Annotated in this window: 50 protein-coding genes, 2 tRNA genes and 1 pseudogene (2 of these 53 cut by a window edge); 32 read left to right on the top strand and 21 right to left on the bottom strand. The window is 65.5% G+C overall.

Annotated elements, in window-relative coordinates; genetic code table 11:
* The 6 genes from H3H36_RS27450 to H3H36_RS04765 all read left to right on the top strand — a co-directional run.
* Positions 1-394: the 3' portion of a methyl-accepting chemotaxis protein gene (locus H3H36_RS27450; protein WP_182214665.1), read on the top strand. Its footprint begins 1,205 nt before the window's first position; 394 of the gene's 1,599 nt are visible here — the last part of the coding sequence; its start codon lies beyond the left edge, outside the window; its stop codon occupies positions 392-394.
* A 236-nt stretch (positions 395-630) separates the two neighbouring features.
* Positions 631-987 (top strand): hypothetical protein, encoded by a 357-nt coding sequence (locus H3H36_RS04785; RefSeq protein ID WP_182214662.1) that lies wholly within the window; start codon positions 631-633, stop codon positions 985-987.
* 146 nt (positions 988-1,133) lie between these two features.
* Positions 1,134-2,009 (top strand): CDP-diacylglycerol--serine O-phosphatidyltransferase, encoded by an 876-nt coding sequence (gene pssA / locus H3H36_RS04780; RefSeq protein WP_182214660.1) that lies wholly within the window; start codon positions 1,134-1,136, stop codon positions 2,007-2,009.
* 52 nt (positions 2,010-2,061) lie between these two features.
* Positions 2,062-3,609 (top strand): 2-isopropylmalate synthase, encoded by a 1,548-nt coding sequence (locus H3H36_RS04775; protein WP_182214658.1) that lies wholly within the window; start codon positions 2,062-2,064, stop codon positions 3,607-3,609.
* Between the two features lie 194 nt (positions 3,610-3,803).
* Positions 3,804-4,700: a haloalkane dehalogenase gene (locus H3H36_RS04770; protein ID WP_220459645.1), complete on the top strand. Its 897-nt coding sequence runs from the start codon at positions 3,804-3,806 to the stop codon at positions 4,698-4,700.
* Positions 4,701-4,775: 75 nt separating this feature from the next.
* Positions 4,776-5,054: an acylphosphatase gene (locus H3H36_RS04765; protein ID WP_182214655.1), complete on the top strand. Its 279-nt coding sequence runs from the start codon at positions 4,776-4,778 to the stop codon at positions 5,052-5,054.
* A gap of 18 nt (positions 5,055-5,072) precedes the next feature.
* Here the strand turns inward: H3H36_RS04765 and H3H36_RS04760 are convergent, their stop codons facing one another.
* On the bottom strand, positions 5,073-5,552 hold the full coding sequence (locus tag H3H36_RS04760) for a hypothetical protein (protein WP_311196574.1): 480 nt from the start codon (positions 5,550-5,552) through the stop codon (positions 5,073-5,075).
* Between the two features lie 177 nt (positions 5,553-5,729).
* On the opposite strand from H3H36_RS04760, the gene rpsO reads away from it, so the two are divergent.
* The 4 genes and pseudogenes from rpsO (at position 5,730) to H3H36_RS04740 (ending at position 9,165) form a co-directional block, all read left to right on the top strand.
* Entirely contained in the window at positions 5,730-5,999 is a 270-nt protein-coding gene (gene rpsO / locus H3H36_RS04755) for a 30S ribosomal protein S15 (RefSeq protein ID WP_182214651.1), read from the top strand.
* Between the two features lie 296 nt (positions 6,000-6,295).
* Positions 6,296-8,410 (top strand): polyribonucleotide nucleotidyltransferase, encoded by a 2,115-nt coding sequence (gene pnp / locus H3H36_RS04750; protein ID WP_182214643.1) that lies wholly within the window; start codon positions 6,296-6,298, stop codon positions 8,408-8,410.
* A 323-nt stretch (positions 8,411-8,733) separates the two neighbouring features.
* Positions 8,734-8,841: pseudogene (locus H3H36_RS27920) on the top strand (type II toxin-antitoxin system RelE/ParE family toxin); the annotation flags it as partial.
* A 15-nt stretch (positions 8,842-8,856) separates the two neighbouring features.
* Positions 8,857-9,165, top strand: a complete 309-nt coding sequence (locus tag H3H36_RS04740; protein ID WP_182214640.1) for a HigA family addiction module antitoxin — start codon at positions 8,857-8,859, stop codon at positions 9,163-9,165.
* Between the two features lie 59 nt (positions 9,166-9,224).
* Here the strand turns inward: H3H36_RS04740 and H3H36_RS04735 are convergent, their stop codons facing one another.
* Together H3H36_RS04735 and H3H36_RS04730 are read right to left on the bottom strand one after the other, a co-directional pair.
* A complete protein-coding gene (locus tag H3H36_RS04735) occupies positions 9,225-10,808 on the bottom strand; it encodes a histidine-type phosphatase (RefSeq protein WP_229219732.1) in 1,584 nt (527 codons plus the stop codon).
* Entirely contained in the window at positions 10,808-12,868 is a 2,061-nt protein-coding gene (locus H3H36_RS04730) for a TonB-dependent siderophore receptor (protein WP_229219731.1), read from the bottom strand. Before H3H36_RS04730 ends, H3H36_RS04735 begins: the two co-directional genes overlap by 1 nt.
* Before the next feature lie 356 nt (positions 12,869-13,224).
* Here H3H36_RS04730 and bla point away from each other — a divergent pair, with 356 nt between their 5' ends.
* Both bla and H3H36_RS04720 read left to right on the top strand, forming a co-directional pair.
* Positions 13,225-14,124 carry a subclass B3 metallo-beta-lactamase gene (gene bla, locus H3H36_RS04725; RefSeq protein WP_182214635.1) on the top strand — a complete coding sequence of 300 codons (900 nt, stop codon included), beginning with the start codon at positions 13,225-13,227 and terminating at the stop codon, positions 14,122-14,124.
* Positions 14,121-14,837 (top strand): alpha/beta fold hydrolase, encoded by a 717-nt coding sequence (locus tag H3H36_RS04720; protein ID WP_182214632.1) that lies wholly within the window; start codon positions 14,121-14,123, stop codon positions 14,835-14,837. Before bla ends, H3H36_RS04720 begins: the two co-directional genes overlap by 4 nt.
* A gap of 22 nt (positions 14,838-14,859) precedes the next feature.
* Here H3H36_RS04720 and H3H36_RS04715 read toward each other — a convergent pair.
* From H3H36_RS04715 to fdnG, 7 genes are all read right to left on the bottom strand, one after another.
* Positions 14,860-14,952, bottom strand: a tRNA-Sec gene (locus H3H36_RS04715).
* Positions 14,953-14,973: 21 nt separating this feature from the next.
* A complete protein-coding gene (selB, locus tag H3H36_RS04710; protein ID WP_182214630.1) occupies positions 14,974-16,863 on the bottom strand; it encodes a selenocysteine-specific translation elongation factor in 1,890 nt (629 codons plus the stop codon).
* A complete protein-coding gene (gene selA, locus H3H36_RS04705; RefSeq protein WP_182214613.1) occupies positions 16,860-18,359 on the bottom strand; it encodes an L-seryl-tRNA(Sec) selenium transferase in 1,500 nt (499 codons plus the stop codon). Before selA ends, selB begins: the two co-directional genes overlap by 4 nt.
* Positions 18,356-19,378 (bottom strand): formate dehydrogenase accessory protein FdhE, encoded by a 1,023-nt coding sequence (fdhE, locus tag H3H36_RS04700; protein ID WP_182214610.1) that lies wholly within the window; start codon positions 19,376-19,378, stop codon positions 18,356-18,358. The genes selA and fdhE overlap by 4 nt, the downstream gene beginning before the upstream one ends.
* 112 nt (positions 19,379-19,490) lie before the next feature.
* Positions 19,491-20,135, bottom strand: coding sequence for a formate dehydrogenase subunit gamma (locus H3H36_RS04695; RefSeq protein WP_182214608.1), 645 nt, complete (start codon positions 20,133-20,135; stop codon positions 19,491-19,493).
* A complete protein-coding gene (gene fdxH, locus H3H36_RS04690) occupies positions 20,122-21,045 on the bottom strand; it encodes a formate dehydrogenase subunit beta (RefSeq protein WP_182214606.1) in 924 nt (307 codons plus the stop codon). Before fdxH ends, H3H36_RS04695 begins: the two co-directional genes overlap by 14 nt.
* Before the next feature lie 18 nt (positions 21,046-21,063).
* Positions 21,064-24,135, bottom strand: coding sequence for a formate dehydrogenase-N subunit alpha (gene fdnG, locus H3H36_RS04685; RefSeq protein WP_182214603.1), 3,072 nt, complete (start codon positions 24,133-24,135; stop codon positions 21,064-21,066).
* A gap of 112 nt (positions 24,136-24,247) precedes the next feature.
* On the opposite strand from fdnG, the gene H3H36_RS04680 reads away from it, so the two are divergent.
* A complete protein-coding gene (locus H3H36_RS04680) occupies positions 24,248-24,595 on the top strand; it encodes a DUF29 domain-containing protein (protein WP_229219730.1) in 348 nt (115 codons plus the stop codon).
* A 298-nt stretch (positions 24,596-24,893) separates the two neighbouring features.
* Here H3H36_RS04680 and H3H36_RS04675 read toward each other — a convergent pair whose 3' ends face one another.
* Positions 24,894-26,807 carry an ATP-binding response regulator gene (locus H3H36_RS04675; RefSeq protein WP_182214600.1) on the bottom strand — a complete coding sequence of 638 codons (1,914 nt, stop codon included), beginning with the start codon at positions 26,805-26,807 and terminating at the stop codon, positions 24,894-24,896.
* Complete coding sequence (locus tag H3H36_RS04670) at positions 26,776-27,381, bottom strand: response regulator (RefSeq protein WP_182214598.1); 606 nt, start codon at positions 27,379-27,381, stop codon at positions 26,776-26,778. Before H3H36_RS04670 ends, H3H36_RS04675 begins: the two co-directional genes overlap by 32 nt.
* Before the next feature lie 189 nt (positions 27,382-27,570).
* On the opposite strand from H3H36_RS04670, the gene H3H36_RS04665 reads away from it, so the two are divergent.
* Positions 27,571-28,080: an FxDxF family PEP-CTERM protein gene (locus H3H36_RS04665; RefSeq protein ID WP_182214596.1), complete on the top strand. Its 510-nt coding sequence runs from the start codon at positions 27,571-27,573 to the stop codon at positions 28,078-28,080.
* A 54-nt stretch (positions 28,081-28,134) separates the two neighbouring features.
* Here the strand turns inward: H3H36_RS04665 and H3H36_RS04660 are convergent, their stop codons facing one another.
* The 7 genes from H3H36_RS04660 to H3H36_RS04630 all read right to left on the bottom strand — a co-directional run bounded on the left by H3H36_RS04660 (position 28,135) and on the right by H3H36_RS04630 (position 37,026).
* On the bottom strand, positions 28,135-29,349 hold the full coding sequence (locus H3H36_RS04660; protein WP_182214594.1) for an AGE family epimerase/isomerase: 1,215 nt from the start codon (positions 29,347-29,349) through the stop codon (positions 28,135-28,137).
* A 56-nt stretch (positions 29,350-29,405) separates the two neighbouring features.
* On the bottom strand, positions 29,406-31,025 hold the full coding sequence (locus H3H36_RS27445; protein WP_182214591.1) for a methyl-accepting chemotaxis protein: 1,620 nt from the start codon (positions 31,023-31,025) through the stop codon (positions 29,406-29,408).
* 142 nt (positions 31,026-31,167) lie between these two features.
* The gene (locus tag H3H36_RS04650; protein WP_182214589.1) at positions 31,168-32,298 is read right to left on the bottom strand and encodes an ABC transporter ATP-binding protein; all 1,131 of its coding nucleotides are present in this window, start codon (positions 32,296-32,298) and stop codon (positions 31,168-31,170) included.
* 51 nt (positions 32,299-32,349) lie between these two features.
* A complete protein-coding gene (locus H3H36_RS04645; protein ID WP_182214586.1) occupies positions 32,350-33,228 on the bottom strand; it encodes a carbohydrate ABC transporter permease in 879 nt (292 codons plus the stop codon).
* Positions 33,218-34,171, bottom strand: a complete 954-nt coding sequence (locus H3H36_RS04640) for a carbohydrate ABC transporter permease (RefSeq protein ID WP_182214584.1) — start codon at positions 34,169-34,171, stop codon at positions 33,218-33,220. Before H3H36_RS04640 ends, H3H36_RS04645 begins: the two co-directional genes overlap by 11 nt.
* A 189-nt stretch (positions 34,172-34,360) precedes the next feature.
* Complete coding sequence (locus H3H36_RS04635; protein ID WP_182214582.1) at positions 34,361-35,611, bottom strand: ABC transporter substrate-binding protein; 1,251 nt, start codon at positions 35,609-35,611, stop codon at positions 34,361-34,363.
* A gap of 146 nt (positions 35,612-35,757) precedes the next feature.
* The gene (locus tag H3H36_RS04630; RefSeq protein ID WP_182214580.1) at positions 35,758-37,026 is read right to left on the bottom strand and encodes a maltoporin; all 1,269 of its coding nucleotides are present in this window, start codon (positions 37,024-37,026) and stop codon (positions 35,758-35,760) included.
* Positions 37,027-37,542: 516 nt separating this feature from the next.
* On the opposite strand from H3H36_RS04630, the gene H3H36_RS04625 reads away from it, so the two are divergent.
* The 4 genes from H3H36_RS04625 to H3H36_RS04610 all read left to right on the top strand — a co-directional run bounded on the left by H3H36_RS04625 (position 37,543) and on the right by H3H36_RS04610 (position 41,715).
* Positions 37,543-38,790 carry an ABC transporter substrate-binding protein gene (locus H3H36_RS04625; RefSeq protein ID WP_182214578.1) on the top strand — a complete coding sequence of 416 codons (1,248 nt, stop codon included), beginning with the start codon at positions 37,543-37,545 and terminating at the stop codon, positions 38,788-38,790.
* Positions 38,791-38,798: 8 nt separating this feature from the next.
* Positions 38,799-39,509 (top strand): response regulator, encoded by a 711-nt coding sequence (locus H3H36_RS04620; protein WP_182214577.1) that lies wholly within the window; start codon positions 38,799-38,801, stop codon positions 39,507-39,509.
* Positions 39,502-40,986 carry an ATP-binding protein gene (locus H3H36_RS04615; RefSeq protein ID WP_229219729.1) on the top strand — a complete coding sequence of 495 codons (1,485 nt, stop codon included), beginning with the start codon at positions 39,502-39,504 and terminating at the stop codon, positions 40,984-40,986. The genes H3H36_RS04620 and H3H36_RS04615 overlap by 8 nt, the downstream gene beginning before the upstream one ends.
* Positions 40,987-41,082: 96 nt before the next feature.
* On the top strand, positions 41,083-41,715 hold the full coding sequence (locus H3H36_RS04610; protein WP_229219728.1) for a hypothetical protein: 633 nt from the start codon (positions 41,083-41,085) through the stop codon (positions 41,713-41,715).
* On the opposite strand, the gene H3H36_RS04605 is transcribed toward H3H36_RS04610, so the two are convergent.
* On the bottom strand, positions 41,647-42,246 hold the full coding sequence (locus H3H36_RS04605) for a hypothetical protein (RefSeq protein ID WP_182214575.1): 600 nt from the start codon (positions 42,244-42,246) through the stop codon (positions 41,647-41,649). The genes H3H36_RS04610 and H3H36_RS04605 overlap by 69 nt on opposite strands.
* Positions 42,247-42,277: 31 nt before the next feature.
* Entirely contained in the window at positions 42,278-45,016 is a 2,739-nt protein-coding gene (locus tag H3H36_RS04600; RefSeq protein WP_229219727.1) for a vWA domain-containing protein, read from the bottom strand.
* A gap of 304 nt (positions 45,017-45,320) precedes the next feature.
* On the opposite strand from H3H36_RS04600, the gene H3H36_RS04595 reads away from it, so the two are divergent.
* The 14 genes from H3H36_RS04595 to nuoH all read left to right on the top strand — a co-directional run.
* Positions 45,321-46,085 (top strand): GIN domain-containing protein, encoded by a 765-nt coding sequence (locus H3H36_RS04595; protein ID WP_182214573.1) that lies wholly within the window; start codon positions 45,321-45,323, stop codon positions 46,083-46,085.
* A gap of 49 nt (positions 46,086-46,134) precedes the next feature.
* Positions 46,135-46,740: a tetratricopeptide repeat protein gene (locus H3H36_RS04590; protein ID WP_182214572.1), complete on the top strand. Its 606-nt coding sequence runs from the start codon at positions 46,135-46,137 to the stop codon at positions 46,738-46,740.
* Between the two features lie 247 nt (positions 46,741-46,987).
* Positions 46,988-47,968, top strand: a complete 981-nt coding sequence (locus H3H36_RS04585; RefSeq protein ID WP_182214571.1) for an NAD(P)H-quinone oxidoreductase — start codon at positions 46,988-46,990, stop codon at positions 47,966-47,968.
* A 130-nt stretch (positions 47,969-48,098) separates the two neighbouring features.
* The gene (gene tpiA, locus H3H36_RS04580) at positions 48,099-48,845 is read left to right on the top strand and encodes a triose-phosphate isomerase (RefSeq protein WP_182214570.1); all 747 of its coding nucleotides are present in this window, start codon (positions 48,099-48,101) and stop codon (positions 48,843-48,845) included.
* Positions 48,846-48,906: 61 nt separating this feature from the next.
* Positions 48,907-49,332, top strand: coding sequence for a preprotein translocase subunit SecG (secG, locus tag H3H36_RS04575; protein ID WP_182214569.1), 426 nt, complete (start codon positions 48,907-48,909; stop codon positions 49,330-49,332).
* A gap of 177 nt (positions 49,333-49,509) precedes the next feature.
* Positions 49,510-49,594, top strand: a tRNA-Leu gene (locus H3H36_RS04570).
* 172 nt (positions 49,595-49,766) lie between these two features.
* Positions 49,767-50,126: an NADH-quinone oxidoreductase subunit A gene (locus H3H36_RS04565; RefSeq protein WP_182214568.1), complete on the top strand. Its 360-nt coding sequence runs from the start codon at positions 49,767-49,769 to the stop codon at positions 50,124-50,126.
* Positions 50,127-50,129: 3 nt separating this feature from the next.
* Complete coding sequence (locus H3H36_RS04560) at positions 50,130-50,606, top strand: NuoB/complex I 20 kDa subunit family protein (protein ID WP_008450353.1); 477 nt, start codon at positions 50,130-50,132, stop codon at positions 50,604-50,606.
* Positions 50,607-50,621: 15 nt separating this feature from the next.
* Positions 50,622-51,215 carry an NADH-quinone oxidoreductase subunit C gene (locus H3H36_RS04555; RefSeq protein WP_182214567.1) on the top strand — a complete coding sequence of 198 codons (594 nt, stop codon included), beginning with the start codon at positions 50,622-50,624 and terminating at the stop codon, positions 51,213-51,215.
* The gene (locus H3H36_RS04550) at positions 51,215-52,468 is read left to right on the top strand and encodes an NADH-quinone oxidoreductase subunit D (protein ID WP_182214566.1); all 1,254 of its coding nucleotides are present in this window, start codon (positions 51,215-51,217) and stop codon (positions 52,466-52,468) included. The genes H3H36_RS04555 and H3H36_RS04550 overlap by 1 nt, the downstream gene beginning before the upstream one ends.
* 28 nt (positions 52,469-52,496) lie before the next feature.
* Positions 52,497-52,976 (top strand): NADH-quinone oxidoreductase subunit NuoE, encoded by a 480-nt coding sequence (nuoE, locus tag H3H36_RS04545; RefSeq protein ID WP_182214565.1) that lies wholly within the window; start codon positions 52,497-52,499, stop codon positions 52,974-52,976.
* The gene (gene nuoF, locus H3H36_RS04540) at positions 52,973-54,268 is read left to right on the top strand and encodes an NADH-quinone oxidoreductase subunit NuoF (protein ID WP_182214563.1); all 1,296 of its coding nucleotides are present in this window, start codon (positions 52,973-52,975) and stop codon (positions 54,266-54,268) included. Before nuoE ends, nuoF begins: the two co-directional genes overlap by 4 nt.
* Positions 54,269-54,290: 22 nt before the next feature.
* Complete coding sequence (nuoG, locus tag H3H36_RS04535) at positions 54,291-56,618, top strand: NADH-quinone oxidoreductase subunit NuoG (protein ID WP_182214560.1); 2,328 nt, start codon at positions 54,291-54,293, stop codon at positions 56,616-56,618.
* Positions 56,618-56,841: the start of an NADH-quinone oxidoreductase subunit NuoH gene (nuoH, locus tag H3H36_RS04530; RefSeq protein ID WP_182214558.1), read on the top strand. The gene runs 862 nt beyond the window's last position; 224 of the gene's 1,086 nt are visible here — the first part of the coding sequence; the start codon lies at positions 56,618-56,620; the stop codon falls past the right edge of the window. Before nuoG ends, nuoH begins: the two co-directional genes overlap by 1 nt.

The following is a 56,841-nucleotide window of genomic DNA, read 5'->3' as shown; positions in this document are numbered from 1 at the left end:
CCATCGTTCCGCCGACGCGGCCAAGCAGATCAAGACGCTGATCGGCGCCTCGGTGGAGCGGGTGGAGGCCGGCAGCCAGTACGTGAGCGCCGCTGGCGATACCATGCGCGACATCGTCAGCAGTGTGCGCAAGGTGAGTGATATCATCGGCGATATCACGCTGGCCAGCAAGGAACAGAGCAGCGGCATCGAGCAGATCAGCATCGCCATCAGCCAGATGGACCAGGTGACGCAGCAGAACGCGGCGCTGGTGGAGCAGGCGGCCGCCGCGTCCGAGGCCATGCAAAGCCAGGCTGGCCGGTTGTCGCAGGTGGTGGGGCTGTTCAAGCTCGATCTGGCCGGCCGCGAACACAGCGCGCCAACCGCCTTGCGCCTGACCGCGCCCGCCGGTTAGCCGCATACCCGCTTAGCCGCCCAGCCGATTCGCCGCTTAGCCGATAATCCGCTTAGCCGCTTAGCCGCTTAGCCGCTTAGCCGCTTAGCCGCTTAGCCGCTTGGCTGGTTGGGCGGTTAGCCGGCGCGCCACGCGATACTGCCGGGAGCGCGGCTGGCTACTTGCGCGGCGGCGCTGGCGCCGGGGCGGCACGGCCATGCACACTATCTTCCTTCGCATTGGGGAGGTAAGCCGGCATGGGCGTCTCGTTCATCTTGTTCCTGGGCCTGTTTGGCCTGCCGCCCATCCTGTTCGTTGGCCTGACGGCGGGCGTTGTTCTCGGCCACGTCCGCATGCTAGCGCGCCAGCATCCGTGGCGGCTGGCCCTGGTGGCGGCGCTGATGGTGGCGGCGGCCTTGCCCGCCTTGCCGTTCGCGCTGGTGCTGGCCGGCGAAGTGCTGGTCCAGTGGCGCTGCGACGGCGCGGCTTGCGCCCAGGGCGGCGTGGGCGTGCTGCTGGTGGCGCATATCGCGTGGCTGGGCGGCGCGCTGCAATTTGTCACCGTCAAACTGGCCTTCAATGGCCGCTTCCTGCCCCGCTTGACCCTCAAATAGCCCCGATCCGCCCCTCCCCGTGGCCGACGATGGGCGAAGTTGCGCCGCGAAGTGCCTCTTTTGTTGTCTCGTCCTCTATAATGATGGCGCAACACGCTGACAAGAACAGCGTGCGCTTTACCTGTAGCACTTAGAATTGGAACAATATGGCAAATTTCCCCCGTCGCAGAGCCAAGAACGGCGCCAACCAGGGCGCCAAGGCGCCCAAGCTGTCCCGTTTGGGCCGCTTCGCGCGCCAGCCGCTGGCTGAGGGCGCCGCCAAGCCCCGTCCGCGCGGGATCTACCTGCTGCCCAACGCTTTCACGACGGCCGCGCTGTTCTGCGGCTTTTACGCCATCGTGATGGCCATGAACCAGCGTTTCGAGCATTCCGCCTGGGCCATCTTCATCGCCATGGTGCTGGACGGCCTCGATGGCCGCATCGCCCGCCTGACCAACACCCAGAGCGAATTCGGCGCCCAGTACGACAGCCTGTCGGACATGGTGTCGTTCGGCGCCGCGCCGGCGCTGGTGGTGTACGAATGGTCGCTGCGGGGCCTGGGCAAGCTGGGGTGGATCGCCGCTTTTGTTTATTGCGCCGGCGCCGCGCTGCGCCTGGCCCGCTTTAACACCAACATCGAAGTGGTCGACAAACGCTTCTTCCAGGGCTTGCCCAGCCCGTCCGCCGCCGCGCTGGTGGCCGGTTTCATCCTGCTGATGGTGGACCAGGAAGTGTCGGGCATTGAGCTGCGCTGGGTGTCGTGGGGCATCGCCGTGTTTGCCGGCCTGACCATGGTCACCAACGTGCCGTTCTACAGTTTTAAGGACGTCAATTTCCGCAAGTCGGTGCCGTTCATCGCCGTGTTCCTGATTGCGCTGATGTTCGCCCTTGTTTCGATCGACCCGCCCAAGGTGCTGTTCCCCATCTTCATCGCCTACGGCCTGTCCGGCTATGTTGTCTCGGCCTGGCGTCTGGCCAAGGGCAAGCCGGTCAGCCTGATCCAGACCGGCCATGAGCCGGTCGACCCGAGCGAACGCCGCTGATTGCGGCGGGCGGTCGGCCCACAGCTATTTTATGTAACGCCACGGAGCCATCATGAGTAACCTGTCCAACCGCCTGATCATTTTCGACACCACGCTGCGCGACGGCGAGCAATCGCCGGGCGCCTCGATGACGAAGGATGAGAAGATCCGCATCGCCAAGCAGCTCGAACGGCTGCGCGTGGATGTGATCGAGGCCGGTTTCGCCGCCGCCTCGCAGGGCGATTTCGAATCGATCAAGGCCATCGCCAGCACGGTGCGCGACTCGACCATCTGTTCGCTGTCGCGCGCCAATGACCGCGACATCTCGCGCGCGGCCGAGGCGCTCGCGCCAGCGGCCCGCAAGCGCATCCACACCTTCATCGCTACCTCGCCGCTGCACATGGAAATGAAGCTGCGCATGCAGCCGGACCAGGTGCTGGTGCAGGCGAAGAACGCGGTGCGCTTCGCGCGCCAGTTCACCGACGACATTGAATTCTCGTCGGAAGACGCCAGCCGCTCGGAAGAGGATTTCCTGTGCCGCGTGATCGAAGGCGTGATCGCCGAAGGCGCCACCACCATCAACTTCCCCGACACGGTGGGCTACGCCGTGCCGGAGCTGTTTGGCGAAACCATCCGCCGCCTGCGTGAGCGCATCCCCAATTCCGACAAGGCCATCTGGTCCGTGCACTGCCACAACGACCTGGGCCTGGCCGTGGCCAATTCGCTGGCCGGCGTGATGATAGGCGGCGCGCGCCAGATCGAGTGCACCATCAACGGTCTCGGTGAGCGTGCCGGCAACACGGCGCTGGAGGAAGTGGTGATGGCGCTGCGCACGCGCCACGGCTACTACAACCTGGACGTGGGCATCGACGCCACCCAGATCGTGCCGGCTTCCAAGATGGTGTCGCAGATCACGGGCTTCGCGGTGCAGCCGAACAAGGCGGTGGTGGGCGCCAACGCCTTCGCGCACGCATCGGGCATCCACCAGGATGGCATCCTGAAGGCGCGCGAAACCTATGAGATCATGCGCGCCGAAGACGTGGGCTGGACCGCCAACAAGATCGTGCTGGGCAAGCTGTCGGGCCGTAACGCCTTCAAGCAGCGCCTGCAGGAACTGGGCATCGAGCTCGATTCGGAAGCGGAAGTGAACGCCGCCTTCACCCGCTTCAAGGAACTGGCCGACCGCAAGGCAGACATCTTCGACGAGGACATCATGGCCCTCGTATCGGACGAACAGCAGGCGCAGGAGAGCGAGCACTATCGCTTCGTGTCGCTGGCCCAGCGCTCCGAGACAGGCGAGACGCCAGTGGCCAAGGTGGTGTTCTCCATCGACGGCCAGGAATACACTTGCGAAGGTCGCGGCGATGGCCCGGTGGATGCCACCGTCAACGCCATCGAAGGCCAGGCCGCCAGCGGCGCCGAGCTGGTGCTGTTCTCCGTGAACGCGATCAGCAATGGCACCCAGTCGCAGGGCGAGGTGACGATGCGCCTGTCCAAGGAAGGCCGCATCGTCAATGGTGTGGGCGCTGATCCCGACATCATCGTCGCGTCGGCCAAGGCTTACCTGTCGGCGCTCAACAAGCTGCACTCGAAGATCGAGCGGGTCAATCCGCAGATCTGATCTCCCGCCCGACCCGCCACCGGCGGCCTTGCGCCGGCCGGCGGCGGACAATGACAAGCGTTTGTCAGAAAATAACAAGATCGCGCTTCCCGATGGCCGGACAATGATGGTGCTCGCGGGAGCGGCACTGGCCTGGTCATCACGCTCCCGTTCCACAACACGCCGTCACAGAACGGCGGAACATCAAGGAGACCATGGTGCAGATCCTGCGCACGCCCGAGGCATGCTTTTCGAATTTGAAGGACTATCCCTTCGCCCCGCATTACCATCAGATCACGCCGGAACTGCGCCTGCATTACGTGGACGAAGGCCAGCGCGACGCGCCGCCGGTGCTGATGCTGCACGGCGAACCCACCTGGTCCTACCTGTACCGCCACATGATAGGCCCGGTGGCCGCGTCCGGCCTGCGGGTACTGGCGCCGGACCTGATCGGCTTTGGCAAGTCCGACAAGCCGGCCGCGCGCAGCGACTACAGCTACGCCGGCCAGGTGGCCTGGCTGCGCCACTGGATCGAGGCGCTCGATTTGCGCGACATCACGCTGGTGTGCCAGGACTGGGGCTCGCTGTTCGGCCTGCGGCTGGCGGCCGAGATGCCCGAGCGCTTCGCGCGTATCGTGCTCAGTAACGGCGGCCTGCCGGCCGGCACTGGCATGTCGCCCATGTTCCGTATCTGGCGCGCGTTCTCGCGCATCAGCCCGTGGTTCCCCATCGGCCGCATCGTCCAGGGGGGCACCAGACGCAAGCTGTCGCGCGAGGAGATCGCCGCCTACGACGCGCCATTCCCGAGCGCCGAGTACACGGCCGCCGCCCGCATCTACCCCTCGCTGGTGCCGGTGGAGCCCGACAACGTGGCCGTGCCCGACCAACTGCGCGCCTGGCAGGTGTACGATGGCTGGACCAAGCCCTTCCTGTGCTGCTACAGCGACGGCGACCCGATCACGCGCGGCCTGGACGCCGAGTTCAAGCGCCGCGTGCCGGGCGCCCAGGGCCAGCCCCACGCGACGCTGCGCGGTGGCCACTTCATCCAGGAGGATGATGGTGCCGCGTTCGCCCGGCTGGTCGTCCAGGCGTGCCGGCAAACCGTGTCGTGACCCGCGCCAGCGGCCGGCGCGGTAGTATGGCGGCATGGGTGGGGTGTGCGCACTGTCGACGGGGCGAGGCGGCCAATGGCGAAACGGTTGATGATAGAGGGGCGGGTACAGGGCGTGGGCTACCGCGCCGCGTTCGCGCGGCAGGCGCAGTTGCTGGGCCTGGAGGGCTGGGTGCGCAATTGCCGTGATGGTTCCGTGGAAGCGTGCGTCCACGGCGACCTGTCGGCCATGGAAGCGGTCATCGTGTGGGCCAGGCGTGGGCCGCCGTCCGCGCAGGTGCTTCACGTGGCGATCGAGGAATTGAGCGCCGACGGCCTGGCCGGGAGCGGCGTGCGGATACTGCCCACGGCTTAGCTTGCGGGCGGCAGTCCATCAGCGCCCCCAGTGCTTTTCCCGTTCCGGATCGGGGCCGTTGACCATCTTGCCGACCGTGCCGTTGGCCGCGAACTCCACGTACATGACGGAATCCCACACATCCTGTTCCTTGTAGCGGTACATCCATACGTCGGCCGGGCTGTAGGCGAAGCGCAGCACTTCGGCCGGGCGGCCGAACGTGTGCAGGATGGTGTCGCGGTTATCCTTGCCGATGCGCACGGCCGCGAAGCGGGCGCTGGTGAGCACCTGTTCGTAGGACACGAGCCGCCCCTGTGGATCGAGCCGCGCCATCCATGTGTACTGGCCGGCGGGCCCGCGCGCATATTCGAGCAGCGTATCGGCGCCGTCACGGTAGGTCGAGGTGGGCGTGCCCAGCGCGGCGCGCACGGCCGCTTCCGGCTCGCCCGGCGTGAGCGTGGCGCCACCCCAGCCCGCGCAACCGGCCATCAGTACGAAAAAAATTGCCAAAGAGGTCACATTTTTCATGGCATCACCGTCATCGAGGGGGAAGGTCAGTAAGAATTGTAGCCAACACTGGCAACGCGTGCCGTTTTTCCGATATACTTGCGGGTCTGGCCTTTCGGCCGGATTTTTTTGTGAAGTTCACGATGCGCAGGGTTCAGACTCCGTGCACCGCATGTTAAAGGTAAAATCATGACCGTAGAAAACATCAACAAAGCCGCCATCATCGCGGACAACGCCCGTGGTCAAAACGACACCGGCTCCCCAGAAGTTCAAGTTGCGCTGCTGACCGCACGTATCAACGAGCTGAACGGCCACTTCAAAGCCCACACCAAGGACCACCACTCGCGCCGCGGCCTGATCATGATGGTCAACCGTCGTAAGAGCCTGCTGTCCTACCTGAAGGGCAAAGATGCAACCCGTTACCGCGATCTGATCGCTAAACTCGGCCTGCGTAAGTAATTTTTGCGCCACCCGGTTTAAACCGAAATGCCTGCGCCAGTTCGCTGACGCGGGCATTTTGTCATTTAGCCCGGTGATTTATTGCTAAGAGGAATAGTCTCTTGGCACAGCAACATGGCATTCCCGAATACGGCACGGTGCGCGACCTACAACGCGGCGTGCGGCAACAGAGCAATCGTAGAGAGAGCAAGTGTAGTGCAAGCAGTAAAGGCGGACCATCTTACAAGGAGACGCCGCCTGTGGTGAGGTGAACGACAGCCCCTGAAAATCTGTCGGCAAATAGAAAGGGAATACCCATGTTTAACAAAGTTACGAAAACCTTCCAGTACGGCCAACATCAAGTCACGCTGGAAACCGGTGAAATCGCCCGCCAGGCATCGGGCGCGGTCATGGTGTCGATCGAAGACACCGTGATCCTGGCCACCGTGGTGGCAAAAAAGGATGCCAAGCCTGGTCAGGACTTCTTCCCGCTGACCGTTGATTACGTCGAGAAGACCTACGCCGCCGGCAAGATCCCCGGCGGTTTCTTCAAGCGCGAAGGCCGTCCTTCGGAAAAGGAAACGCTGACCTCGCGTCTGATCGATCGTCCTATCCGTCCGCTGTTCCCCGAAGGCTACCTGAATGAAGTGCAGATCATCATTCACGTGCTGTCGGTCAACCCAGAAATCGATCCGGACATCCCCGCCATGATCGGCGCCTCGGCCGCCCTGTGCGTGTCCGGCATCCCGTTCAACGGCCCGATCGGCGCCGCCCGCGTCGGTTACGCCAATGGCCAGTACATCCTGAACCCGACCGTCGAGCAACTGAAGACTTCGCAGATGGACCTGGTGGTGGCCGGTACCGAAACGGCCGTGCTGATGGTCGAATCGGAAGCGCAGCAACTGTCCGAAGAAATCATGCTGGGCGCCGTGGTCTATGGCCACGACCAGATGAAGGCCGTGATCGATGCGATCCACGAGCTGGTGCGCGACGGCGGCAAGCCGGAAGTGGAATGGGCGCCGCCTGCCAAGAACGAAGCGCTGATCGCCCGCGTGAAGCACTTCGCCGAAGCGAAGATCCGCGACGCCTACCTGACCCGCGACAAGCAAGAGCGTACCGCCAAGCTGAAGGCCGCCAGCAACGAAGTGCTGGCCGACCTGGCCGCCGAAGCGACCGCCGAGGCACCGGACCCTGTCGAAGTGGGCAACATCCTGTTCGACATGGAAGCCAAGATCGTGCGTTCGCAGATCCTGGAAGGCGAACCCCGTATCGACGGCCGCGACACCCGCACCGTGCGTCCGATCGCGATCCGCACCTCGGTGCTGCCACGCACCCACGGTTCGGCCCTGTTCACCCGCGGCGAAACGCAGGCGCTGGTGGTGGCCACCCTGGGCACGGCCCGCGACAGCCAGAAGATCGACGCGCTGATGGGCGAGTTCACTGACTCGTTCATGCTGCACTACAACATGCCACCGTTCGCCACCGGCGAAACGGGCCGCGTGGGCACGCCCAAGCGCCGCGAAATCGGCCACGGCCGCCTGGCCAAGCGCGCCCTGGTGGCCGCGCTGCCGTCGGCTGAAGAGTTCAGCTACTCGGTGCGCCTGGTGTCGGAAATCACCGAATCGAACGGTTCCTCGTCGATGGCTTCCGTCTGCGGCGGCTGCCTGGCGCTGATGGATGCCGGCGTGCCGATGAAAGAGCACGTGGCCGGTATCGCCATGGGCCTGATCAAGGAAGGCGGCCGCTTCGCCGTGCTGTCGGACATCCTGGGTGACGAAGACCACCTGGGCGACATGGACTTCAAGGTAGCCGGTACCCGTAACGGTATCACGGCGCTGCAGATGGACATCAAGATCATGGGCATCACCAAGGAAATCATGCAAGTGGCGCTGGCGCAAGCCAAGGAAGGCCGCGAGCACATCCTGGGCGAAATGCAGAAAGCCATGCCGCACGTGAAGACCGAGCTGTCGGACTTCGCACCGCGCCTGATCACCATCAAGATCAACCCTGAGAAGATCCGTGACGTGATCGGCAAGGGCGGCGCTGTGATCCGCGCGCTGACCGAAGAGACCGGCACCCAGATCGACATCAGCGACGAAGGCGTGGTCACCATCGCCTCCGTGGACGCTGCCGCCGGCCAGGAAGCCAAGCGCCGCATCGAAGAGCTGACCGCCTCGGTCGAAGTGGGCAAGACCTACGACGGCGTGGTGCTGAAGCTGCTGGACTTCGGCGCGATCGTGCAAGTCATGCCGGGCAAGGATGGTCTGCTGCACATCTCGCAGATCGCCAATGAGCGCGTGAACGCCGTGGCCGACTACCTGAAAGAAGGCCAGGCCGTGCGCGTGAAAGTGCTGGAAACGGACGACCGCGGCCGTCTGAAGCTGTCGATGAAAGCGGCCACTGAAGAAGGCGCTGCCACCGCAGCCCAGTAAGTTCTTCGGCTTAGGCTGAAACAGAAAACCGCCAGTGCGTGAGCCTGGCGGTTTTTTTATTTGAGCGCGGGGTTGGCGCCTGAGCGGCTTCGGTTGCTTTCTCGATACGACGGTAGTTCGCGGCTGTTAGGCCGCTTTATGTTCACCGCAGCTCGACTTTCGCTAGGACGGTTTGATCAAATTATCATTATCTGGCAAGGTTGGTTTTTTTAAAACGTCGCAATGACGTCCACGTCACGTTCAGGAGAGAGCAGAGGGGAAGTTCCGGCATTGTGCCTTGAGCCGCATTTTTGGCAGATTGCTGGAACTGAACTCCGGCCCGCGATCGCGCCGGTCAATACAGCGTTCGCATCAATGATCAATTTCGACTGTGCTTTCGCTGGGTCGCCGGCAACGCAGAGGACGTTGAGATTGTTGATTATCATTACTAAGTTGAGGTTCCGGCCATGAGTAAAAAACTCCCTGCAATTCACCCCGGAGAGATTCTTCGTGAGGAGTACATGCTACCGTTGGGGCTGTCCTCTACCGCATTGGCCAAGGCGCTTGGCGTAACGCCGGCGCGCATCAATGAGATTGTTCGAGAGAAGCGCGGTATTTCCGCTGATACGGCATTGCGGCTGGCGCGCTTCTTCTGCACCGACGTACAGTCTTGGCTCAACTTACAGCAGCAATACGAAATTAGCTGTGCGCAGGATGCGCTGGGAACGGCGCTCACCGCAATTAAGCCGTGGGCGCGAACGAGGGCTGCTGTATGACTTGCACCTTCCTGGGCACCGCATTGGCTAAGGTCACGGCCCTCCGCAGGCACAGGATATCAAGGCTGGTTCCGGTAACACGCCCTGAGCCGCCCGTAGTCATAGTAGAAGCTGTCTGACCCGATGCGGGCGCTGTCGCATGCGGGCTTGAACGCGGTTTCCTTCTCGTTGTACAGCATGCGCACCAGCGTGTTTCCGTCAGCGTTACGATACACATCCCACTGCACATTGGCAGCCATGGGCGCCACCGTTTCACCGCGCCACGGGCTATTGTCGTAGCGGTAGGTGACGTCATCGGGCAGCGATTCGGACATGCCGCGCAGTCCCAGCAAGGCGGCGAACGGCACCACGGTTTCGGCGTGGGCGAAGCGTAGCTTGGCGGCCTGCGACAAGTCGCCGCGTGCCGCCGCATCGGCTGTATTGAAGAAGTCGTCCAGCAGCAGTTGCGCCATGCGGTAGGTGACGCCGCCGCTGCCCGCGCTGGCAGGGCCTTTTCGGTAGAAGCTGATCGCATCGTCCGTCTCGGCGAAGACCGCGGCCTGCGCGGATGGCAAGTAGCGGCCGAAGTCCGCCACGCCTTCGCCTTGCATGTCGGCCGCCGCGCAGTACAGTTCATACAGCGCGAGCGCCGCCGACGTGGGATTGTCGATGACGGTGTGGCCATCCCCGGTCAAGGTCTGGACCAATTTGCCGTCGTTGCTGGTGTAGCTGTAGGTGCCGCTGTTGGTGCTGCGCCGCCCTTGTGAAAAGGATGCGACGAAGGCGGGCGTGAACAGGCGCGCCAGCACTACCTGTGCCGCTTCGGCCAGGCGTGGCTGGTTCAGGATTTCGCCTTCCTTGGTGTGCAGGTCGGCGCTGCTGGCGTAGGCCTGGTAGGCCTGGCTGTCCATGTAGGTGCGATAGAGCGGATCGGCTGGGTCGCTGCCCTTGTCCTGCTTTGCGTTCAACTGGTGGAAGTAGAGCTGGTAGCGATCCGTCCCCGCCGGGCGCTTGCCGTCCGCGCTGGCGGCCTGCGGCGCGCGTGCGGGCGGATAGTCCAGCAGCGGCGCCAGCCCGGCCTGCCGCGCCAGCAGCGCCTGGACGAAGAAGGCGCCGCTGTCCACCGCCCGGTCTTTGCCGGAGGTGACGACGGTGATCCGGCGCGGCTGCTGCGCCGCGCTGGCGGCGGCGTCACGGAACAGTTCCGGCAGCCGTTGTTGCATGCGCTGGGCCAGCGCCGTGTGTTCCTGTATGCCCTGCATGGTCTCGTTGCCGTATCCGGGCTTGCTGATGCCGGGCACGCCGTAACCGAGCAGGAAATTGGCCCGCATCAGCTGGCGCAGGTCCGGCCCCAGCGCCGCGCCCAGCGGTGTGAGCGCGCCTTCCTGGCTGGCTTGCAGCCACAGGTTGTACAGGGCCAGGTCGGTCTTGAAGCCGGTCAGCCCGCGCGCGCCATGGCGCGCCAGCATCTGGGTCTGCACGGCGTGGTAGCCAGCAGGGACGGGCTGGTAGCGCGCCATCTCCTGTTGCGGTTGATACGGCGTCTTGGTCTGGTAGAAGCGTTCCCCGCTGGCGCCGGCTTGTGCGCCGGCGCACAGCAGCGCACACGCCAGCGCGAGCGCGGCGGGGCGCGCAAGCCGCATCGCGCTTGATTGTCCGCGCATCAGAAATCAATCCGCAGATTGACGCTGGCCGTGCGCGGCGCGCCCACGTTCAGGTAGTTCTCCTGGTAGAAGGTCCAGTACTTGCGGTTGCCGGCGTTGGTGATATTGGCGCGCAGGCTCACCATCTTGCCGCCGATGCGCGAGCGGTAGTTCAGGCCCGCGTCGAACAGCGCATACGAAGACAGCGTGTGCACATTGGCTGCATCCATGGCCAGTTGGCCCAGGTACTGGGTGCCTGCGTGCAGCGCCAGGCCAGGCAGGGCGACGGGACGCCACGTCATCTGCAGCGACGCCTGCCGCTTGGGCGCACCCACGGCGCGCTTGCCGGTGACGGCCGGCGCCGCGTCCTGCAGCGTCGCATCGAGCAGCAGCAGGCCGCCTTCGATCGACAGGTTTTTCGCGGCCTGCACGACGGTGTTGAACTCCAGGCCCTGGTAGCGGGTTTGGCCGTCGGCCACGTAGACGTTGGCGGCGTTGGTGTATTGCGCGCCCCGTTCGATGCGGAACAGGGCGGCGCTGGCGTTCCAGCCCGCGCGTTCGGTCTTCACGCCCGCCTCAGCCTGCTTGCTCTTGAGCGGCGCGAAGGTCTGGTTGGCGTTCGCGGTGTTGGTGGGAGCGTTGCTGGCCTGTTCCAGCGCTTCCACGTAGCTGCCGTAGAAGGTGGTGTCGGCGGCCGGCTTGTACATCAGGGCCAGCGTGGGCGTCGTCTTGTTGGCCGGGTAGCTGGCGCTGACGGCGTTGGCGGTGGTGTAGGCCACGTCCTTGAAGCGCGTGTAGCGCAGGCCGGCCAGCGCCGACCAGCCGCCAGGCAGTTGCACCGTGTCGCTGGCGAACAGCGCGTCCTGGGTGGTCTTGCCGTCTTCGTAGGTGCCGCCGCTGTAGTTCACGTTGGTCACCGAGAACAGCGTGGGTGCGTACAGGTTGCCGGTGCCGATGGTGGGCTTGGGGGTGACGACCGACGATACCGACGTCAGTTCCTGCGTCATCGCGCCGGCCACGATCTGGTGCCGCAGCGCGCCGGTGACGGCGTTGCCTTCCACGCTGGCCTGCCATTGCTTGAAGTGGTAGCCATGCAGTTCCGACGTGGCGCGGTCGCGGTAATTGCCGCTGTCGCTGGTCAGGTAGTACTGGTCCTTCTTGTAGACGCGCGTGGAGTCGGAGGTGCGGTACGAAACGTTGGCGCGCCAGTCCGGCGCCAGCTGGTACAGCAGGCCCAGGGTGCCGAGGTCGAATTCGACATTGTTGCCGGCGCCTGCGCTGTTCAGGTGCGTGTCGCCGCGCAGTGGCGCGGGCAGCGTGAATTGCGGGCTGGTGATGATGTCGGTGCCGCCAACGGTGCGGCGCCGCTGGTACAGCGCGTCGTAGGACAGGGCGAGGTCGGGCGTGACGTGCCAGTCCAGGTTCAGCCCAGCGGCATTGCGGTTGATGGAGCCGTCGTCCTCGGCCACGCCGCCATCCTCGTGCACCAGGTTCAGGCGGTAGCCCACGCTGGCGTCCTCTCCCACGCGGCCGTCCATGTCGACGTGCTCCTTGATGGCGCCACCTTGCTGGTAGCCCACCGCTGCACTGAAGCTGCGCTCCGTGGTGGGGCGCTTGCTGACGTAGTTGACGATGCCACCGGGCGAACCGAAGCCGTACATGAAGCCGGACAGGCCCTTGAGCACTTCAATGCTCTCGAACATTTCAAGCGGCATCTCGGTGCCACGGTTGATGTTGGCCAGGCCGTCGATCTTGTAGCCGTTCAGGTCATCGATCCGCAAGCCGCGCATGGCGATGGTGGCCGGGTGGGTGCCCACGCTGGGGCTGATGGCCGTTACGGAGGCGTCGTACTTGAGCACTTCGGCGATGCTGGTGGCCAGCCGGTCTTCGATTTCATCGCTGCTGACGGCCTTGGTGGAGAACGGCGTATCGAGCTCGGAGCGGCGTCCCAGCGCGCCGCCGCTGACGCTGTCGCCCAGCTTCTTCTTTTCGACGGTGGCTTTGACGACCACCTGGGTCAGCGCGGCGGCCGGCGCCAGGGCGTCGCCGGCCCAGGCTTGCTGGGCGTGGACTGGGGGCATGGTCGTGGTGGACAGGCCGGCGGCAGCCAGCGCCAGGGTTAATCGGGAAGCGCGCGGGGCGGGGCGGGAGGATGGGCAGGGGAACATGGATCGTCGTCGGTGCGGGGCGCTGCGTCGGCTGCCGGCAGGCAGGCCGTGCATAGCCAGATTGGAAAATGCGCAATGTTATCCAAGTTACATGACGGCCATGTGACAGCGCCGCCATGCAAGAGCCGCCCAGGTGGGGCAGCAGCGGGCGGGCGATCAGCCAGGGCGGATCAAGATTGACTTTATGAAAACATTGCCGTACGCTGCGCGCTCTGTGCAACCGAGGCAAAGCGCTGCCTGACGCGCTGGCCTCTTACTGAAAGCTTGTCATGTCCTCGTCACCGAAAAAACAACTGGCCCGTGCGCTGTCCGCGTGCGCCGCCTTGCTGGCTACGCTGGCGGGCGCGCCCGCCGCCCACGCCGATACATGGGATGACTGGAACAAGCCCGTGGCGCCCTTCAAGATCTATGGCGACAGCTACTATGTCGGCGTCCAGGGTTTGAGCGCCGTGCTGGTGACCTCGCCCCAGGGCCATATCCTGATCGACGGCGCGTTTCCCGAATCGGCGCAGCACATCGCAGACAGTGTGCGCGCCCTTGGCTTTCGTGTGGAGGACATCAAGTACATATTGAATTCGCACGCCCACGTGGACCACGCGGGCGGCATCGCCGAACTGCAGCGCATGAGCGGCGCCACGGTGCTGGCCGGCCCGTCCGCCGCGGCGGCGCTACAACGGGGCAAGATGGGACCAGACGATCCGCAGTACAAGGACACCACGCCCTATCCGCCCGTGACCCATGTGGGTACCGTGCACGATGGCGAGGTGGTGGCGCTGGGCGCCAACCGGCTGACGGCCCGCTACACGCCCGGCCACACGCAGGGCGGTGTCAGCTGGACCTGGGAGGCGTGCGAGCAGCAGCAATGCGCTGCCATCGTCTATGCGGACAGTATCAACGCCATTTCCAGCGACGATTTCAAGTTCAGCGACAACGCGCGCTATCCGAACGTGGTGCAGGACCTGCAACACAGCTTTGCCGTGCTTGAGGGACTGCGCTGCGACATCATGGTGGCAGTGCATCCCGGCTCTGGCGACCTTTGGGAAAAGATGGCAAAGGCGAACGGCAAGCCGCATGCGCTGCTGGGGGACCCGGGCGCCTGCAAACAATATGTCGCGGAGGCCCGGAAGACGCTGGCCCGGCGCCTGGACAGGGAGCGGAGTGCCCAATGAACCAGCGGGTGCCGCCGGTCGAAGACTTCGCCGCTCATTACGAGGAGTGGATGCTGAAGGGCGACCACTTTCCAGGGCGGCTGTCGAACCACACGCTGTACCTGCATGGCGCGGGCAGCAGTTCGCGCCATGGCCATCGTTTGCTGCGCCAGGCGCTGCAAACGCGCGGCGTGGGGTCGACCTGCTTTGACTGCATCGGTCACGGCGACACGGGCGGCACGCTGGCGCAATCTTCCGTCGCCAGCCGCACACGCCAGGCGCAGGCGGTGATCGCGGCACGCGGTCTGACGGCACCACTGACAGTGTTCGGGGCCAGCATGGGCGCCTACAACGCCATCAAGTTGACGGAGCTGCACCAGGTCGACGCCCTGGTGCTGATGGTGCCGGGCGTTTACACGCCGGCGGCCTATGAAGTGCCATTCGGGCCGGATTTTTCCGCCATCATCCGCCGTGAGCGCAGCTGGGTGGATAGCGACGCGTGGCCGATCCTGTCGCGCTTCGAGGGCGCGCTGCTGGTGATCGCGGCTGAACACGATGCCGTCATTCCACTGGAAATCCCGCAACGCCTCGTGGAGGCGGCAGGGCGCGCACGTGCGCGTCGCCTGCATGTGGTGGAAGGGGCGGAGCATAACCGGCTATGGTCACTGCTGGCGGAACAGCCGGCGCGCTTCGATGCGACGGTGGACATGGTGGCCGGCTTCATCTCCCGTTGACTGGCGGCGCGCAGGGGAAGGGCGGAAGGCAGTAGGAGTCGAACTTACGAGGGAGCGGCTGACGCCCCCCACCGGGTTTGAAGCCCGGCCCCATCACCGGATGAGTATGCCTTCCTCGTGGTGCATCAAGGTGAAGCTAGGACCATACGGCGTTGGGCCGTATCAGGTGGATGTTGCCTACGCGCCGAGTATAGCCGACGCGGTCGAAGTATTCCAGCAACTGGATGGCACGCTTGCGGCCCAGCGCCGTGGCGTCGCGGAACGATGCCGCTTGCGCTTCGGGCAGCGTGGCGACGATGCGCGCCAGTTCGGCCAGCCGCGCCGGATGATAGAACAGATCGGGCACCACCTGGCCCACGTCGCCGCTGCGATTGAGCTTGCGCAGCAGGCGGCGCACTTCGTCCTCCGCCATGCCCGTCGCCCGAGCGAGGTCGCGCACCCACGGCGGATCATAGGCGCCAGCCAGCAACGACGCCAGCAAGGGCGCGGCCAGCGCCTGTTCCTGTGGACTCAGTTCGATGCGGTGTTCGGGCAGGTGCAGGCTGCGGCCACGCTGGCACACGCGGCCTGACGCGATCAGTTGTTCCAGCAGTTCGCTCCACAGTTTGTCCTCCGCGTCGGGCGCCACCATGCGCTTGAACCGCCACCATTCGGGGCCTGCTTCGTCGGGGGCGCGGGCGTGGAACTGGGCCAGTGCGGCGACCGTACGTTCCTGTAGCGCTTGCGCGCAGGCGCGCGAGATCAGCAGCGTGTCGCCACCCGTCAGCCCGATGTGCAGCGCGTCAGGCGGCGTGGTGAGCCTGGCCGCTGGCAGCAGCGTCAGGCGCGTCAGCGTGGACGTGCGCAGGCCGTGCGGGCAGCACGCCAGCAGCGCGGCCAGGTCGCCGTTGGTGAGGTAACCGGACATGGCCTGCAGCCACGCCAGCCGTTCGGCGCTGCGCCGCTTGCGGGCTGGCGCGAACGGGTCCAGCACCACGCCGCCGCCGATGGTGGCGCTGGCCTGCGCGTTGCGGATCACGAAGCGGTCGCCCGGCACGGCGTGCACGGGCGCGTCCAGCACCAGTTGCACGCGGCCGGTGCGGCCGGGCGGCAGCGTGTCGCCGTCCAGCGGCACCACGTGCGCCGTGTGATGCGCCGCGCCCAGGTGGACGTGCACGGGTGACCACGATGCCAGTGACGCCCCCGCATCGGGCAGCAGCGTCAGTGCGGCGTCGAAGCGCTCGCTGCATTCGGCCAGTGCGGGCGCCACTATCCAGCTGCCACGGGCGATGTCCTCGCGCGCGGCGCCGCCCAGGTTCAATGCCAGCCGCTGGCCGGCCACGCCGCGCTCGGCCGCGCGGTTCTGCGCGTGGATGCTGCGCACGCGCACTTGCTGGCCACCGGGCGCGAGGCGCAGCAGGTCACCCACGCGTACGCTGCCTGCGAGCGCAGTGCCGGTCACGATGGTGCCTTGGCCGGCCAGTGTGAACACGCGATCCACACCCAGCCGGAACAGGCGTTGTTCGTCGCGGACGGGCAGGTCGCGGGCGGTGGCTGCCAGATGCGCGAGAAGCGCAGCAACGCCTTCATCGTTCGCCGCTGTGGCGTTGGTGCGGAACAGGGGGGCATCATCGAAGCCCATGACGGACAGCAGGGCCCGCACCTCGGCTTCCACTTGCGCCAGCCGGGCTGCGTCGGCGCGGTCGGCCTTGGTCAGGGCCACGGCGCCGCGCCGCACACCCAGCAGGCGCAGGATGGACAGGTGCTCGAGCGTCTGCGGCATGATGCCGTCGTCGGCGGCTACGGCCAGTAGCGCGTAGTCGATGCCCGTCACGCCAGCGGCCATGGTGCGGATGAATTTTTCGTGACCGGGTACGTCGATCACACCCAGCACCTGGCCGTCGTCCAAGGGCAGGTAGGCGTAACCGAGTTCGATCGAGATGCCGCGCGCTTTTTCTTCCTTCAACCGATCCGTATCAACGCCGGTCAGCGCGCGCGTGAGCGTGGTCTTGCCGTGGTCGATATGGCCAGCGGTGCCGATGATCATACGGCCAGCGCTTCCAGTTGGGCCATGAAGCGCTGCTGGTGATCGGCATCCAGGCAGCGCAGGTCCAGCCACAGCGCGTCCTGCGCGATGCGGCCGACGACGGGGACGGGCAGGGCGCGCAAGCGCCGCTCCAGCACACCCAGTGCGTCGCTCACACGCGAACCGGCCGCGGCGCGCACGGTCAGGCCGTGGCTGGGCAGCAGATCCACCGGCAGTGCGCCGCTGCCGATCTGGCTAGTCATGGCTTCGTCGCGCACGTCGTAGTCGGCGCCCAGCGCGCGCTGCAGCAGCGGAAGGATGGCTTGCGCCTGCGCGCGCATGTCGGCGGCCGGGCGCGTGAGCAGGCGCAACGTGGTCAGGCGTTCGGGCAGCAGGTCGGGTGCGCGGTACAGGGCCAGCACGGGCGCCAGCGCGGCCAGCGTCAGCTTGCCCACGCGGAGCGCGCGCTTGAGCGGATTGCGCTTGATGCGCGCTATCAGGTCGGCGCGGCCGGCGATGATGCCGCATTGCGGTCCGCCCAGCAGCTTGTCGCCGCTGAAGGTCACCAGGTCGGCGCCGGCGGCGATGGTTTCGCGTACCGTCGTCTCGTGCGGCAGGCCATATTGTTCAAGATCGACCAGCGTGCCGCTGCCCAGGTCCACGGCCAGCGGGATTTGCCGCTCGCGTGCCAGCGGCGCCAGTTCGGCCACCTCCACGCTTTTCGTGAAGCCGGTGATGGCGTAATTGCTGCAATGGACCTTGAGCAGCAGCGCCGTCTGCGCATTGGCCGCGTTGGCGTAATCGCGCAGGTGAGTGCGGTTGGTGCTGCCCACCTCGCGCAGCGTGGCGCCGGCGCGTTGCATGATGTCCGGGATGCGGAACGCGCCGCCGATCTCCACCAGCTCGCCGCGCGAGACGATGGCTTCGCGGCCGTTGGCCAGCGTGTCGAGCATCAGCAGCACGGCGGCGGCGTTGTTGTTGACGATGGTGACGGCTTCGGCGCCGGTCAGCTCGCGCAGCAGGTCATCCACTAGGTCGTCGCGGTCGCCGCGCTTGCCCGTCTCGATGTCCCATTCCAGGTTCATGGGCCAGCGCAGCGCTTCGGCCACGGCTTGCACGGCGCTGTCGGGCAGCAGCGCACGGCCAAGGTTGGTGTGCAGCACGGTGCCACTCAAGTTGAAGATGGGGCGCAGCGGAGAACGGTTGGCCTGCGCCAGACGCTGCGCCAGCAGCGCCGTGATGGCCGGGATGGTGATTTCGCCAGCGGACGACGGCGCGCCGCCGCCGGCGCTGGCCACGCGCAGCATGTCGCCGCGCAGTTCGGCCAGCAGCGCGCGGGCGGCGGCCAGCGTCTGCACGCGGCCATATTCGGCCAGCAGCGGCTGGCATGAGGAATCGGACAGGATCAAATGCGTGGCCGGCAGGTGCACGCTGCGCGCGCGTGCATTGCTGGCGCCCGCAATGCCGGCGTCCGCCGCGCCGGCCTCCGGCTGTGCGCCGGTGGCTGCGCCGCTCATGCTGCGCTGAACCACAGCAGGGGATTGCCGCTGGCGCGCGCGTAGCCCGCTTCGCCCACCAGTACGTCGAGCATCAGGCTCGCCAGGTCGTCGGCCAGCGGTTCGACGTCGTAGTCATGCTCCTGGTTGAAGATCTTGCGGTAGGTGTGGCAGTTGTCGCAGGTTTCAGCGCGCGCCACGCGCGAGGGATCGTTGGCCTTGTTGATGGCGTCGGACGGCGGCGCGGCGCTGGCCTCCGCATCCTCCAGGCTCTGGTAGGCCACGTGCGCGTTTTCTTCGCAATTCGAACACTTGACGCGCACCATGTGCCACTCGCTGGCGCAGATGCCGCATTGCAGATAGCGGTAACCCTGCGATTGCCCGCCGATGCGGATCACGCTGGCCACGGGATGCGAGCCGCACACGGGGCACAGCGTGCCCGTCACCAGCGGTTGCACGCGGCGCGCATCGAGCAGGCTCGCTTGCAGTGTCCACACCACCTGCAGCGCGGCCGCCACGAACGGCGCGTGCAGCGGGTTGATGCCGTCGCCAAATTGCGCCAGCACGGCGTCGGCGCAGCCTTCCAGCTCGGTGCCGGTGAGCGCGCCCAGTTCATCCACCACGGACGAGAATTGCGGCTGGCTGTCGGCCAGCGTGCGCATTTGGGCCAGCAGGTTGTCGAACACGCCGCGCCAGGCGGCTGGGCGAGCGCCGCTGACAGGCAGCGGCGGCATGTTGTGAGCTAGCGCCTGGGCGATGGTGGCGTCGTCGGGCATGCCGATGGCCGCCGCCAGCGCATCGGCGTCGGACGGCAGGGCCAGCGTGACGGCCGCCTGCGCATCGGCCAGCGCGGCCATCAGCAGCAGGTAGCCACGCAAGGTGGCGCCAACGGGGATGCCCTTGATGTCGTTATTGGCCAGCCGGCGCAAGCGGCTGGCGCGGGCGGAAAACAGGCTGCGCGGCTGCGGCAGCAGCAGGCGCGGAATGGCGGTGTGATCGAGCGCTTCGATCTCGCCGGGTGCAAGCAGGCGTTGTACCAAGTAAGTCCCCCGTCCCAGAATGCCAAACCGGCCCACCACCGGCGGTGGCAGGCCTTGCGGTTTATTCTAATCCAAAACGGGGGCGGCTCAACAGCCGATGCAATCAATGTGGCTAATCGCGCGACTTGCGCACGGCCTCCTCGAACCAGCGCCCGTGGTGCTTGCGCGCCCACCCGTAGGTCACCGTGCCGCGCACCATCGCGCCCAGCGAGCCCTTGACCCACAGGCCCGCGTACACGTGGATGATGATGGCCACGATGATGAGCAGCGCGCAGAACGCGTGGAGCAGGGCTGCCAATCGTATCAGGCCGACGGGGAACAGCGCCGAGAAATACGCGCGCCAGATCACGATGCCCGTCACCAGCAGCGCCGCCATGCAGCCCACCAGCACGAAAAACAGCAGCTTCTGCCCGCCGTTGTAGCGGCCCGCCTTGGGCACCAGGTGTTCGCGCTTGTGGATCACGTCACCCGCCTGGTCCAGCCATTCGCGGTCGCCCGGCTCGAACTGGTTGTGGCGCCAGAACTGCATCACCATGCCGGCGAACGAGGCCACCATCACCAGCCCGATGAACGGGTGCAGGATGCGCGTCCATTGCCCGCCGCCCAGGAACACCGTCATCCACGCGGTGGCGGGGTGGAACATGGACAGGCCGGACACCATCAGCAGCACGAAGCAGATGGCGGTGACCCAATGGCCGCTGCGTTCATTGGCCGTGTAGCGCTCGATGAGCGGATTGCCATCCTTATCGTGATTCATTTGAGCTCTCCCGGATGCGGTTGGCGTCTTTGACTGCCTCGGCTTCTTCTTCCCTGCTCACTTCATTCGGTCCCACGCGCGAGTAGTGGAACCAGCCCGCCAGCGCCGTGACGGCGATGCCGGCCAGTGCCAGCGGCTTGGTCATGCCCTTCCACAGTCCGACCATGGGACTGATGCTGGGCGCGGCCGGCAAACCGTGGTACAGGCCCGGCTGGTCCGCGTGGTGCAGCACGTACATCACATGCGTGCCGCCCACCCCGGCCGGATCGTACAGGCCCGCTTGCGCGTAGCCGCGTGACTTGAGGTCGGCGATGCGTTCCTCGGCATGCACCTGCATGTCCTCCTTGGTGCCGAACACGATGGCGCCGGTGGGGCAGGTCTTGACGCAGGCCGGCTCCTGGCCCACGGCCACGCGGTCCGAGCACAGCGTGCACTTGTAGGCGCGGCTGTCCTTCTTCGAAATGCGCGGCACGTCGAATGGACAGCCGGCCACGCAATAGCCGCAGCCGATGCAGTTCTCCTGGTGGAAGTCGACGATGCCGTTGGTGTACTGGACGATGGCGCCCGGCGCCGGACACGCCTTCAGGCAGCCGGGGTCTTCGCAATGCATGCAGCCGTCCTTGCGGATCAGCCATTCCAGGTTGCCGTCGCCCGTCTCGTGTTCGGAAAAGCGCATCACCGTCCACGATTGCGGCGTCAGGTCGTTCGGGTTGTCGTACACGCCCGCATTGGTGCCCACCTCGTCGCGCAGGTCGTTCCACTCCATGCAGGCGGTCTGGCACGCCTTGCAGCCGATGCATTTCGATACGTCGATCAGCTTGGCCACGGTGCCCAGCGCCGGTTCGCGCGCGCTGGGCGGCTGCGCCGTGGTGGCGGACCGGCGCTTGATATCCAATGATTGCAATGCCATGTCATTCTCCTCGCGCGCTCACGCTTTTTCCACCTTGACCAGGAAGGACTTGTATTCCGGGGTCTGCGAATTGCCATCGCCCACGGTGGGCGTGAGCGTGTTGATCAGATAGCCCGGCTTGGTCACACCCTTGAAGCCGAAGTGGATCGGCAGGCCCACCGTATGGGTCTTCTTGCCGTCGATGGTGAGCGCCTTGATGCGCTTGGTGACCACGGCCTTGGCCACGATGTGGCCGCGCTTGGAGCTGACCTTGACGGTGCCGCCATTGGCCACGCCGATTTCGGCCGCCAGGTCTTCGCCGATCTCCACGAACTGCTCCGGCTGGACGATGGCGTTGAGCCGCGCATGCTTGGTCCAGTAGTGGAAATGCTCGGTGAGCCGGTAGCTGGTGGCCACGTGCGGGAACTCGGCCGCCGTGCCGAACTTGGCGCGGTCGGACGGGAACACGCGGGCGGCCGGATTGCTGGTGGCGCGCGCGTTGGACGGGTGCAGCGGGTTGTGGCCCACCGGCGTCTCGAACGGCTCGTAGTGCTCGGGGAAAGGCCCCTCGTTCATGCCGGCGCGGCAGAAGAAGCGGGCCACGCCTTCCTGCAGCATGATGAACGGGCCCATGCCGTTTTCGGGCGGCTCGTCGAGCTTGAAGTCCGGCACATCCGCGCCACCCCAGTTAGTGCCGTTCCAGCCCACCAGCTTGCGGGTGGGGTCGAACGGCTTGCCCTTGGTGTCGCACGAGGCGCGGTTGTACAGCACGCGGCGGTTGGCCGGCCAGGTCCAGGCCCAGTTCAGCGTCTGGCCGATGCCCGATGGATCGGCGTTGTCGCGCCGGCCCATCTGGTTGCCGGCTGCCGTCCACGCACCGGAGAAGATCCAGCAGCCGCAGGCGGTGGAGCCGTCGTCGCGCAACTGGGCGAAGCCGGCCAGTTGTTCGCCTTTCTTCACCAGCACCTTGGTCGCGTCCTTGGGATCGGTGAGCTCCTTGAGCGCCTTGCCGTTGTACTCCATCGCCAGTTCTTCCGGCGTGGGACTGAACGGCTGCGCGTAAGGCCAGGTCAGGTTGACGATGGGGTCGGGGAACTTGCCGCCCTCCGTCTGGTACAGCTTCTTCATGCGCAGGAAGATGCCGGACATGATCTCCAGGTCGCTGCGGGTCTGGCCCGGCCCTTCCGCGCCTTGCCAGTGCCATTGCAGCACGCGCGAGGAGCTGACCAGCGAACCGCGCTCCTCGGCGAAGCAGGTGGTGGGCAGGCGGAACACCTCGGTCTGGATCTTGGACGGATCGACTTCGTGGAAGGCGCCGAACGGGCGCCAGAATTCGGCCGTCTCCACGGCCAGCGGGTCCATCACGACGAGGAACTTGAGCTTGGACAGCGCTTCCGTGATCTTCTGCTTGTCTGGCGCGGAGGCGAGGATGTTGAAGCCCTGGCAGATGTAGCCGTTCATTTTCCCCTGATGCATCAGTTCGAACGCCTGCATCATGTCGTAGGGCTTGTCCAGCTTGGGCAGGTAGTCGTAGGCGAACTTGTTCTCCTCCGTGGCCGCGTCGCCCCACCATGCCTTCATCAGGCTGACGTGGAATTTGCGGTAGTTGCTCCAGTAACTGAGCTGGTTGGGGCGCAGCGGCTTGAGCGCGCGCTGGGCGATGAAGGCGTCGAAGTCCTGCTCCGCCTCGCCGGGCAGCGTCATGTAGCCGGGCAGCAGGTTGGACATCAGCCCCAGGTCCGTCAAGCCCTGGATGTTGGAGTGGCCGCGCAGCGCGTTCATGCCGCCACCAGCGATGCCTATGTTCCCCAACAACAGCTGCATCAGGGCGCCGCAGCGCAGCGTTTGTGCGCCCGTCGAATGCTGGGTCCAGCCCAGCGCGTACAAGATGGTGGCGGCGCGGCCCGGCACGGCCGTCGAGGCCAGCGCCTCGGCCACCAGCTTGAACTTATCGGGCGCCACGCCGCACGCCTTCTGCACCATCTCCGGCGTGTAGCGCGCGTAGTGCTGCTTCAGCAGCCGGTAGACGCAGCGCGGGTGTTCCAGCGTGGGGTCGACCTTGGCGTAGCCATCCTCGCCCAGCTCATAGTTCCAGCTGCTCTTGTCGGCGTACTTGCCAGCCTTGTCGTCGTAGCCCGAATACAGGCCGTCGTTGAGGGCGAAGTCCTCGCGCACGATGAAGGCCAGGTCGGTGTAGTTGCGCACATACTCGTGCTGAATCTTGTCGTTGGTGAGCAGGTAGTTGATGATCGCGCCCAGGAACACGATATCCGAGCCGGTGCGGGTGGCCACGTAATGATCGGCCACCGAGGCGGTGCGGGTAAAGCGCGGGTCGACCACGATCAGCTTGGCGCCGCGGTGCGCCTTCGCTTCCGTCACCCATTTGAAGCCGCACGGGTGGGCTTCGGCGGCATTGCCGCCCATGACCAGGATCACATCGGCGTTCTTGATGTCGACCCAGTGATTCGTCATCGCGCCACGGCCAAACGTCGGGGCAAGACCTGCCACCGTCGGACCATGTCATACACGCGCCTGATTATCGAAAGCGAGCATGCCCAGGCTGCGCATGGTCTTGTGCGTCAGGTAGCCCACCTCGTTGGTGGAGGCCGAGGCGCACAGCATGCCGGTGGACAGCCAGCGGTTGACGGTTTTGCCATCCGCGCTTTTCTCGATGAAGTTGGCGTCGCGGTCGGCCTTCATCAGCCTGGCGATGCGGTTAAGCGCGTCGTCCCAGGCGATGGGGCTCCACTCGGTGGCACCGGGCGCCCGGTATTCGGGCACCTGCAGCCGGTTGGGGCTGTGGATGAAGTCGATCAGGCTGGCCCCTTTCGGGCACAGCGTGCCGCGGTTGACGGGGTGGTCGGCGTCGCCCTCGATGTGGATGATGCGGGCCGTGGCGTTCTTGGCGCCGTCTCCCAGACCATACATCAGGATGCCGCAGCCTACCGAGCAGTAGGGGCAGGTGTTGCGGGTTTCGGTGCTGCGCGCCAGCTTGTATTGCCGGACTTCGGCCAGCGCGGTGGCCGGGGCAAAGCCCAGCAGCGCGATGCTCGATCCGGCCAGGGTCGCGCCAGTCACCTTCAGGAACTGACGCCTCGACATCTGGTTCATGGTGGGAGCCTCTCAATAAATGAAAAGACATTAATCAGTGTAGCACCATCAAAACAATTGTGGTCGCTTTGCTATCGCGTGAGGCAATTTTGCATCAGTTCATCAGAAATTGTTGAGTAATCAATCATTTTTAGTGGCCGCCTGGGCGGAGGAACAAGTGGCCTTGTTACGCGCGGGCCGTAGCGCGTTGCTCGATATGGAAAACATTGCAGAGGAGATCGCGGCCGTGGGCGCGAGTCAGAAACACGCGTTGCGGCACCGTTGCGCGGTCCTCCTGGCGCATCTTCTGGCGTGGCGATACCAGCCACGATTGCGCGGCAACGGCTGGCTCAATACGATAGTTGAACAGCGCGACTGTATCGAGGATGTGCTGGAGGATAGTCCCAGCCTGCGTCGGCAACTGGACGATCCGGCATGGTACGCGCGTGTACCATCGTGCCCGCAATTCGGCAAAGCGTGAGACGACATTCAATGGTTTTCCGCTCGCATGTCCATGGCCCGTGCAGACAGTATTGTCCCCGGAGTTTTTCCCCGATGAAGAACTGCGGGCCGAGCTTCCACAGGCTCAGCCTTAGTTCTACGCACCGGATGTGGCCGCGTCCGATGACCGGCGCCGCTCCTGGCCGGCGCGGCTCGACGCAGGGGACTGACCCTCGGCCTGCGGCCCGGATCGTGGCCGCAGGCGTGCCGGGGTCTGTCCCCGGTACATCTGTGTCCCCGGTACATCTGTGCCGCCAGCTGGGGGACAGACCCCGCGGTTAAGCTGCCGGGTCCAGCAGTGACGGTGCGGCGCTGGGGTCGGTCCCTTGCGGGTGCAATACGGGCTCAGCGGTGGGGGTGCCACGGCCGCGCCCGTGTACGAATGTTGGACTCCGCTGGGCGCACGCTAGTTCCATGCTCCGGTAGAGCTGTTCAGGCGAGGTGGGCTTATGCAGCAACGGCACGCCGCTGGCGCGCGCTTCGCGCAGGCGGGCGGGGGCGGTGTCGCCCGTGATCAGCAGGGCTGCTATTGGCGTGCCAGCCTGCGCGCGCAGCGTAGCGATGGCTTCCGCCCCCGTGCGCTGCTCGCGCAGCCGGTAGTCGCTGATGATCATGTCGGGCCGCCACGTGTGTGCCAGCGTGAGCGCCGTTTCGATGCCGTCGGCCACCTGGCAGTCGCAACCCCAGCCGGCCAGCAATTGCTGCATGCTGACGCGCACGATCGCATCGTCGTCGATCACCAGCACGCGTTGCGGCAATGCGCCCCGCGCAGGTGCGTCCAGTGCCAGCAGGGCGGGCGAGGTCGGCGACGACAGTGCCGGCATGGATGCCAGCGGCACGGCCAGCCGGAACACGCTGCCCCGTCCGGGCCGTGACGCCACCGTCAATGCATGTCCCAGCAACTGCGCCAGGCCACGCGCGATGGACAGGCCCAGGCCCAGGCCTTTCTGCCGGTCCCGCTCCGGATTGCCCAGCTGGTGGAATTCGCGGAACACTTCCTCCTGCTGCTCGGGCGCGATGCCGATGCCGCTATCCCACACTTCCAGCACGGCGTGCGCACCGCGCCGGCGGCAGGCCACCAGCACCCCGCCTTGCTCGGTGTAGCGCACGGCGTTCGTCACCAGGTTGCGCACGATCAGTTCCAGCAAGCTCCGGTCCGAGCACAGCGCCAGGCCGCTGTCGCGCGTGCGGTACACCAGGCCCTTGGCGTTCGCTTGCGGTGCCAACTCGCTTTCCAGCTTGGCCAGCAGCGGCTGCAGCGCGAACGCTTCGATCTGCGGTTCGATCACCCCGGCCTCGATGCGCGAGAAGTCGAGCAGCGTATGCAGCATGTCGGCCGACGCTTCGGACGCGGCGCGGGCGCTGGCCAGCACCGTGCGCTGCTTGTCGTTGAGCGGCGAACGGGCCAGCACTTCGAGGAACAGGCCTTGCGCATGGATGGGCTGGCGCAGGTCGTGGCTGGCGGCGGCCAGGAAGCGCGACTTGGCCAGGTTGGCTTGCTCGGCCGCGTGCAGCGCTTGCCGGGCGCGGTCGCTTTCGATGCGCAACTGCCGGATCAGGCCGATGTTGTCGAACTTCAGCTGGATGGCGGCGCGCGCCGCCCGGGCGCTGTTGCGTCCCTGGCTGAGCAGGCTGAGGAAATACACCACCACGGCCAGGCTCAGGGTGCGGAACGGCAGGTCATCGAGCGACCATGCCTTGAGCGCGAGCGCACCGAGCTCGAATACGCAGAAGATGGCGAACACGCTGAGCACGGGCGACAGCATCGACATGGCGTTGCCGACGATGCCGGACAGCACGGCCACCACCAGGATGCTGTTGGCCGTCGACGTGGGATCGAAGCCGGTCCAGGCCAGCGCGCCCCAGGCCGCGCCATCGATGGCCGTCAGCGCCAGCATCCAGCGCTCCAGCCGGTACGCGCGCCACGGTCCGATGCGCCCGCGCAGGATGCGGCGCGCATCCCAGCAGCCAAAGCACTTGGAGCCGATCACGGCGCCGCACCACAGCCGCAGTCCCGCCACGTTGGCTGGCGTGGCCAGCGTGTACAGCAGCAGCGACGCCACGGCGATGGTGGGCAGCAGTGAACTGCCCATGTTGCCCAGCAACAGGCGCATCTGTTCGGCCCGGATCAGGCCTTCGGCGCGCCGCGCCGTGCCCGGCCTAGCCAACCAGACCCCGGCTGCGGGCCGCATAGGCCGCCTCGGCCCGGCTCACCACTTGCAGCAGGGCCAGCAGCGCCTGCACGTGGCCGCGCACCGTGTTCTCGGACAGGTTCAGGCGCCGCCCGATCAGCTTGTTCGACATGCCCTGGCACAGCAGGTCCAGCACTTCGCACTGGCGCGGCGTCAGGCGCGGGGTGGCGGTGCGCGATGGGGATGGCGTCAGCGCGCCCGGTTCGGCCCGCATCACGGCAGCGATGCCGTCAAGGATGCTGGCGGCCGGCTCGCCCTTGGAAATGTAGCGCAGCGCGCCGTGTTCGAGTGCGCGGCAGGCCGTGTCCGCGCTGTCGTCGGCTGACAACACGACGATGGCGCAGTCAGGCCATTTGTGCCGCAGCAGGGTCATGCCGTCCATGCCGTTCAGGCCGGGCAGTTGCAAGTCCAGCAGCACCACGGTGGGCACGGGGGCGTCGCGCTGGCCGTGGACGGCCTCGTCCAGCGTGGCCGCCTCGCGCAGCGGCACGCCGGGGTGGGCGCTCTCCAGCGTCATGCGCAGCCCGGCCCGGAACAGGGCGTGATCGTCGATCAAAAGGAAGGAATGGTTCATGTCGATATTACAACCCAGCGCGCCCGGCGCCACAAGGGCCGTGTCACATTTCAGTCCAAACAGACTATTTTGCTGGAAATGATAACAAATTACCATTATTCGTGATCGGCGGGCCCATCGCAGGCCCGCCACGCAGATCCGGTCCGGCCGTGCGCCGGCACCGCCAACTCCACAACTGAAGGGAATTCGATGAAATCGACTTTGCTCGCGCTGCTGCTGGCAGGCGCCGCCACCGGCTCCGCCATGGCCCACGACTACACCGTGCCGCTGCTGCAATCGCCCTACCATCCCAACGAATGGACGGGCAGCTTCAACCTGAGCCTGCCCGAGCCCATCGACGGCAATTTTTTCCGCGACACCTACACCTTCTCGCCCACGCTGAACGGCAATTTCATGGCCAACGGCGGGGTGGTGAATTTCTACGGCAGCGAATCGCAGCATATCCGCTTTACGGACGTGACCCTGAACGGCAAGAAGCTGGACATCGCCGACGGCCTGTTTGTCAGCGGCGCCCACCTGTTCGACACGGGCTTCAGCGGCCCGCTGGTGCTGACTGTCAGCGGTTTCGCCGGCCCGTCGGCCAGCTATTCGGGCGGTTTGAACATCACCACGGCCGTGCCGGAACCTGAAACCTACGGCATGCTGCTGGGCGGCCTGGCGCTGGTGGGCATGGTGGCCCGTCGCCGCCGCGCGGTGTAAGGAGGGATGCGATGGCGCCAGCCTCTGGCGCCATCGTTTTCGCGCGCTGGCTGTTCAGTCGGCCAGCACGTTGAGCACTTCATAGCAAGCGCCCATGGTGTGGTAATCCGTCTTGCCGGCCGGGCTCTTTTCGTCGCTGAGCTTGCGGTTGTCGGCGCTGAGCAGGCGATACCACGCGCCGTGCTGGTGGTCGATCATGTGCGCCCAGCTGTATTGCCACAGCTGTTCATACCAGTCCCAATACGCAGGATCGCCCGTGCGCGCGGCCAGCAGCGCGGCCGCGGCCAGGCTTTCGGCCTGCACCCAGAAGTATTTGTCGCTGTCGCAGATGCTGCCATCGGGCGCGAAGCCGTAATAGATGCCGCCATGTTCGCCATCCCAGGCCTTGGCCAGCGCCTGGTCGAACAGGGCACGGGCGCGCGGCAGCAGCCAGTCGGACGGGCCGGCCAGCCGCACGGCGTGGCGCTCCAGGATCAGCAGCAGCTTGGCCCATTCCGTCAGGTGGCCGGGCTGGTAGCCCCACGGCCGGAAGATATTGGTCTTGTCGTGGCGGTTGTAGTCGCCGTCCACCGACCAGTCCTGGTGGTAGTGCTCCCAGATCAGGTCATCGGCCAGCGCCGCCTGGCGCACGGTGATATTGCGGGCCAGCGTTTCCGCCCGGTGCAGGTAGCGCAATTCGCCCGTGGCCTCGAACGCGGTCAACAGCGCTTCGCAACTGTGCATGTTGGCGTTCTGGCCGCGATAGGGCGATAGTTGCGACCAGTCCGCGCTCGCTTCATCGGCATACAGGCCGTATGGGGCCTGCCAGAAGCGTTCCTCCATCAGTGCATAGGTTTCCGCAATCCACACGCGCGCTTCGGCCACGCCAGCCATCAGCGCCTGCGAGTAGGCCAGCAGCACGAAGGCCAGGCCGTAGCAGTGGTTGGTGCCGTCCGTGATGGTGGCTTGGCCGTCGCGCCAGTCCAGCTCCCACGCATAGCCGCCGGTCGATGCATCGCGGTGCGCGCCGCGCAGGAAGGCCAGGCCGTGGCGCACGCGTTCCAGGTAGATCGGCTGCTGGAAGTGGCGGAACGCCATCGCGTAGTTGAAGACGAAGCGGGTGCTGCTGACCAGGTGGCGGCTGCGTGCGTTGTACACGGTGCCGTCATCCTTGAAGTAGTGGTAAAAGCCGCCGCTGCCATCCACGCAGCGCGGTTCGTAGAAACGCATGGTGTGCTGGATGTGCTGGAGCAGCGTGGCGCGGGAGCGGAAGTTCGGTGTCGTCGTCATGGTAAGGAACCGTTGCGGAAGTGAGATGTGTCGGTGGCGTGCCGATGCTTGTCGTGTCAGGCCGGCGTCGCGCTCAGGCGCTGTTGCGGCCCGCGTGGCTGGGGCAGGGCGGCGCGCGCCGATCCGGTGTGCGCGCCCAGCTTGAAGATGCCGACCGCGCGCGCCAGGTTGGTGGCCTGTTCCTGCATGCTTTCGGCCGCCGCTGCGGCCTGTTCGACCAGGGCCGCGTTCTGCTGGGTCATGGCGTCCATCTGGCCCACGGCGCGATTCACTTCCTCGATGCCCACGCTCTGCTCCTGGCTGGCGGCCGTGATGTCGTGCATGAAGTCGGCCACCTGCTGCACGGCGGTCACGATGCGCTCCATGGTCTGCCCGGCCGAATCGACCAGCTTACCGCCGGCGTCCACCTGTTCGACCGAATTGCCGATCAGGGTCTTGATCTCCCTGGCCGCGCCGGCGCTGCGCTGGGCCAGGTTGCGCACTTCGGACGCCACCACGGCGAAGCCGCGCCCCTGTTCGCCGGCGCGCGCCGCTTCCACGGCGGCATTCAGCGCCAGGATATTGGTCTGGAACGCGATCGAGTCGATCACGCCGATGATGTCCACGATCTGGTATGAACTGGCCTTGATGGTGGCCATGGTCTGCACCACGTCGGCCACGATCTGTCCCCCTTGCGCGGCCACGGCCGATGCCGACACGGCCAACTGGTTGGCCTGCTGCGCGTGCTGGGCGTTCTGGCGCACGGTGCCCGTCAGTTCCTCCATCGAGCTGGCGGTCTGTTCCAGCGCGCTGGCCTGGGCCTCCGTGCGCGAGGACAGGTCGGCGTTGCCGCTGGCGATCTCGCGCGAGGCGACCGTGATCGACTCGGTGCTGGTGCGCACCGCGCCCACGGTGGCGGCCAGGCTGTCGTTCATGCTGGCCAGCGCGCGCAGCAGCTGGCCCGTTTCATCCTGCGCGCCCACGGCCACACGCTGGGTCAGGTCGCCGCCGGCCACGCGGGTGGCCAGTTCCAGCGCCTGTTGCAGCGGGCGCGTGATGCTGCGGCTCAGGCGCAGCGCCACCACCACGGCCAGCGTCATGGCCACGGCGCAGATCAGGGCCATGATGACGGTGGCATGGGCGCTGTCGTCCTTGAAGCGGCCGATGCCGGCGCCGATTTCCTGGTTCTGCAGGGCCGCCAGCTGGTCCAGGCCAGCGAGCCACTTGTCCTGCAGCGGCGCCACCTGCGTGGTCAGCACCTTGAGCGCCTGGCCCGCGTTGAAGCCGGCCACGTATTCCTGCGCTTCCTTGAAGTAGGGCAGGCTGGTTTGTTGGTAGCCGTGCATTTCATCCACGATGGCGCGTTCGGCCGGATTCAGGCCCAGCGCGGCCAGCTTCGCTTCGTTGTCGCGGTAGCGCTGCTGTTCGAGGCCGATGTTGGCCATCTCCTTCTGCATCTGGTTGAGGTCGGCCGTGGCGCCGATGTTGCGGGCGGCCAGGCCCTGGTGGAACAGGTTCTGGCGCATGGCCGCCACCAGCGCGGACTTGGCGTTGCTTTGATCGACCGAGCGCGTCAGGCTGGCGCCGGCCTGGCGCGAGGCCAGCGCGGCGATGGCGGTCATGCCGGCCATCAGCGCCAGCATCAGGCCAAAGCCCAGCATCAGGCGGTAGCCGATCTTGATATCGTTGAGCTTCATGTCAGTCTCCATGACGCCGGTCGTGGCCCGCGTCTTTAGTATGCATACGGGTGAAGCGGTCCGCAGCCGCGGGGATGCGGGCGGGGAAAACGGGAGGGGAGGAAAGCGGCCGCCGCAGGGAACGGCGGCCGGGTTGAATCGTTTACTGGCCCAGGTCGATGCGCTTTTCGGTCGTGGGATCGAAGAACACGGCTTTCGACAGGTCGAACGCCAGCTTGGTGTGCAGGCCGGCCGTCGCTTCCGCGCGCGGGTGCGTGCGGCAGGTGGCGCGGATGCCGTTGAACCAGGCGAACACCAGCGTGTCCGGGCCGGTCGGTTCCGTCATCTCGACCAGGCACTCCACTTCCGTCGGGTGGTAGGGGTCGGCGCTGGTGGCGCGGCGGGCGCTGACGGCGTCCGTCACGTGCTCGGGGCGGATACCGAGGATGATGTCGCGGCCCGCGTGCTTGGGCAGCACCGTGCCTGGCACCGGCAGCAGCGTGGTCTGGCCCGCGTGTTCCAGCGTGAACGCGATGTTGGCGCCATCCTGCACCAGCTTGCCGCGCAAGAAGTTCATCGACGGCGAGCCGATGAAGCCGGCCACGTACAGGTTGTCGGGACGGTCGTAGATGTCCTGCGGGCTGCCGAACTGCTGCACCACGCCGTCGCGCATCACGGCGATGCGGTCGCCCAGCGTCATGGCCTCGATCTGGTCGTGGGTCACGTAGACGATGGTCGAACCGAGGCGCTGGTGCAGCAGCTTGATCTCGGCGCGCATTTCCACACGCAGCTTGGCGTCCAGGTTCGACAGCGGTTCGTCGAACAGGAACAGCGACGGATCGCGGGCGATGGCGCGGCCCATGGCCACGCGCTGGCGCTGGCCGCCCGACAGCATGGCCGGCTTGCGGTCCAGCAGGTGGGCCATCTGCAGCGTGTCGGCCACGCGGTTGACGATCTTTTCCTGTTCGTCCTTGGGCACCTTGCGGATGCCGAGGCCGAACGAGATGTTCTCGCGCACCGTCATGGTCGGATACAGTGCGTACGACTGGAACACCATGGCGATGTCGCGCGACTTGGGCGGGATGTTGTTGACCACGCGGTCGCCGATGCGGATCTCGCCGTGCGAGATGTTTTCCAGTCCCGCGATCATGTTGAGCAGGGTGGACTTGCCGCAGCCTGAGCCGCCCACCAGGATCAGGAACTGACCGTCCTCGATCTCCAGATCGATGCCCTTGAGGATTTCTGCGCCGTTCGGATAAACCTTGCGCACGTTACGAATAGATAAGCTAGCCATGCTGATGTCTCCTGAAGGCGCCGGCCACGATGCCGGCGCCGAATGTGTGTATTAGCCCTTGACCGCGCCGGCCGTCAGGCCGCGCACGAAGTATTTGCCCGCCACCATGTACAGCACCAGCGTAGGCAGGGCGGCGATGATGGCGGCGGCCATATTGACGTTGTACTCGGTCACGCCGGTGGAGGTGTTGACCAGGTTGTTCAGCGCCACCGTCACCGGCTGCGCGTCCGAACCGCCGAACACCACGCCGAACAGGAAGTCGTTCCAGATCTGCGTGAACTGCCAGATGAAGCACACCATGAAGATGGGCAGCGACAGCGGGAAGATAATGCGGCGGTAGATGGTGAAAAAGCCGGCGCCGTCGATGCGGGCCGCGTTCACCAGTTCATCGGGCACCGACACGTAGTAGTTGCGGAAGAACAGGGTGGTGAAGGCGATGCCGTAGATGATGTGCACCAGTACCAGGCCGGTGGTGGTGTTGGCCAGTTCGGCCAGGCCCAGCAGGCGCGCCATCGGCAGGATCACCACCTGGAACGGGATGAAGCAGCCCACCATCAGGGCCGTGAACACCACGTTCGAGCCACGGAAGCGCCAGTGCGCCAGCACGTAGCCGTTGAGCGAACCGATCAGGCTGGAGATCAGCACGGCCGGAATCACCATGCGCACCGAGTTCCAGAAGTAGGGCTGCAGGCCGCCGCAGCTGACGCCCGTGCAGGCGCTGTCCCAGGCCTTGCCCCAGGCCGCCGTGGTCGGGTGCAGCGGGAAGGCCAGCAGGTTGCCGGTGCGGATCTGGTCCAGCGTCTTGAACGAGGTGGTCAGCATCACGTACAGCGGCGCCAGGTAATACAGGGCCACCAGCACCAGCAGGGTGTAGATGGCGATGCGGCCCACCGTCACGCGGCCGCCGTCGATGTTCAGATTAGCGTCCATTGCGCGCTCCTTTGGTTTCCATGTACATCAGCGGTACCAGCACGGCCAGCACCGTGGCCAGCATCATCATGGCCGACGCCGCGCCCAGGCCCAGCTGGCCACGGGTGAACGAGAACTGGTACATGAAGATGGCCGGCACGTCGGAGGAGGTGCCGGGGCCGCCGGCCGTCAGCGCCATCACCAGGTCGAAGCTCTTGATGGCGATGTGCGCGAGCACCAGCAGCACGCTGAAAAAGACCGGACGCAAGGAGGGGATGACAATACGCCGGTAAATCGTGGGCAGGCTGGCGCCATCGACCATGGCGGCCTTGATGATGGCGTCGTCGACGCCGCGCAAACCCGCCAGGAACAGGGCCATGACGAAGCCGGACGATTGCCATACGCCGGCGATCACCACGGTGTAGATCGACATGTCGGAATTGACCAGCCAGTCGAAGCTGAAATTGGCGAAGCCCCAGTCGTGCATCATCTTCTCCAGGCCCAGGCCGGGGTTGAGGATCCACTTCCAGGCCGCGCCGGTGACGATGAACGACAGCGCCATCGGGTACAGGTAGATGGCGCGCAGCGCACCTTCGTGGCGGATGCGCTGGTCCAGCAAAATGGCCATGGTCAGGCCGATGGCCAGGCAGACCAGGATGAACAGGCCGCCGAAGATGCCGAGATTGGCGGCGGCGGTCCACCAGCGGTCGATCTCGAACAGGTTGGCATACTGGCCGAAGCCGGCATACTCGTAATTGGGCATCATGCGCGAGTCGGTCAGCGACAGCCAGGCCGTCAGGCCGATGAAGCCATACACGAACACGAGCGAGGCGATGATGGTGGGCGACAGCACCAGGCGTGGCAGCCAGGTGTCGGCCAGGCCGGCGAAGCGGCTGGCGCGGGCCGGGGCGCGGGCCGCGCTGGCGGCGGCCGGGCTGGCCGGGGTTGCGGTTGTAGCGGACATGGGGTTCTCCAGGGCGAGGGGGGCGGCCGGCCCGCGCTCCAGGGGGCGGGAGCGCGGCGGCCGCGGCCTCTGCGCGCGGACGACGGTCCGCGCGACAGCGTTACAGCGTTACTGCTTGGGTTACAGCTTGGTTGCAGCCTTCGTACAGGCCAGGTTGCGGCCTGCTTTGCCGCCTTGGCGACGGCGTTCTTACTTCGTCTTGGCGGCCTTGGCCAGCGCTTGCACGGCGGCCTGCGGCGTCATCGACGAGTTCATGAACTTGGCGATCACGTCCTGGATCGCGCCGGCCTTGGCCGAGTCGATCGCCATGCCGTGGGCCATGGACGGCTCGAGCGTGCCGGCCTTGCTGCTGGCGGCCATGTCGTCCATCGAACGGATGGCGCAGGAGTCGAACTTGGCGCGCGAGACGCCGGAGCGGACCGGGATCGAACCCTTGTTCAGGTTGAACACTTCCTGGAACTCGGGGCTCATCACGGCGTTGGCCAGGGTCAGCTGGGCCTTCTGCTCCTCGGCGCTCTTGACCTTGAACATGGCCAGCGAGTCGATGTTGAAGGTGTATGACTTCTCGGTGCCCGGTGCGGGCAGGCACAGGAAGTCCTTGCCCGGCACCTTGCCGGCGGCCGTGAATTCGCCCTTGGCCCAGTCGCCCATGAACTGCATGCCGGCCTTGCCATTGATGACCATGGCGGTGGCCAGGTTCCAGTCGCGGCCAGCGGCGTCCTTGTCGATGTAGGTCTTGATCTTGCCCAGCGTTTCAAACGACTTGACCATGGTTGGGCTGGTCAGGGCGGCCTGGTCCAGCTTCACCAGTGCCTTGTCGTAGAACGCGGCACCGCCCACGCCCAGCACCACGGACTCGAACACGGTGGCGTCCTGCCATGGCTGGCCACCGTGGGCCACGGCCACCATGCCGGCAGCCTTGATCTTGTCGGCGGCGGCGAAGAATTCATCGAAGTTGGTCGGGGCCTTGGCGCCGGCCTTGGCCAGCACGGCCGGGTTGACCCACAGCCAGTTCACGCGGTGCACGTTGACCGGCACGGCGACATAATGACCCTGGTACTTCATCACCTTGGTGACGACGGAGGGCAGCAGGGATTCCCACTTGCCTTCGGTGGCGGCCGCGTCGATGTTGGCCAGCACGCCTTCCTGGCCCCATTCCTGGATCGATGGGCCCTTGATCTGGGCCGCGGTGGGAGCGCTGCCGGCGATCACGCGTGCCTTCAGGGCGGTGGTGGCGTTTTCGCCCGCGCCGCCGGCCACGGCGAAGTCTTTCCACGCCACGCCTTTGGCTTCCATCATCTTCTTCAGTTCGGCGATCGATTTGGCTTCGCCACCGGAAGTCCAGTAGTGCAGCACTTCGACCTGGGGGGCGGCCATGGCGGCGGAAGCGGCGACGGCGGACAGCAGCAGGGCGGCTTGGACGAGAGGTTTGAGGGTCATGTTATATGTCTCCGTATGTGGATTGATGTAACTTTATTAATCTATCACGATTGCGCGCCGGCACCTGAAATACTGGTTGGGGTGCCGGACGCGCGGCTTAGGCTACGGGTAAAGCGGGGTGTCGGGCTGGCAGATTGCCGGGCCGATTACCACCAGGCTTCCATCTGCAGGCCGATCGAGGAACCACTGGTGCCGTTGCCGTACACGGGGCCGGAATTGTTGGCCGCGTTGACCAGGGCCGTCGCTTCCTTGTTCCACTTGCCATAGGTGAAGTAGGCGCGCAGTTCAGGACGCTGCCAGAAGCCTTCGCCCACGGTGATGGTCGGGGCGATGGTCAGCTTGGTCAGGCGCGCCGTCTCGCCGGTGGTGCCCGACTTCAGGCCCGTCACGCCCAGTTCGGCCTGCAGCTTGAAGTTTTGCGCGAAGGCGTACACGGGACGGATACCGGCCGTGGTCCAGGTGGTGCTGCCGTTGGCATCGGACTTGTCCTTCTGCCACAGGGCCACCATCTCGGCGCTGAACTGCTTGGTGGGCTGGATCCACAGGTCGTCGAACACGCGCACGCGGGTCACGTCGGAGCCGAGCGTGGTGCTGCCCGAGGAACCGATACGCGCGCAGCAAGGACCGCCGATGCCGGTGCCAGGGCCAACGCCGTACTGCACGCCGAAGGTGTTGCCGCCGCCGAAGGTGCCGGCCTGCTTGTGGAACAGCGAGGCGTTCCAGCCGTTGTGGTCCTGGGTGCCCTTGCCCTGGGCCGTGACGATGGTGAAGGCGGCGTCCAGCGTGCCGCCGGCGTTGACGGGCAGGCCTTCGTACACCAGGTTCTGGCGGACCGCGGCCGTGGTGTTGACGACGGTCGACAGGTTGGGGTCGTACTGGTTCTGGTCGTTATCCTTGAACACGGCGTAGCTGATCTTGCCTGGGCCCAGGTTGATCTTGTCCAGGCCGCCGCCGGTGCCGTTCATGTTAATGAACTGCATGTCCAGCATGTGGATGTCAGGACGGTAGTAGTAACGCTTGCCGATCCAGACCGTGCCGCCGTTCATGAAGGGCAGGTTGCGTGCTTCCACGTAGGCCTTGGCCAGGTTCAGCGGGGCGTTGCCGAAGTCGGAGCCGTTCTTGTAGGCGTTGGCCCACAGGGTGCCGACGAAGGTGGCGCCGTTCTCCGACTTGGCCAGTTCGTGGGTATAGCCGAATTCGGTGTAGCTGTCGCACTCGTTGCCCAGACGGTAGCTCTGGGTGGGGCCGCCCAGGCCGAAGCAGCTTTGCGGGCCGTGGGTCGAGCTGGCGCCGGCGCCGGCGCGGAGGTAACCGTGGAAGCCCTCGGTATCGTTGAAGGCGTCGGCGTGGGCGACGCCGCTGGCCAGGGCCAGGGCCAGCATGGCCGGGAGGGTTTTCAGGACGGTATGTTTCATTACGACAGTCTCCTCGTTGGTTGTCAGTGCGGACCCGGATGCGTCGGCATTTCTGCCGCGGTATCTCTCGTTCCATGCCGGCGTACCTGCCACACTTGTGTTGCTGCTGCGGTGGATGTTGTAGTTTTTTGCTACGGCAAGTGCACAGTAACATCGGCCCTTTTGTGATGCTACTCAGACACTTTTCCGATTTTGAAATATGGTTAAGTGCTTGATTTAATGGCGTTTATGCGTTTTTTGGTGCTGGCCAGTGCTTACATTTCTTTACAATGGCCGGGCGCGCGGGATGGCCGTTCTGGCTGTCATGGCGGGCGCCGCGGCCCGCGGAGCGGTATGCCGGCCGCTGCAACAAAACGCAACAATTCCAAACGCTTTCTTGCAAAATGCTGAACATGCTTACCAACGTTTGTTGCGCGAGTTAAGGTATAGTCTCAGCGGCAAGATGGCGGACATATCGCCGCGAGGCAAAAGAACAGGTTCATCCGACGAGGTGGATCGTCGCTGGAGTGAGGAGACATGGTGAAAACGCTGCGCCGGCTGCTGCCGCTGGTGTGCCTGGCCGCATGGGGCGCCGCCCAGGCGGACGGCCTGCAAGTGCTGCATTGGTGGAAATCGGCCAGCGAACGCAAGGCTGTCGACCTGGTCGCCGCCCGCCTCAACGACGAAGGCATCGCCTGGCGCGATGGCATGATCCCCAACGGTTCCGGCGTGGGCGCCGGCATCGTGCTGCGCAGCCGCATGCTGGCCAAGGATGCACCCGAAGTGGCGCAGGTGAATGGCATCGTGATCCGCGACTGGGCAAGGCTCGGCCTGCTGCTGGACCTGGACGCGGTGGCCGCCGCTGGCAAGTGGGACAAGCTGCTGCAGCCGACCGTGGCCGCCGCCATCCAGTCCGACGGCCATGTGTACGCGGCGCCGCTGGGCATCCACCGCATCAACACCCTGTTCTACAACCGCAAGCTGTTCAGCCAGTTCAAGCTGAGTCCGCCTGCGACCTGGGCCGAATTCGAGCACGTGGCCGCCGTGCTGCAGCAGGGCGGCGTGGTGCCCTTGGCCCAGAGCAGCGAACCGTGGCAGGTGGCCACGCTGTTCGAGACGCTGGTGCTGTCCGAAGGCGCCGAGCTCTACCGCGCCCTGTTCCAGCGCCGCGACGCGGCCGCCTACGCCGACCCGAAGCTGGCCAACGCGCTGACCCGTTTGCGCCACCTGAAAAAATGGATGGACCAGCCGGTGCCCGAGCGCACCTGGGACGACGCCACCGGCGAGCTGGCCGATGGTAAAGCGGCCATGCTGGTGATGGGCGACTGGGCCAAGGGGGAGCTCGTCACGCGCGGCCTGGCCGTTGATGATGGCTTCGGCTGCGCCGTCGTGCCCGGCACGGCGAACTACCACCTGTACAACATCGACACGCTGAGCATGCTGGCCACGCGCGAATCGCACCGGCCGGCCCAGGAAAAGCTGGCCGCCCTGATCATGACGCCGGCGCTGCAGAACGACTACAATCAGATCAAGGGTTCCATTTCCGTGCTGCGCAATCCCGCGCTGGCGAAGATGGACAGTTGCGCGCGCGCTTCCTACAAACTGTTTTCCAGCGGCCCCGCAGCCCAGATCCCCAGCCTGGTGCACCGCATGGCCACCGACGAGATCGTGCGCGACGCCATGGTGGCCGAGCTGCACCGCTATTTCCTCGACGATGGCGTCACCGTGGCCGATATCCAGCGCCGCCTGGCCACCATCGCGCGCACCTACACCAAGACACACTAGGCAACACCATGCGTAAGATACTGATAGTCGACGACGACCAAAAGACCCGTACCCTGCTCAAGACCTACCTGGAGAAGAACCAGTACGACGTGGGCCTGGCCCACAACGGCGAAACCTTCACGGCCGAGTTCAACCGCTATGCCGACGAATTGTCGCTGGTGATCCTGGACGTGATGCTGCCCGACACGGACGGCTTTGCCCTGTGCAAGATGGTGCGGCGCCGCTCCAACGTGCCCATCATCATGCTCACGGCCAGCTCGGACGAGACGGACCGCGTGGTGGGGCTGGAACTGGGTGCCGACGACTACATCTCCAAGCCCTACAGCCCGCGCGAGCTGCTGGCGCGCATCAAGGCCATCCACCGCCGCACCGGCATGGACAATGTGGCCGCGCCACGCTTCTACCGCTTCGTCGGCTACACGCTGGACACGGTCGAACGCACCGTCACCGGCCCCAACGGCGAGCACGTGCCGCTGACGGGGCTGGATTTCCAGCTGCTCAAGTATTTTGTCGAACACGCGGGCGACATCCTGGACCGCAATGTGCTCTGCGAGGAAACCCGTGGCCGCGACGCCGGCCCCATGGACCGTTTCCTCGATGTGCAGATCAGCCGCCTGCGCCTGCGCCTGAACGACGGCGGCCGCCAGCCGCTGTTGATCAAGACCGTACGCGGCGCCGGCTATGTATTTTCCGCCGATGTTACGGCCAGCAATGTCTAAGCTGCGTCCGGGCCGCTGGCTGGCGCGCGTCCTGCCGCCCTCGCTGCTGGGCCGGCTGGTGGTGGTGATGGTGGCGGGCGTGCTGCTGACCCAGCTGGCCGGCAACTGGCTGTGGGCTACCCAGCGCCACGCGGAAGCGGAAGTGGAAGTGCGCACCGCTACCCAGCACCTGGCCCACAGCGCATCGAAGGTGGTGCGCTTCTTCCTGAGCCTCCCAGCCAATTACCGGCCGCTCATCATCCAGCAATTCCGCGAGATGGGCGGCACGCGCTTTCTCGTCAACGTCAACCGGGCGCCGGTGGAGATACCCGGCATCGGCGAACAGGCCTTGGCCGAGGTGGCCAAGGCGCAAGTGCGCACCACGCTCAAGGAGGACGTGCCCAACCTGAGCAAGCTGCGCATCGATTTCGCCTGGCCCGACCACCTGCCCGTCAGCGACGACGGCACCACGCTCAACGACATGCCCGAAGGCTGGGTGCAGAACGTGGTGCTGACCAAGCCGGCGCCGGCGCCCATCCTGCTGATCCAGGCCGAGATGGGGCCGGGCAACTGGCTGTACCTGGCCACGCTGATGCCCAATCCGTATTTCCTCGACAGCGGCAACCCGCTCACGCGCGACCGCGTGTTGCTGCAGGCGTTGTCGCTGGGCGCCGTGCTGTTGCTGTGCATTCTCGTGGTGCGCTGGACCACGCGGCCGCTGGCGGCCTTGTCGGAAGCGGCCACCGCCTTCGGCAACGGCGAACGGATGCCGGAATTGCCGGAGACGGGCAGCCGCGAATTCGTCAACACGGTGCGCGCGTTCAGCGCCATGCGCGAACGCATCAACCGCTACATCGCGGACCGCGAGCGGCTGTTCGTCTCCATCTCGCACGACCTGCGCACGCCCATCATGCGCCTGAAGCTGCGCACGGAATTGCTCGACGATGAACAGTTGCGCGACGAATTCCACGAAGACCTGGACGAGCTGGAAATGATGGTCAAGGGCGCGCTGCAGACTGTCAAAGATAGCGACATCCACGAGAACCCTACCGAGATCCGGCTCGACGCCTTGCTCGGCCGCATGGTGCGCGATGCGCGCCTGGCCGGCCATCAAGTGTCGTTCACCGCCTCGGGCCTGAGCGTGGCGGCCAAGCCGCTGGCGCTCAAGCGCGCCATCGGCAACCTGCTCAACAACGCCATGCATTACGGCAAACAGGTGGAGCTGGCGGTGGAGCCGCGCGGCACCAACATCGCCATCGTGATCCGCGACCATGGGCCCGGCGTGCCGCCCGAGGCGCTCGCGAGCCTGGCCGAGCCGTACGTGCGGCTCGAACATGGCCGCGAGCAAAACAGCAGCGGCATGGGCCTGGGGCTGGGCATCGCGCGCGGCATCGTGCAGGCGCACGGCGGCGAACTGCTGCTCGACAATCACCCCGAAGGCGGCTTCCGTGCCACCATCGTGCTGCCCGGCGCGGCCTTCACGCCGCTTGATAGCTGAGCTCGTTTGGCGGGTGGCCCCCGGCCCTTGTGTCCCGCTGATGCGTCGCCATCGACATGGCGCGTGCGCCTTGGTAGCATGGTCGAAGGGGGCGCTATGAGACGGTTCGTTCACGCGATGAAGGATGGGTTCGCCAGCGTGGCGGCCAGGTGTTGCGCCCTGTTGCTGGCGCTGGCCTGCGCGTCGCCGCTGGCGCGGGGCGCGCAGCAAGATGCGATCGTCGTCGGGCAGGCGCCGGCCCAGGTCCAGCAACTGGTGCTGCGCGCCATGCAGCGTCTGGCGCCCGCTGGTGAAGCCCATCGCCGCTACCACATGACGCTGCCGTTCGGCGCGCCGTTGTTCCCGCCGGACACGGATCTGGCGCTGTCGCCCACGCCGGAGTTGGCGCGCTGGCTGCAATTGCCAGCCGACGCGCGCCGCCACGACGTGCTGATCGTGCCCGATGCCGATTACTACTGGGACGCGGGCGGGGCGCCGTTCTCCTGCCAGTTCATCGTCCATCTGCAAGAGCAGGGCGCGGGGCGGACCCGGCTCACGGTGCTGCAAGTGCGCCCCACCGAGCTCCATGGCAAGAAGCTCGACTTGCTGGGGCGCACCGGTCCCGGCTTCTACCTCGACATCCGCCCGGCCGCGCCGGCACCGCAGGCCAGCGCCGACCTGCTAGCGTTGCTGGCCGCTGCGCTGGTACACCCGTTGCCAGCGTCCCCATCTTCCCCAACTCCCCATTAGCCCCAGGCCGGCCGCCAACAACAGGGCCGTGGCCGGCACCGGCAAGGTTGGCGCGCCGGGCACTTGCAGCGCGAATGGTGTCGTGACCGGATCGGAGGTCTGGATCAGGCGGCCGCCAGCCAGCGGATCACCATCCCACCACTCGCCCGACAGCGTGAACACGCCGCTGTCGCTCTGGCCCGGCGTGGCGAAGGCGAAGACCTGGACCCCGTACAGGCCGGCGATGGTGGCCGCGTCGAACGCACGCGATGCGCGCGTGCCTGGCGCCAGGATGGGGAAGTCGAAATAGCTGGCGTCCGGCGTGCCGATGCTGAACGACGAAGCGCTCAGTTCGGTTGGCACGAACCAGTCCACCGTGTCGGTGTTGCCGATGTCGTAGCCCCAGCCCGTCAGTTGCCCCGGCTGGCCGGTGATGGCGCCGCCCGGCGGCGTGGCGCTGAAGGTGAAGGTGAACGGTGTGGCGCGCGCGGCCGGCGCCAGCAGCAGGCCGGCCAGCAGGCCGGTCAGTGCGCAAAAGGAAGTCAGTTTCATCAGTGTCTCCGTGCTTGCAGGTTGGGGGGCTTCACTTCGGTATCACGGCCTGCGCCTGCGCGTACGCGTACGGCACGCCCGCGATATCGGACACGGTGCCGCTTTCGCTCACGCTGAAGCGCTGCACGTCGGCCGGCGTGTTGAACGTGAGCCGCACGGTGAAGAAGCTGCCCACGTCCACGTTGGGCGTGACCAAGGGCAGGGTGGGCGACAGCGCCGTGTTGAGCGTCACCGTGCCGGTGCCACTGAGCGTGCGCAAGGCCAGCGCGGCCAGCGTCATGTTCTGCGCGGTGCCGGCGCCCGTATTGGTGAAGCGCAGGTCGATGCCCGTCACGCCCGGCGCCACCGTTTCCTGGCCGACGATCTCGGCGATGAAATTGGGCTTGCCCGGTACTTGTGCGGCGCCCGTCACGAAGCTGGTCAGCGACGCGCTGTTGTGCACGGCGGGGTCGGTGGTGCTCTGGATGGTCGCCGTCACGTTGTCGGCGCTGCCGATGCGGGCGCTGGCGGGCGGTGTCAACTGTACCGTCACATTGCCCGTCTCGCCCGCGCCCAGCGTGATGCTGGCGGGACTGACATTGCCCACGTAGTGCTGGTCGTCGGTGGCCGCGAAGCTGAAGGTGGCGGGCGCGCCATCGTTGCGCACCTGGTAGAGCAGTGCCGTCGTCATGCCGGGACGCAGGTCCTGGGGCGCGGGGGGCTTGATCGACACGGTCTGGGGCGCGACCATCATGCTGACGACGCGCTGGAACGGATAGCCGGCGCTGTCGGTGCCGCTGGCGTAGGCCAGGAACGGGCCGCCGGGCACGGTGATGGGGCCGAAGAACTTGCCGCCGTCGGTGGCGTCCTGTTCCAGCGCCAGCGGGGCGATCAGGCTGTAGTCCTTCTTGCGCAACTGGAATTGTGGGGCGCTGCTCAGTCCCGTCAGCGCCGCCATCGCGTACAGCGACTGGCCCGGCCCCGGTTCGCCATCGATGGCCAGCAAGCCCTGGTGCGGGGGCTGGGCGCCGAAGCGGGTCAGCTGGAACGAACTGAACGCGAGGCCGGCGATGCCGCTCACGTTCACGTACATGAGGCTGGACGTGTCACCCACGGTCAGCTGCCACGGCCCCGGCATCGGATGGTCGATCGAGATGATGGCGCCGCTGCTCAGGTTCAGGAAGGCCGTGGCCTTGCTGGCGTCGATCACCGCGCCATCGGGGCGCACCAGGTGGACGAACGGCGGCAAGCCCTGCACGGCCGTGCTGACCGATACGATGAGCCGCGTCAGGCTGGCATCGACCGGCACGGGGTAGGTCTTGTGCACGGGGAATTGGTCCTGCACGGACAGGATCTGCACCGCGTTGTTGCGGCCCACCAGGTCGGCCAGCTGGGTCACGGCGCCCGCCTCGCCACCGTACAGGAAGAACACCTGGCCGCCTGTTTCGGCGGCCGCCCGCAGGAAGCCGGGCGTGATCGGCGAACAGCTGCCGAACAGGATGGGGTAGATCTTGATGTCCTTGCTCTTGGCCAGGCCGATCACGGCGCCGGCCAGCGCGCCATCCTTGGCCGCCGCGTCCGTGTACATGAACAGGTCGCCGCCGGGGTCGGCCAGCGACAGGCCGTTGTAGATGCCCGTCATGGCCAGTTCCGGGCAGTCGCCGCCGCCGGACGCGCCCAGCGCGCCGATGGCCGACTTGAACGCGGTGGCGTCGTTGGTGGCCAGGTTGGGGCCCGTGTCCGGGTCGTTGAACGGCGCCAGCACGTATTGCAGCGGCTCCTCGTCCGTGCCCAGGCGGGCGTTGACGATGCTGATGGCCGAGTCGCGCACGCCGGCGATGATGTCGCCCATGCTGCCCGTGGTGTCGATGGCGAATGCCAGCGTGGGGCCGGCGCCCAGCAGGGCCTTGAGCTGGGCTGGCGTGATCTCGGCCTTGATGTCTTCCACGAACTGCTGGGTGGCGGCGATGGCGGCGGCGGCGGCCGTGTTGTGGAAGGTGCTGTGGGGCGAGATGTCGCAGTACAGCGTATCCTTGTTGATGCCTTCGCGGAAGTAGCCGAGCGGGTCGCTGGACTTGGAACTCTTGTCGAGCGGGCCGCCGTGGCTGCACTTGAAGTTGCCCGGCTTGACCCGGTCCTCGCCGCCGTAGTAGCCGCTGGTGAGCAGCGAGCCCACCAGGTTGGACGAGTTGGCGCAGGTCAGCCCCGTATCCGTGTAGCCGGAGCAGGTGGTCACGCCGGGGCCGGCGAAGGCCAGTGGGGTGGGGCGGCCGACGTCGGGATTGGCGCCGCCGTTGCCCATTTCGACCCAGTTGCTGTGCGAGTAGAAGTCCTGGATGGTGTGCAGGGCGCTGCCCAGGTTGTCGCGCGCGCCGGCGGCGTTGATGGGATCGCTGCGCAGCGCATCGAGCACGTTCTGCTTGAGCGTGGCCAGGCGCAATTGCGCGCCGACGGCGTTCTCGCCATCGAAGTGCTTGGCCGAGCTGGTCTGGTCCTCATCGACCTTGGCGTCGGCCTCGATGATGCGGTCCAGTGCCTTTTGCATGGAAGCGGTCAGCTTGGGCACGGCGAAATAGCGCTTGTCGAGTTCCTCGATGCCGCGCTGGGTGATGTCCTGGTGGGTCAGGCTGCCGGCCGACTTGGACGTGATGAAGCAGACGAAGCCGTTCTTCGGGCAGAACGCGTGGCCGGGGCCGCTGGCGCCCAGGGCCAGCGCGGCCAGCAACGGTGCCAGCCAGCGCCGGGATGGACGGCCCGGGACGTGGCGGCGATACGGTTGTTCGGTGCACATACCAACTCCTTTCCTAGGGGTGCGACAGGTTGCGGGCGGGCCGGGTGGCCCCGGAGGCGGGCACGCATATATTGTGCCGAGCGCTGTGCCGAGCCCGGCCATGCCCGTGCGCGTGGCCGGGGGCGCAGCCGGACGGGTGTGGCACTGTCAGGAATTCCGACAGCGGCGTGCGGCAGCCCGGATTTGGCAATCTGTGCTGCGATTTGTGCAGTTCGTCGCTTTCTGCTGCGCCCCGTCGCGCCCTCTGCTACATTGGCCGACGATCTGCATCCACGAGCTACGCATCCGCGAGGAAACCAATCAAATGAAAAAACTGCTCCCTGTCAGCCTGCTGCTGGCCGCCTTCTGTACGCTGTTCAACCGGGCCCAGGCCGCCGACGATTACGTCACCGAGTCGCGCCCCATCGACGGGCGCGTGGTGCGGGTGTTGCTGGACGGCGTGCTCGACCTCAAGCTGACGCGCGGCCCGCAGGCGTCGCTGACCATCGTGGCCGACAAGCGCACCATGGCGAAGATCACGGCCGCGCAGACGGGCGACACCTTGCACCTCGATACGGAAGGCCACGGCGTCAAGCTGAACCGCAACGGCGCGCGTGCCGAGCTGGTGCTGCCGGCCTTGCGCCAGGTGGTGTCGGAAGGCGTGGGCACGACGGAAGTGAACGGTTTTATGGGCGATGAACTGGAGTTGACGCTGGACGGGGCCGGCTCCATGAAGGTGGCGGGCGACTACAAGAAACTGAAAGCCAACCTGGGTGGCGTGGGCAGCATGCATTTGTGGGTCAGCGAGAACGATCTGGTGGAGCTGGACATGCATGGCGCCGGCTACATCACGCTGGGCGGGCGCAGCAAGTTGTTGCGTGCCTCGCTGGGCGGGCTGGGCGGCCTGAACGCGCAGCAGTTCCAGGCCGACGCCGTGGAGGTGGACTTGAGTGGGCTGGGCAACGCCACCGTCACGGCCCGCAACGACGCCACGCTCAACCTGAGCGGCCTCGGTTCCGTCACCGTGTACGGCAAGCCGGCCAACCGCAACGTGAGCGTGGATGGCCTGGGCAAGGTCAGCTGGAAATAAGGCGGGCGGCGCGATGATGAATAGTCAGACTTACACTTACAAACGCAACATGAAAAAAATACTCTTTGCGCTCTGTCTGCTGCTGGCCATGCAACAGGCCGCGTACGCCGGCTTCGCCGATGGCGCCATGGCTTACAACAACAAGAACTACGCGCTCGCCTACCGCGAGATCCTGCCGCTGGCCAAGGCCGGCAACGCCGACGCCGAGCACCTGCTGGGCTTGATGTACTACATGGGCCGCGGCGTGCCGCAGGATTACAAGCAGGCGCTGGAATGGCACCGCAAGGCGGCACTGCAGGGTAAGGCCGACGCGCAGTACGTGGTGGGCGCCATGTACTACACGGGCAACGCCGTGATCCAGGACCACAAGCAAGCCATCGTCTGGTTCCGCAAGGCGGCCGAGCAGGGGCATGCGGAGGCGCAGCAGGTGCTGGGCCTGATGTACCGCTATCACATCGGCGGCATGCCGCAGGATAACGTGATCGCCTACATGCTGTGGAACCTGGCCGCCGCCGGTGGCTCCGCGAACGCGGCCGAACAGCGCGCGGCCGTGCTGCGCAGCATGACGCAGGAGCAGATCGAGGAAGGCCAGGCGCTGTCGGCCGCGTGGAAGCCGAATACGCCACTGCCGCGCCAATCGCGCACAGGTGGTTGATGGCGAGGCCGAAGGGACAGATCCTCGGCTGAAGCGAGGCGGGGTCAACGAGGCGGGGTCACAGGCGGGGTCAGGTCCGGCATCGCGCCACCGTGGCGCACGAGGCGGGGGCACGAGGCGGGGGCAGGTCCGGCATCGCGCCGGCAATATGGCGTGTTGCCGGACCTGACCCCCGCCTTTTGGAACGGCCTGCGCGCGGGGCCGCCCTGAAGTACAATCTTCCCTTTCCACTCACGAGGGAAGCGTCATGCGCGCAATCGAGATCACCAGGCCGGGCCCGGCCGATGTGCTGAAACTGTGCGAACGTCCCATGCCGGCTGTCAAGGCGGGCGAAGTGCTGATCAAGGTGCATGCGGCTGGCATCAACCGGCCCGACGTGTTCCAGCGCCAGGGCAGTTATGCGCCACCACCGGGCGCTTCCGACCTGCCGGGCCTGGAAGTGGCCGGCGAGATCGTGGACGGCGACCTGGCCGGCAGCGACTTCACGCGCGGCGATATGGTGTGCGCGCTGGTGCAGGGCGGCGGTTACGCCGAGTATTGCGTGGCGCCCGTGCAGCAATGCCTGCCCGTGCCGCGCGGCCTGTCGGCGCTGGAAGCCGCCTCGCTGCCGGAAAACTATTTCACCGTCTGGAGTAATGTGTTCGACCGCGCCCACTTGCGCGGCGGCGAGACGCTGCTGGTGCAGGGCGGCACGTCCGGCATCGGCGTGACGGCCATCCAGCTGGCCGCCGCCATGGGCCACCGCGTGTTCGCCACGGCCGGCAGCGACGACAAGGCGCGCGCCTGCGAGCAACTGGGCGCCGAGCGCGGCATCAACTACAAGACCGAGGATTTCGCCGCGCTGGCCAAGTCGCTCACCAATGAGCGCGGCGTGGACGTGATCCTGGACATGGTGGGCGGCGACTACCTGCCGCGCGAAATTGCCTGCCTGGCCGACGATGGCCGCATTTCGCTGATCGCGCTGCTGGGTGGCGCCAAGGCCACGGTGGATCTGGGGCAGGTATTGCGCCGGCGCCTGACCATCACGGGCTCCACCTTGCGGCCCCGTTCCGTCGCCTTCAAGGCGGCCATCGCGGCCCAGTTGAAGCAGCGCGTGTGGCCGATGTTCGAAGCAGGCAAGATCAAGCCTGTCATTTATCAAGTGTTCCCGCTCGACCAGGCGGCCGAGGCGCACGCACTGATGGAGCGCAGCACCCACGTCGGCAAAATCATGTTGCAGGTGATTTGAAGCATTTTGGGGTGATAACGCCACAAATCCGCATCGATGCGCCAATTTTGGCCCAGCGGGACATGCCGCTGGTTTGACCGGCCTTCCGGCCGCACGTTAGAATAACGGGTTAATAAAAAATTAGGCTACTATGCGACGCAAACTCGTCATCGGTAATTGGAAAATGAACGGCAGCCTTGCCGGCAATGCGGAGTTGTTGTCCGGTATCGCCGCTGGCTTGAGCGCCTCCGGCGCGGCCTGCGCGGTCTGCGCGCCTGCGCCATACCTGGCCCAGTGCCAGGCGGCCTTGCAGGGTACGGCCATCGCCTGGGGTGCGCAGGACGTGTCGGTCCACGCGGCCGGCGCCTACACGGGTGAAGTGTCGGCCGCCATGCTGGCCGATTTCGCTTGCCGTTATGTGCTGGTGGGGCACTCGGAACGCCGCGCCTATCATCACGAAAGCAGTGAACTGGTGGCGAAGAAGGCCGTGGCCGCGCTGGCCGCCGGTTTGACGCCAGTGGTGTGCGTGGGTGAAACGCTGGCCGAGCGCGAAGCGGGCCAGACCAACTCGGTCGTGCGCGCACAGCTGGGCGCCGTGCTGGAAGCCATTGGTGCCGGCGATGTGGCGAAGATTGTGGTGGCATACGAGCCCGTTTGGGCCATCGGCACCGGCAAGACGGCCACGCCGCAAATGGCGCAGGACGTGCACCAGGTGTTGCGTGCCCAGCTGGCGGAAAAGGATGCGCAGGCCGCCGCTGGCGTGCATATCCTCTACGGCGGCAGCATGAAGCCGGACAACGCCAAGGAATTGCTGTCCATGCCAGACATCGATGGCGGACTGATCGGCGGTGCGGCATTGAAGGCAGCGGATTTCCTGGCCATCATCCACGCGCACTGAGCGCGCGGGCGGTGGGGCAGGGCGGAAGCTGAGAACTTATTTACTCTGAAAACGAAATAACATGAACACTTTGTACAATCTGATCGTTGTGGTGCAAGTCTTGTCGGCGCTGGCCATCATCGGCCTGGTGCTGATGCAGCATGGTAAGGGTGCCGACATGGGCGCTGCCTTCGGTTCCGGCGCATCGGGCAGCCTGTTTGGCGCCTCCGGCTCGTCGAACTTCATGTCCAAGTCGACCGCCGTGGCCGCGATCCTGTTCTTCAGCGCCACGCTGGGCCTGTCGTTCCTGCAAACGCACAGCAGCACCGGCGTGAGTGGCGGCGTGATGGATAAGGTGGCGGCGCCTGCGCCGGCCCCTGCCGCACCGGCTGGCGGCGCTGGCGCCATCCCTGCGACGACTGCGCCTGCTGCGGCCGCGCCTGCTGCGCCGGCTGCGCCTGCGCCGGCACCTGCCGCGCCCGCGCCCGCCGCATCGATTCCGAAGTAAGCAACAAGTCAGTCATTTGTAATACAGTAAACGTCTTGCCTATTGTTTTGGCAGTGAAAGCTGTCAAAACAATCCAAAGTGAGATTCAGTAAAGATTTATCGTTTTTCTTCCTTGTTTTAGTGCAATTCGCATTAACAAAGTGCGCAAAACACAGTAGAATAGCGGCCTTAATGAATGCCGACGTGGTGAAATTGGTAGACACGCTATCTTGAGGGGGTAGTGGCGCAAGCTGTACGAGTTCGAGTCTCGTCGTCGGCACCAAAAAATCAGAGGCCAGCAAGGGGAGTACCTAAGCTGGCTTTTTTACGAGGATGTGTCGTTCGATCCTGGTCTAAGCTGTTGATTTGGGTCGGACGTTAAGATCACTGCAACGCAATACCGCAACACTGCAGTGTGTCCTTCAACCGATCGTTCAACATCAAGCTTATCAATCGTGAACCTCGAAAATTACTTCCCCGTCCTGTTGTTCATCCTCGTCGGTCTCGGCGTTGGTATCCTGCCCCAAGTCCTGGGTCACCTGCTCGGGCCCAACAAGCCTGACTCTGCAAAACTCTCCCCCTATGAATGCGGTTTCGAAGCTTTCGAAGACGCGCGCATGAAATTCGACGTCCGGTACTACCTGGTCGCGATCCTCTTTATTTTGTTCGATCTGGAAACGGCATTCTTCTTCCCGTGGGGCGTCTCCATGCGCGAACTGGGCTGGGCCGGCTTCGTGACGATGATGGTGTTCATCGCCGAATTCGTGGTCGGTTTTTGGTATATCTGGAAGAAAGGTGCCCTTGATTGGGAATAAGCCATGGCTATTGAAGGCGTATTAAACGAAGGTTTTATCACCACCTCGGCCGACAAGCTGATCAACTGGGCGCGTACGGGTTCGATGTTCCCGATGACGTTCGGTCTGGCCTGCTGCGCGGTTGAGATGATGCACGTGGGCGCGGCCCGTTACGACATGGACCGCTTCGGCGTCGTGTTCCGTCCCTCGCCACGCCAGTCCGACGTGATGATCGTGGCCGGCACGCTGTGCAACAAGATGGCTCCCGCGCTGCGCAAGGTCTACGACCAGATGCCAGAACCGCGCTGGGTGATCTCGATGGGTTCCTGCGCCAACGGCGGCGGTTACTACCACTACTCCTACTCCGTGGTGCGCGGCTGCGACCGCATCGTGCCGGTTGACGTGTACGTGCCGGGCTGCCCGCCGACGGCGGAGGCTCTGCTGTACGGCATCATGCAGCTGCAGAACAAGATCAAGCGCACCAACACGATCGCACGCTAACGGGGCGCATCAACTATGACTACACATTTGGAAACACTGCAAAACGCCCTCGGCTCCGCCCTGGGCGATCGCGTTAGCGCCACCGTGGCGCTGGGCGAGATCACCCTGGTGGTCAAGGCCGCCGACTACTTCGACGTGATGCGCACGCTGCGCGATGACAAGTCGCTGGGCTTCGACCAGCTGATCGACCTGTGCGGCGTGGACTACCTCAACTATGGCGAAGGCGCCTGGGATGGCCAGCGTTTCGCCGTCGTGGTGCACCTGCTGTCCGTGAAGCACAACTGGCGCGTGCGCGTGCGCGTGTTCGCCGCCGACGACGACATGCCGCTGCTGCCGTCCGTGACCAGCCTGTGGCGCACCGCCAACTGGTACGAGCGCGAAGCGTTCGACGTGATGGGTATCCTGTTCGACGGCCACAACGACCTGCGCCGCATCCTGACCGACTATGGCTTCATCGGCCACCCGTTCCGCAAGGACTTCCCGGTGTCGGGCTATGTCGAGATGCGTTACGACCCGGAACAGAAGCGTGTGATCTACCAGCCTGTGACGATCGAGCCGCGTGAAAATGTACCGCGCGTGATCCGCGAAGAAAATTACGGGACGAAATAATGGCCGAAATTAAAAACTACACCCTGAACTTTGGTCCGCAACACCCGGCCGCGCACGGCGTGCTGCGCCTGGTGCTGGAGCTGGACGGCGAAGTGATCCAGCGCGCCGACCCGCACATCGGCCTGCTGCACCGCGGCACCGAGAAGCTGGCCGAGCAGAAGACCTACCTGCAGTCCGTGCCTTACATGGACCGTCTCGACTACGTGTCGATGATGTGCAACGAGCACGCCTACGTGATGGCGATCGAGAAGCTGCTGGGCGTGGAAGTGCCGCTGCGCGCGCAATACATCCGCGTCCTGTTCGACGAGATCACCCGTTTGCTGAACCACCTGCTGTGGCTGGGCGCGCACGCGCTCGACGTGGGCGCCATGGGCCCGTTCCTGTACGCGTTCCGCGACCGCGAAGACCTGATGGACTGCTACGAAGCCGTGTCCGGCGCCCGTATGCACGCGGCCTACTACCGTCCGGGCGGCGTCTACCGCGACCTGCCGGACGCCATGCCGCAGCACCAGAAATCGATCATCCGCAGCGACAAGAAGATCGCCGCGCTGAACGAGAACCGCCAGGGTTCGCTGCTCGACTTCATCGAGGACTTCACGCGCCGCTTCCCCACCTACGTGGACGAATACGAGACGCTGCTGACCGACAACCGCATCTGGAAACAGCGTACCGTCGGCATCGGCGTGGTCAAGCCCGAAGACGCGCTGGCCATGGGCTTCACCGGCGCCATGCTGCGCGGCTCGGGCATCGCCTGGGACTTGCGCAAGCACCAGCCGTATGAAGTGTACGACCTGATGGACTTCGACGTGCCGGTCGGTACCAACGGCGACTGCTATGACCGCTACCTGGTGCGTATCGAAGAGATGCGCCAGTCCAACCGCATCATGAAGCAGTGCGTGGAATGGCTGCGCAACAATCCGGGTCCTGTCATGTCGAGCAACCGCAAGGTGGCGCCACCGTCGCGCGTCGACATGAAGACCAACATGGAGTCGCTGATCCACCATTTCAAGCTGTTCACGGAAGGTTTCCACGTGCCGCCGGGCGAAGCGTACAGCGCCGTCGAGCACCCGAAAGGCGAGTTCGGCATCTACCTGCTGTCGGACGGCGCCAACAAGCCGTACCGCATGAAGATCCGCGCGCCGGGCTATGCCCACCTGCAATCGCTGGACGAAATGGCGCGCGGCCACATGATCGCCGACGCCGTGACCATCATTGGTACCCAGGATATCGTTTTCGGCGAAATCGACCGCTAAGCGAAAAGACAGTCCGAAAGGCAAAAGTATGTTGTTATCAGAGCAGTGCTACAAAAAAATCGACCGCGAGCTGGCCAAGTACCCGGCCGACCAGCGCCAGTCGGCCGTGATGGCTTCGCTGGCCCACGCCCAGGTTGAGCTGGGCTGGATCTCGCCCGAAGTGATGCAGGAACTGGCGGACTACATCCGCATGCCGGCCATCGCCGTGCAGGAAGTGGCCACTTTCTACAATATGTACAACCTCAAGCCGGTCGGCAAGCACAAGATCACCGTGTGCACCAACCTGCCTTGCGCCCTGTCGGGCGGCGAGCGCGCGGCCCACCACCTGAAAGAGAAGCTGGGCATCGACTACCGTGACACCACGGCCGACGGCGAGTTCACGCTGATCGAAGGCGAGTGCATGGGCGCCTGCGGCGACGCGCCGGTGCTGCTGGTGAACAACCACCGCATGTGCAGCTTCATGTCCAACGACAAGATCGACGCCCTGGTCGAGGAACTCAAGAAATGACGTCACTCCATAACCGACACATCGACCCGGTCATCCTGGCCGGCCTGGATGGCCAGAACTGGCATCTGGAAGACTACGTCAAGCGCGGCGGCTACAGCGCGCTGCGCCGCATCCTGCAAGAGAAGATCGCTCCCGAGCAGATCATCGCCGACCTGAAAGCGTCGTCGCTGCGCGGCCGCGGCGGCGCCGGCTTCCCCACGGGCCTGAAGTGGAGCTTCATGCCGCGCCAGTTCCCCGGCCAGAAATACCTGGTCTGCAACACGGACGAGGGCGAGCCAGGCACGTTCAAGGACCGCGACATCATCCGTTACAACCCCCATGCGCTGATCGAAGGCATGGCCATCGGCGCTTACGCCATGGGCATCACCGTGGGCTACAACTACATCCACGGCGAAATCTTCCAGGAATACTTGCGCTTTGAAGAAGCGCTGGAAGAGGCGCGCGCCGCCGGCTTCCTGGGTGACAAGATCATGGGCAGCGAGTTCAGCTTCCAGCTGCACGCGCACCACGGTTATGGCGCCTACATCTGCGGCGAAGAAACGGCATTGCTCGAATCGCTGGAAGGCAAGAAGGGCCAGCCGCGCTTCAAACCGCCATTCCCCGCGTCGTTCGGCCTGTACGGCAAGCCGACCACCATCAACAACACGGAAACCTTCGCGGCCGTGCCGTTCATCCTGAACATGGGTCCGGAGAAGTACCTGGGCATGGGCAAGCCGAACAACGGCGGCTCCAAGATCTTCTCGATCTCGGGCGACGTGAACCTGCCAGGCAACTACGAAGTCCCACTGGGCACCCCGTTCGCCAAGCTGCTGGAACTGGCTGGCGGCATGCGCGGCGGCAAGAAGATCAAGGCCGTCATCCCCGGCGGTTCGTCCGCTCCGGTGATCCGCGGCGAGATCATGATGGACACCGACCTCGATTACGATTCGATCGCCAAGGCCGGCTCCATGCTGGGCTCGGGCGCCGTGATCGTGATGGATGAAACGCGCTGCATGGTCAAGGCGCTGGAACGCCTGTCCTACTTCTACTTTGAAGAGTCGTGCGGCCAATGCACCCCTTGCCGCGAAGGCACGGGCTGGATGTACCGCATGGTGCATCGTATCGAACATGGCCAGGGCCGCGCGTCGGACCTGGATATGCTGAACTCGATCGCCGACAACATCCAGGGCCGCACCATTTGCGCGCTGGGCGATGCGGCGGCGATGCCGGTGCGGGCTTTCGTCAAACAGTTCCGCGAAGAATTTGAATATCACGTCGAGCACAAGCATTGCTTAGTGCCCGCTTACATCTAAGCTGCGTCAGGTAACGATCACCATGGTTGAAATCGAAATAGACGGCAAAAAAGTCGAAGTCCCTGCTGGTAGCATGGTGATGGACGCCGCCAACAAACTGGGAACCTACATTCCGCACTTCTGCTATCACAAGAAATTGTCGATCGCAGCGAACTGCCGCATGTGCCTGGTCGAAGTGGAAAAGGCGCCCAAGCCTTTGCCCGCTTGCGCCACGCCCGTGTCGGCCGGCATGATCGTGCGCTCCGCGTCCGACAAGGCCGTGCAGGCACAACGGTCCGTGATGGAATTCCTCTTGATTAACCACCCGCTGGACTGCCCGATCTGCGATCAGGGCGGCGAATGCCAGTTGCAGGACTTGGCCGTCGGTTACGGCAAGGGCGAGTCCCGCTACGAGGAAGAAAAACGCGTGGTGGCGCCCAAGGATGGCGGCCCGCTGGTCTCCATGCAGGAAATGTCGCGCTGCATCCAGTGCACCCGCTGCGTACGCTTTGGCCAGGAAGTGGCCGGCGTGATGGAGCTGGGCATGATCGGCCGCGGCGAACACTCGGAAATCACCGCGTTTGTCGGCCAGACCGTCAACTCGGAAATGTCGGGCAACATGATCGACCTGTGCCCGGTCGGCGCGCTGACGTCGAAACCGTTCCGCTACAGCGCCCGCAGCTGGGAACTGTCGCGCCGCAAATCGGTCAGCCCGCACGATGGCCTGGGCGCCAACCTGATCGTTCAGGTCAAGCAGGGCAAGGTCAAGCGCGTGCTGCCGCTGGAAAACGAAGCCATCAACGAATGCTGGATTTCGGACAAGGACCGCTTCGCGTACGAAGGCCTGGAAGCCGCTGACCGTTTGACCGCCCCCATGCTCAAGCAGGGCGGCGAATGGAAGGAAGTGGACTGGCAGACCGCCCTCGAATACGTGGCGCACGGCCTGAAGAACATCAAGCATGAACACGGCGCCAACGCGCTGGCCGCACTGGCCACGCCGCACTCGACGCTGGAAGAACTGCACCTGCTGCAAAAGCTGACCCGTGCCATGGGCTCGGACAGCGTGGATACGCGCCTGCGCCACAGCGACTTCTCGCTGGCCGCCGACGTCAAGCCATGGCTGGGCATGGCTATCGCCGACTTCGCGCAGCTGAACCGCGCGTTCGTGATCGGCTCGTTCCTGCGCAAGGATCACCCGCTGCTGGCCACCCGTTTGCGCACGGCAGTGAAGGGCGGCGCCAAGCTGTCCATCCTGCACGCGGCCGACGACGACCAGCTGATGACCATCGCCAACAAGATGATCGCCGCGCCGTCCGACTGGCTGGCCGCGCTGTCGCAAGTGGTCGCTGCCGTGGCCAAGGCCAAGGAAGTGGCCGCACCGGCCGGCTTCGAGGCTGTCACCGTGTCCGACACGGCCGCCGCCATCGCCGCCAGCCTGCTGTCCGGTGACAACAAGGCTGTGCTGCTCGGTAACGCCGCCGTACAACATCCGCAAGCGGCCGCGCTGCACGCCGCCGCGCAATGGATCGCCGAACAGACGGGCGCCAAGCTGGGCGTGCTGACGGAAGCCGCCAACACCGTGGGCGCCTGGATCGCCAACGCCAACAGCGGCACCGCGCCCGTGTTCAGCACGCCGAAACAGGCTTACCTGCTGCTCAACGTGGAACCGCAACTGGACGCCGTCAACCCGCAACAAGCGGCCGACGCGCTCAAGCGCGCCGACATGGTGGTGGTGATGTCGGCCTACAAGCACGGCATGGACTACGCCGACGTGCTGCTGCCCGTGTCGCCATTCAGCGAAACCTCGGGCACCTTCGTCAACTGCGAAGGCCGCGCACAGAGCTTCAACGGCACCGTCAAGCCGCTGGGCGACACCCGTCCGGCCTGGAAAGTGCTGCGCGTGCTCGGTAACGTGCTGGGCCTGTCGGGCTTCGACTACGAAACTTCGGAAGCGATCCGCGACGAAGTGCTGGGCGCCGGCGTGACCGACGTGTCGGCCCGCCTGAACAATGCCGCCAAGGCCGCCCCTGTGGCAGCCGCGTTCGGTGCTGGCAACGCTCCTGAGCGCGTGACCGACGTGCCGATCTACTTCGCCGACGCCATCGTGCGCCGCGCCGAGTCGCTGCAGAAAACGGCCGACGCCGCCGCGCCGAAAGCGCACCTGTCCACCGCACTGGCCCAGCAGTTGGGCGTGGTGGCCGGTGACAAGGTCAAAGTCAGCCAGGGTTCCGGCAGCGCCATCCTGGTCGCCGCCATCGACGCCGGCCTGCCTGCCAACGCCGTGCGCGTGGCCGCCGCGCACGCGTCGACCGCCGCCCTGGGCAGCATGTTCGGTTCCATCACAGTTGAAAAAGCAGGAGAGGGGAAATAATGGCTCTGCCTGAATTCGTCACCGCCATTAACAATGCCGGCGCCGCCAGTGTGCTGGCGCCTGTCTGGCCCCTGGTGTGGGCCATGATCAAGATCGTCGTCGTGCTGATGCCACTGATGGGTCTGGTTGCTTACCTGACCCTGTGGGAGCGTAAGTTCATCGGCTGGATCCAGATCCGCGTCGGTCCGAACCGCGTGGGGCCGGCCGGCCTGCTGCAGCCGAT

The sequence above is a fragment of the Rugamonas fusca genome (assembly GCF_014042365.1).
GTDB lineage: Bacteria > Pseudomonadota > Gammaproteobacteria > Burkholderiales > Burkholderiaceae_D > Rugamonas > Rugamonas fusca.
This window is presented reverse-complemented; position numbering and strand designations above follow the sequence as displayed.

Bases quoted from the DNA above. Each gene is read 5' to 3' on its own strand.
- fdxH (WP_182214606.1), bottom strand. From the start codon at position 21,045: ATGGCATTGCAATCATTGGATATCAAGCGCCGGTCCGCCACCACGGCG.
- H3H36_RS04660 (WP_182214594.1), bottom strand. From the start codon at position 29,349: ATGACGACGACACCGAACTTCCGCTCCCGCGCCACGCTGCTCCAGCAC.
- H3H36_RS04600 (WP_229219727.1), bottom strand. From the start codon at position 45,016: ATGTGCACCGAACAACCGTATCGCCGCCACGTCCCGGGCCGTCCATCC.
- H3H36_RS04560 (WP_008450353.1), top strand. From the start codon at position 50,130: ATGGCTATTGAAGGCGTATTAAACGAAGGTTTTATCACCACCTCGGCC.
- H3H36_RS04730 (WP_229219731.1), bottom strand. From the start codon at position 12,868: ATGCCCCCAGTCCACGCCCAGCAAGCCTGGGCCGGCGACGCCCTGGCG.
- H3H36_RS04635 (WP_182214582.1), bottom strand. From the start codon at position 35,611: ATGACCCTCAAACCTCTCGTCCAAGCCGCCCTGCTGCTGTCCGCCGTC.
- secG (WP_182214569.1), top strand. From the start codon at position 48,907: ATGAACACTTTGTACAATCTGATCGTTGTGGTGCAAGTCTTGTCGGCG.
- H3H36_RS04670 (WP_182214598.1), bottom strand. From the start codon at position 27,381: ATGAACCATTCCTTCCTTTTGATCGACGATCACGCCCTGTTCCGGGCC.
- H3H36_RS27445 (WP_182214591.1), bottom strand. From the start codon at position 31,025: ATGAAGCTCAACGATATCAAGATCGGCTACCGCCTGATGCTGGGCTTT.
- nuoF (WP_182214563.1), top strand. From the start codon at position 52,973: ATGACGTCACTCCATAACCGACACATCGACCCGGTCATCCTGGCCGGC.
- H3H36_RS04585 (WP_182214571.1), top strand. From the start codon at position 46,988: ATGCGCGCAATCGAGATCACCAGGCCGGGCCCGGCCGATGTGCTGAAA.
- H3H36_RS04735 (WP_229219732.1), bottom strand. From the start codon at position 10,808: ATGCGCGGACAATCAAGCGCGATGCGGCTTGCGCGCCCCGCCGCGCTC.
- H3H36_RS04630 (WP_182214580.1), bottom strand. From the start codon at position 37,026: ATGAAACATACCGTCCTGAAAACCCTCCCGGCCATGCTGGCCCTGGCC.
- nuoE (WP_182214565.1), top strand. From the start codon at position 52,497: ATGTTGTTATCAGAGCAGTGCTACAAAAAAATCGACCGCGAGCTGGCC.
- H3H36_RS04775 (WP_182214658.1), top strand. From the start codon at position 2,062: ATGAGTAACCTGTCCAACCGCCTGATCATTTTCGACACCACGCTGCGC.
- selB (WP_182214630.1), bottom strand. From the start codon at position 16,863: ATGATCATCGGCACCGCTGGCCATATCGACCACGGCAAGACCACGCTC.
- pnp (WP_182214643.1), top strand. From the start codon at position 6,296: ATGTTTAACAAAGTTACGAAAACCTTCCAGTACGGCCAACATCAAGTC.
- H3H36_RS04610 (WP_229219728.1), top strand. From the start codon at position 41,083: ATGAGACGGTTCGTTCACGCGATGAAGGATGGGTTCGCCAGCGTGGCG.
- rpsO (WP_182214651.1), top strand. From the start codon at position 5,730: ATGACCGTAGAAAACATCAACAAAGCCGCCATCATCGCGGACAACGCC.
- pssA (WP_182214660.1), top strand. From the start codon at position 1,134: ATGGCAAATTTCCCCCGTCGCAGAGCCAAGAACGGCGCCAACCAGGGC.
- H3H36_RS04590 (WP_182214572.1), top strand. From the start codon at position 46,135: ATGAAAAAAATACTCTTTGCGCTCTGTCTGCTGCTGGCCATGCAACAG.
- H3H36_RS04615 (WP_229219729.1), top strand. From the start codon at position 39,502: ATGTCTAAGCTGCGTCCGGGCCGCTGGCTGGCGCGCGTCCTGCCGCCC.
- H3H36_RS04740 (WP_182214640.1), top strand. From the start codon at position 8,857: ATGAGTAAAAAACTCCCTGCAATTCACCCCGGAGAGATTCTTCGTGAG.
- nuoG (WP_182214560.1), top strand. From the start codon at position 54,291: ATGGTTGAAATCGAAATAGACGGCAAAAAAGTCGAAGTCCCTGCTGGT.
- H3H36_RS04695 (WP_182214608.1), bottom strand. From the start codon at position 20,135: ATGAATCACGATAAGGATGGCAATCCGCTCATCGAGCGCTACACGGCC.
- tpiA (WP_182214570.1), top strand. From the start codon at position 48,099: ATGCGACGCAAACTCGTCATCGGTAATTGGAAAATGAACGGCAGCCTT.
- selA (WP_182214613.1), bottom strand. From the start codon at position 18,359: ATGAGCGGCGCAGCCACCGGCGCACAGCCGGAGGCCGGCGCGGCGGAC.
- H3H36_RS04675 (WP_182214600.1), bottom strand. From the start codon at position 26,807: ATGCGGCCCGCAGCCGGGGTCTGGTTGGCTAGGCCGGGCACGGCGCGG.
- H3H36_RS04645 (WP_182214586.1), bottom strand. From the start codon at position 33,228: ATGGACGCTAATCTGAACATCGACGGCGGCCGCGTGACGGTGGGCCGC.
- H3H36_RS04650 (WP_182214589.1), bottom strand. From the start codon at position 32,298: ATGGCTAGCTTATCTATTCGTAACGTGCGCAAGGTTTATCCGAACGGC.
- H3H36_RS04785 (WP_182214662.1), top strand. From the start codon at position 631: ATGGGCGTCTCGTTCATCTTGTTCCTGGGCCTGTTTGGCCTGCCGCCC.
- H3H36_RS04665 (WP_182214596.1), top strand. From the start codon at position 27,571: ATGAAATCGACTTTGCTCGCGCTGCTGCTGGCAGGCGCCGCCACCGGC.
- H3H36_RS04555 (WP_182214567.1), top strand. From the start codon at position 50,622: ATGACTACACATTTGGAAACACTGCAAAACGCCCTCGGCTCCGCCCTG.
- H3H36_RS04605 (WP_182214575.1), bottom strand. From the start codon at position 42,246: ATGAAACTGACTTCCTTTTGCGCACTGACCGGCCTGCTGGCCGGCCTG.
- H3H36_RS04625 (WP_182214578.1), top strand. From the start codon at position 37,543: ATGGTGAAAACGCTGCGCCGGCTGCTGCCGCTGGTGTGCCTGGCCGCA.
- bla (WP_182214635.1), top strand. From the start codon at position 13,225: ATGTCCTCGTCACCGAAAAAACAACTGGCCCGTGCGCTGTCCGCGTGC.
- H3H36_RS04720 (WP_182214632.1), top strand. From the start codon at position 14,121: ATGAACCAGCGGGTGCCGCCGGTCGAAGACTTCGCCGCTCATTACGAG.
- H3H36_RS04550 (WP_182214566.1), top strand. From the start codon at position 51,215: ATGGCCGAAATTAAAAACTACACCCTGAACTTTGGTCCGCAACACCCG.
- H3H36_RS04620 (WP_182214577.1), top strand. From the start codon at position 38,799: ATGCGTAAGATACTGATAGTCGACGACGACCAAAAGACCCGTACCCTG.
- H3H36_RS04640 (WP_182214584.1), bottom strand. From the start codon at position 34,171: ATGTCCGCTACAACCGCAACCCCGGCCAGCCCGGCCGCCGCCAGCGCG.
- H3H36_RS04595 (WP_182214573.1), top strand. From the start codon at position 45,321: ATGAAAAAACTGCTCCCTGTCAGCCTGCTGCTGGCCGCCTTCTGTACG.
- H3H36_RS04770 (WP_220459645.1), top strand. From the start codon at position 3,804: ATGGTGCAGATCCTGCGCACGCCCGAGGCATGCTTTTCGAATTTGAAG.
- H3H36_RS04765 (WP_182214655.1), top strand. From the start codon at position 4,776: ATGGCGAAACGGTTGATGATAGAGGGGCGGGTACAGGGCGTGGGCTAC.